Origin of the sequence: Streptomyces omiyaensis, assembly GCF_014650895.1 — a bacterium.
GTDB lineage: Bacteria > Actinomycetota > Actinomycetes > Streptomycetales > Streptomycetaceae > Streptomyces > Streptomyces omiyaensis.
Genome location: NZ_BMVV01000013.1, coordinates 57,378 through 115,048 on the forward strand (window position 1 = coordinate 57,378; position 57,671 = coordinate 115,048).

The 57,671-nt window shown below is 75.6% G+C and carries 46 protein-coding genes (1 of these 46 only partly in view); 29 read left to right on the top strand and 17 right to left on the bottom strand.

Annotated elements, in window-relative coordinates; translation table 11 throughout:
• Positions 1–6 precede the first annotated feature (6 nt).
• Complete coding sequence (locus IE287_RS21860; RefSeq protein ID WP_189850831.1) at positions 7–1,638, bottom strand: acyl-CoA synthetase; 1,632 nt, start codon at positions 1,636–1,638, stop codon at positions 7–9.
• A gap of 165 nt (positions 1,639–1,803) precedes the next feature.
• Between IE287_RS21860 and IE287_RS21865 the strand changes: the two genes are divergently transcribed.
• From IE287_RS21865 to IE287_RS21880, 4 genes are read left to right on the top strand one after another with little or no spacing between them, the layout of a single operon-like run.
• Entirely contained in the window at positions 1,804–2,604 is an 801-nt protein-coding gene (locus IE287_RS21865; RefSeq protein WP_189850832.1) for a crotonase/enoyl-CoA hydratase family protein, read from the top strand.
• A gap of 46 nt (positions 2,605–2,650) precedes the next feature.
• Positions 2,651–3,613, top strand: coding sequence for a Zn-ribbon domain-containing OB-fold protein (locus IE287_RS21870; protein ID WP_189850833.1), 963 nt, complete (start codon positions 2,651–2,653; stop codon positions 3,611–3,613).
• Positions 3,610–4,671, top strand: a complete 1,062-nt coding sequence (locus tag IE287_RS21875) for a thiolase family protein (RefSeq protein WP_189850834.1) — start codon at positions 3,610–3,612, stop codon at positions 4,669–4,671. The genes IE287_RS21870 and IE287_RS21875 overlap by 4 nt, the downstream gene beginning before the upstream one ends.
• Positions 4,664–5,830: a thiolase family protein gene (locus IE287_RS21880; protein WP_189850835.1), complete on the top strand. Its 1,167-nt coding sequence runs from the start codon at positions 4,664–4,666 to the stop codon at positions 5,828–5,830. The genes IE287_RS21875 and IE287_RS21880 overlap by 8 nt, the downstream gene beginning before the upstream one ends.
• Before the next feature lie 6 nt (positions 5,831–5,836).
• Here the strand turns inward: IE287_RS21880 and IE287_RS21885 are convergent, their stop codons facing one another.
• Positions 5,837–8,095, bottom strand: coding sequence for an alpha-N-acetylglucosaminidase (locus tag IE287_RS21885; RefSeq protein WP_229883635.1), 2,259 nt, complete (start codon positions 8,093–8,095; stop codon positions 5,837–5,839).
• 315 nt (positions 8,096–8,410) lie between these two features.
• On the opposite strand from IE287_RS21885, the gene IE287_RS21890 reads away from it, so the two are divergent.
• The 3 genes from IE287_RS21890 (at position 8,411) to IE287_RS21900 (ending at position 12,398) form a co-directional block, all read left to right on the top strand.
• The gene (locus IE287_RS21890) at positions 8,411–11,434 is read left to right on the top strand and encodes an ATP-binding protein (protein WP_268254991.1); all 3,024 of its coding nucleotides are present in this window, start codon (positions 8,411–8,413) and stop codon (positions 11,432–11,434) included.
• 80 nt (positions 11,435–11,514) lie between these two features.
• Positions 11,515–12,012: a hypothetical protein gene (locus tag IE287_RS21895; protein WP_030494979.1), complete on the top strand. Its 498-nt coding sequence runs from the start codon at positions 11,515–11,517 to the stop codon at positions 12,010–12,012.
• A 17-nt stretch (positions 12,013–12,029) separates the two neighbouring features.
• Positions 12,030–12,398 (top strand): RNA-binding S4 domain-containing protein, encoded by a 369-nt coding sequence (locus IE287_RS21900; RefSeq protein ID WP_189850837.1) that lies wholly within the window; start codon positions 12,030–12,032, stop codon positions 12,396–12,398.
• A 248-nt stretch (positions 12,399–12,646) separates the two neighbouring features.
• On the opposite strand, the gene IE287_RS21905 is transcribed toward IE287_RS21900, so the two are convergent.
• The 3 genes from IE287_RS21905 to IE287_RS21915 all read right to left on the bottom strand — a co-directional run bounded on the left by IE287_RS21905 (position 12,647) and on the right by IE287_RS21915 (position 18,416).
• The gene (locus tag IE287_RS21905) at positions 12,647–14,863 is read right to left on the bottom strand and encodes a terpene synthase family protein (RefSeq protein ID WP_189850838.1); all 2,217 of its coding nucleotides are present in this window, start codon (positions 14,861–14,863) and stop codon (positions 12,647–12,649) included.
• A gap of 159 nt (positions 14,864–15,022) precedes the next feature.
• On the bottom strand, positions 15,023–16,945 hold the full coding sequence (locus IE287_RS21910; protein ID WP_229883636.1) for an N-acetylmuramoyl-L-alanine amidase: 1,923 nt from the start codon (positions 16,943–16,945) through the stop codon (positions 15,023–15,025).
• 334 nt (positions 16,946–17,279) lie between these two features.
• Positions 17,280–18,416: an aminoglycoside phosphotransferase family protein gene (locus IE287_RS21915; RefSeq protein WP_189850840.1), complete on the bottom strand. Its 1,137-nt coding sequence runs from the start codon at positions 18,414–18,416 to the stop codon at positions 17,280–17,282.
• 234 nt (positions 18,417–18,650) lie between these two features.
• Between IE287_RS21915 and IE287_RS21920 the strand changes: the two genes are divergently transcribed.
• Positions 18,651–20,141: a DNA-binding protein NsdB gene (locus tag IE287_RS21920; protein WP_189850841.1), complete on the top strand. Its 1,491-nt coding sequence runs from the start codon at positions 18,651–18,653 to the stop codon at positions 20,139–20,141.
• A 108-nt stretch (positions 20,142–20,249) separates the two neighbouring features.
• Here the strand turns inward: IE287_RS21920 and IE287_RS21925 are convergent, their stop codons facing one another.
• Positions 20,250–21,752, bottom strand: a complete 1,503-nt coding sequence (locus IE287_RS21925) for a PP2C family protein-serine/threonine phosphatase (protein WP_189850842.1) — start codon at positions 21,750–21,752, stop codon at positions 20,250–20,252.
• 182 nt (positions 21,753–21,934) lie between these two features.
• Here IE287_RS21925 and IE287_RS38640 point away from each other — a divergent pair, with 182 nt between their 5' ends.
• From IE287_RS38640 to IE287_RS21940, 3 genes are all read left to right on the top strand, one after another.
• A complete protein-coding gene (locus tag IE287_RS38640) occupies positions 21,935–24,115 on the top strand; it encodes a hypothetical protein (protein WP_229883637.1) in 2,181 nt (726 codons plus the stop codon).
• A gap of 110 nt (positions 24,116–24,225) precedes the next feature.
• The gene (locus IE287_RS21935; RefSeq protein ID WP_189850843.1) at positions 24,226–25,422 is read left to right on the top strand and encodes a threonine synthase; all 1,197 of its coding nucleotides are present in this window, start codon (positions 24,226–24,228) and stop codon (positions 25,420–25,422) included.
• Between the two features lie 80 nt (positions 25,423–25,502).
• Positions 25,503–26,033, top strand: a complete 531-nt coding sequence (locus IE287_RS21940) for a GNAT family N-acetyltransferase (protein ID WP_189850844.1) — start codon at positions 25,503–25,505, stop codon at positions 26,031–26,033.
• Between the two features lie 18 nt (positions 26,034–26,051).
• On the opposite strand, the gene IE287_RS21945 is transcribed toward IE287_RS21940, so the two are convergent.
• Positions 26,052–26,636: a YdeI/OmpD-associated family protein gene (locus tag IE287_RS21945; RefSeq protein WP_189850845.1), complete on the bottom strand. Its 585-nt coding sequence runs from the start codon at positions 26,634–26,636 to the stop codon at positions 26,052–26,054.
• Positions 26,637–26,781: 145 nt separating this feature from the next.
• Here IE287_RS21945 and IE287_RS21950 point away from each other — a divergent pair, with 145 nt between their 5' ends.
• Positions 26,782–27,693: a carbohydrate kinase family protein gene (locus tag IE287_RS21950; RefSeq protein WP_189850846.1), complete on the top strand. Its 912-nt coding sequence runs from the start codon at positions 26,782–26,784 to the stop codon at positions 27,691–27,693.
• A 3-nt stretch (positions 27,694–27,696) separates the two neighbouring features.
• On the opposite strand, the gene IE287_RS21955 is transcribed toward IE287_RS21950, so the two are convergent.
• The gene (locus IE287_RS21955; protein ID WP_189850847.1) at positions 27,697–28,986 is read right to left on the bottom strand and encodes an ATP-binding protein; all 1,290 of its coding nucleotides are present in this window, start codon (positions 28,984–28,986) and stop codon (positions 27,697–27,699) included.
• Positions 28,987–29,206: 220 nt separating this feature from the next.
• Positions 29,207–29,644 carry an SPW repeat protein gene (locus IE287_RS21960; protein WP_189850848.1) on the bottom strand — a complete coding sequence of 146 codons (438 nt, stop codon included), beginning with the start codon at positions 29,642–29,644 and terminating at the stop codon, positions 29,207–29,209.
• 179 nt (positions 29,645–29,823) lie between these two features.
• On the opposite strand from IE287_RS21960, the gene IE287_RS21965 reads away from it, so the two are divergent.
• Entirely contained in the window at positions 29,824–30,192 is a 369-nt protein-coding gene (locus tag IE287_RS21965) for a cupin domain-containing protein (protein WP_189850849.1), read from the top strand.
• 74 nt (positions 30,193–30,266) lie between these two features.
• Here the strand turns inward: IE287_RS21965 and IE287_RS21970 are convergent, their stop codons facing one another.
• Positions 30,267–31,211 (bottom strand): TauD/TfdA dioxygenase family protein, encoded by a 945-nt coding sequence (locus tag IE287_RS21970; RefSeq protein ID WP_189850850.1) that lies wholly within the window; start codon positions 31,209–31,211, stop codon positions 30,267–30,269.
• A gap of 481 nt (positions 31,212–31,692) precedes the next feature.
• Between IE287_RS21970 and IE287_RS21975 the strand changes: the two genes are divergently transcribed.
• The 8 genes from IE287_RS21975 to IE287_RS22005 all read left to right on the top strand — a co-directional run bounded on the left by IE287_RS21975 (position 31,693) and on the right by IE287_RS22005 (position 41,850).
• Positions 31,693–32,922, top strand: a complete 1,230-nt coding sequence (locus IE287_RS21975; protein ID WP_189850851.1) for an ROK family transcriptional regulator — start codon at positions 31,693–31,695, stop codon at positions 32,920–32,922.
• A 76-nt stretch (positions 32,923–32,998) separates the two neighbouring features.
• Positions 32,999–33,070, top strand: a complete 72-nt coding sequence (locus tag IE287_RS39480) for a putative leader peptide (protein ID WP_359521833.1) — start codon at positions 32,999–33,001, stop codon at positions 33,068–33,070.
• Between the two features lie 300 nt (positions 33,071–33,370).
• The gene (locus tag IE287_RS21980) at positions 33,371–34,963 is read left to right on the top strand and encodes an ABC transporter substrate-binding protein (protein WP_189850852.1); all 1,593 of its coding nucleotides are present in this window, start codon (positions 33,371–33,373) and stop codon (positions 34,961–34,963) included.
• Position 34,964: 1 nt separating this feature from the next.
• Complete coding sequence (locus tag IE287_RS21985; RefSeq protein ID WP_189850853.1) at positions 34,965–35,909, top strand: ABC transporter permease; 945 nt, start codon at positions 34,965–34,967, stop codon at positions 35,907–35,909.
• A 5-nt stretch (positions 35,910–35,914) separates the two neighbouring features.
• Entirely contained in the window at positions 35,915–36,772 is an 858-nt protein-coding gene (locus IE287_RS21990; protein ID WP_189850854.1) for an ABC transporter permease, read from the top strand.
• Positions 36,769–38,607 carry an ABC transporter ATP-binding protein gene (locus IE287_RS21995; protein WP_189850855.1) on the top strand — a complete coding sequence of 613 codons (1,839 nt, stop codon included), beginning with the start codon at positions 36,769–36,771 and terminating at the stop codon, positions 38,605–38,607. Before IE287_RS21990 ends, IE287_RS21995 begins: the two co-directional genes overlap by 4 nt.
• 104 nt (positions 38,608–38,711) lie before the next feature.
• Positions 38,712–39,512: a formylglycine-generating enzyme family protein gene (locus IE287_RS22000; protein WP_189850954.1), complete on the top strand. Its 801-nt coding sequence runs from the start codon at positions 38,712–38,714 to the stop codon at positions 39,510–39,512.
• A gap of 22 nt (positions 39,513–39,534) precedes the next feature.
• Positions 39,535–41,850, top strand: coding sequence for an arylsulfatase (locus tag IE287_RS22005; protein WP_189850856.1), 2,316 nt, complete (start codon positions 39,535–39,537; stop codon positions 41,848–41,850).
• A 27-nt stretch (positions 41,851–41,877) separates the two neighbouring features.
• Here IE287_RS22005 and IE287_RS22010 read toward each other — a convergent pair whose 3' ends face one another.
• A complete protein-coding gene (locus IE287_RS22010) occupies positions 41,878–43,713 on the bottom strand; it encodes a glycoside hydrolase family 15 protein (RefSeq protein WP_189850857.1) in 1,836 nt (611 codons plus the stop codon).
• A gap of 154 nt (positions 43,714–43,867) precedes the next feature.
• Here IE287_RS22010 and IE287_RS22015 point away from each other — a divergent pair, with 154 nt between their 5' ends.
• The 3 genes from IE287_RS22015 to IE287_RS22025 all read left to right on the top strand — a co-directional run bounded on the left by IE287_RS22015 (position 43,868) and on the right by IE287_RS22025 (position 47,215).
• Positions 43,868–46,147: an MMPL family transporter gene (locus IE287_RS22015; RefSeq protein ID WP_189850858.1), complete on the top strand. Its 2,280-nt coding sequence runs from the start codon at positions 43,868–43,870 to the stop codon at positions 46,145–46,147.
• A gap of 172 nt (positions 46,148–46,319) precedes the next feature.
• Positions 46,320–46,832 carry a DinB family protein gene (locus IE287_RS22020; protein ID WP_189850859.1) on the top strand — a complete coding sequence of 171 codons (513 nt, stop codon included), beginning with the start codon at positions 46,320–46,322 and terminating at the stop codon, positions 46,830–46,832.
• An 8-nt stretch (positions 46,833–46,840) separates the two neighbouring features.
• Positions 46,841–47,215: a nuclear transport factor 2 family protein gene (locus IE287_RS22025; RefSeq protein ID WP_189850860.1), complete on the top strand. Its 375-nt coding sequence runs from the start codon at positions 46,841–46,843 to the stop codon at positions 47,213–47,215.
• Positions 47,216–47,247: 32 nt separating this feature from the next.
• Here IE287_RS22025 and IE287_RS22030 read toward each other — a convergent pair whose 3' ends face one another.
• The 3 genes from IE287_RS22030 to IE287_RS22040 form a co-directional block, all read right to left on the bottom strand.
• The gene (locus tag IE287_RS22030; RefSeq protein WP_189850861.1) at positions 47,248–47,628 is read right to left on the bottom strand and encodes a hypothetical protein; all 381 of its coding nucleotides are present in this window, start codon (positions 47,626–47,628) and stop codon (positions 47,248–47,250) included.
• Positions 47,629–47,772: 144 nt separating this feature from the next.
• Positions 47,773–48,171 (bottom strand): nuclear transport factor 2 family protein, encoded by a 399-nt coding sequence (locus IE287_RS22035; protein ID WP_189850862.1) that lies wholly within the window; start codon positions 48,169–48,171, stop codon positions 47,773–47,775.
• 7 nt (positions 48,172–48,178) lie between these two features.
• Positions 48,179–49,453, bottom strand: a complete 1,275-nt coding sequence (locus IE287_RS22040; RefSeq protein ID WP_189850863.1) for an ROK family transcriptional regulator — start codon at positions 49,451–49,453, stop codon at positions 48,179–48,181.
• Between the two features lie 364 nt (positions 49,454–49,817).
• On the opposite strand from IE287_RS22040, the gene IE287_RS22045 reads away from it, so the two are divergent.
• On the top strand, positions 49,818–51,269 hold the full coding sequence (locus tag IE287_RS22045) for a carboxylesterase/lipase family protein (RefSeq protein WP_189850864.1): 1,452 nt from the start codon (positions 49,818–49,820) through the stop codon (positions 51,267–51,269).
• Between the two features lie 206 nt (positions 51,270–51,475).
• Positions 51,476–53,728, top strand: coding sequence for a sulfatase family protein (locus tag IE287_RS22050; RefSeq protein ID WP_189850865.1), 2,253 nt, complete (start codon positions 51,476–51,478; stop codon positions 53,726–53,728).
• 42 nt (positions 53,729–53,770) lie between these two features.
• Here the strand turns inward: IE287_RS22050 and IE287_RS22055 are convergent, their stop codons facing one another.
• The 3 genes from IE287_RS22055 to IE287_RS22065 form a co-directional block, all read right to left on the bottom strand.
• Positions 53,771–54,208: an OsmC family protein gene (locus tag IE287_RS22055; protein ID WP_189850866.1), complete on the bottom strand. Its 438-nt coding sequence runs from the start codon at positions 54,206–54,208 to the stop codon at positions 53,771–53,773.
• A gap of 131 nt (positions 54,209–54,339) precedes the next feature.
• Positions 54,340–55,002, bottom strand: a complete 663-nt coding sequence (locus tag IE287_RS22060) for a response regulator (protein WP_189850867.1) — start codon at positions 55,000–55,002, stop codon at positions 54,340–54,342.
• The gene (locus IE287_RS22065; protein WP_189850868.1) at positions 54,999–56,123 is read right to left on the bottom strand and encodes a sensor histidine kinase; all 1,125 of its coding nucleotides are present in this window, start codon (positions 56,121–56,123) and stop codon (positions 54,999–55,001) included. The genes IE287_RS22060 and IE287_RS22065 overlap by 4 nt, the downstream gene beginning before the upstream one ends.
• Before the next feature lie 286 nt (positions 56,124–56,409).
• Between IE287_RS22065 and IE287_RS22070 the strand changes: the two genes are divergently transcribed.
• From IE287_RS22070 to IE287_RS22080, 3 genes are all read left to right on the top strand, one after another.
• A complete protein-coding gene (locus IE287_RS22070; RefSeq protein WP_189850869.1) occupies positions 56,410–56,835 on the top strand; it encodes a DUF6223 family protein in 426 nt (141 codons plus the stop codon).
• A gap of 137 nt (positions 56,836–56,972) precedes the next feature.
• Positions 56,973–57,344: a hypothetical protein gene (locus tag IE287_RS22075; protein WP_189850870.1), complete on the top strand. Its 372-nt coding sequence runs from the start codon at positions 56,973–56,975 to the stop codon at positions 57,342–57,344.
• Positions 57,345–57,473: 129 nt separating this feature from the next.
• A protein-coding gene (locus tag IE287_RS22080) for a molybdopterin cofactor-binding domain-containing protein (RefSeq protein ID WP_189850871.1) crosses the window boundary here: on the top strand, positions 57,474–57,671 show its 5' end (the start). It continues 2,166 nt past the right edge of the window; only the first 198 of its 2,364 coding nucleotides appear in the window; it begins with the start codon at positions 57,474–57,476; the stop codon falls past the right edge of the window.

Sequence of the window (57,671 nt, forward strand, 5' to 3'; positions counted from 1 at the left end):
AAGCCCCTACCCGCGTTCCCCCGCGTCCGCCTCCGTCGCCACCGTCCTGGCCCAGCGGTAGTCCGCCTTGCCGCTCGGCGAGCGCTGGATGCGGTCGGCGAGGACGAGCTGGCGGGGCACCTTGTAGCCGGCGAGGTGGCGGCGACAGTGCTCCTGGACGGCCGCCAGGTCCAGCGGTGCGGAGCCCTCGCGCTGCTGGACGACCGCGGCCACGTGGCTGCCCCACGTCGCGTCCGGGACGCCCGCGACCAGCGCGTCGTACACGTCGGGGTGCGACTTGAGGGCCTGCTCGACCTCCTCCGGGTAGACCTTCTCGCCGCCGGTGTTGATGCACTGCGAGCCGCGGCCGAGGACGGTGACCACGCCGTCCGCGTCGACCGTGGCCATGTCGCCGAGGAGCACCCACCGCACCCCGTCCCGCTCGAAGAAGGTCTCGGCCGTCTTCGCCGGGTCGTTGTAGTAGCCGAGCGGCACGTGTCCGCGCTGGGCGAGGCGGCCGACGGCGCCGACGGCGACCGGCTCCAGGGTGGCCTGGTCGACGACCTGGGTGCGCTCGTTGACGTGCAGCCGGAAGCCCTTCTCCGGTCCCGAGTCGTCGGTCGCCCGGCCGTTCGAACCCGACTCCGTGGAGCCGAAGTTGTTCAGCAGGATGACGTTCGGCATCAGCTCGCGCAGCTGCGCCCGCACGGTCTCCGACATGATCGCGCCGGAGGAGGAGAGGCTGAACAGCGCGGACAGGTCGGTGCCGCGCAGCGGCCCGGCGAGCGCGTCGATCAGCGGACGCAGCATCGCGTCCCCGACCAGGGAGATGCTGGACACCCTCTCCTTCTCCAGGGTCCGCAGCACCTCCTCGGGCACGTACTTGCGGTGCAGGACCACCCGCTGGCCGTAGTTGAAGGCGATGAAGGTGGTGAGGGTGGAGGTGCCGTGCATGAGCGGCGGCGCGGGGAAGAAGGTGATCCCGGCCCCGCCCGCGGCCACCCGCTCGGCCAGCTCCTCGGGGCGCTTGACCGGTTCGCCGGAGGGGTCGCCGCCGAAGAGTCCGGCGAAGAACAGGTCCTCCTGGCGCCACAGGACGCCCTTGGGCATGCCGGTGGTGCCGCCGGTGTAGATGATGAACAGGTCGTCGCCGGAGCGGGTGGCGAAGCCGCGCCCGGGGGAGGCGGCCGCCTCCGCCTCTTCGAGGGGCACGGCGTCGAGGACGGCGGCCCCCTCGGGCGGGGTCCCCACCCGCACGAGGTGCCGCAGGCGTTCGGTCCGCGGCAGGGCCGCCGCCACGCGGTCCGTGAACTCGGCGTCGTACACCAGGGCGGCGAGGTCGGCGTCCCGGTAGAGGTAGACCAACTCCTCTTCCACGTAGCGGTAGTTGACGTTCACCGGCACGATCCTGGCCTTCAGGCAGGCGAGCACGGTCTGGAGGTACTCGACGCCGTTGTACAGGTGGAGTCCCAGGTGCTCGCCGGGGCGGACGCCCGCGCCGAGCAGGTGGTGGGCCAGCCGGTTGGCCGCCTCGTCGAGTTCGGAGTACGTGAGCCTGCGCTCGGCCCCCGTGCCCGGGTGGTCGACGTAGACCAGCGCCTCGCGCTCGGGCACCACGTCCACGACCGATTCGAACAGGTCGGCAAGGTTGTACTCCACCGTTCCTCCTGACCCCGGCGCGTTCGGACTCGGGCGGTCATCAGAGCACCGACGGGCACAGGTGGGAAGGGGGCGCGTCAAAGAATCTGACTGAGTGTCAGAAAACTATTGAACTGCCCCCGCCGCTCCTGCAACCTGTTCCAGAACTGGAGACGGGAGATGCCCATGGCCGGCACCGAACACCTCACCGTGCGGCGCGAAGGCGCCACGCTCGTCCTCACCCTCAACCGCCCCGAGGCGAAGAACGCCCTCTCGCTGCCGATGCTCGTCGGCCTCCACGACGGCTGGACGGAGGCGGACGCCGACGACGGCGTCCGCTCGATCGTCCTCACCGGAGCGGGCGGCGCCTTCTGCGCCGGCATGGACCTCAAGGCCCTCGCCGGGAAGGGCATGGCCGGGGAGTCCTACCGCGACCGGCTCAAGGCCGATCCCGACCTGCACTGGAAGGCGATGCTCCGCCACCACCGCCCCCGCAAGCCCGTCATCGCCGCCGTCGAGGGCGCCTGCGTGGCCGGCGGCACGGAGATCCTCCAGGGCACCGACATCCGGGTCGCCGGAGCCTCCGCCACCTTCGGCCTCTTCGAGGTCCGGCGCGGCCTCTTCCCGATCGGCGGCTCCACCGTCCGGCTGCCCCGCCAGATCCCGCGCACCCACGCCCTCGAAATGCTCCTCACCGGACGTCCGTACACCGCCGAGGAGGCGGCCCGCATCGGGCTGATCGGACGGGTCGTCCCCGACGGGCAGGCCCTCGACGCCGCCCTCGGCCTCGCCGAACGGATCAACGCCTGCGGACCGCTTGCCGTCGAGGCCGTCAAGGCCTCCGTCTACGAGGCCGCCGAGCTCACCGAGACCGAGGGCCTCGCGGCCGAACTCAAGCGCGGCTGGCCGGTCTTCGACACGGCGGACGCGAAGGAGGGGGCGAAGGCGTTCGCCGAGAAGCGGCCCCCGGTGTACCGCCGGGAGTGACCGCCCGGCCCCGCCCTCCCCCAGCCCGCCGACCAAGGAGCCGCCCATGTCGTCCGCCGCCCCTCCCGAGCAGCTGAAAGCCCCGCTCGTCGTCGAGTTCCCCTTCACCCGCTCGCTCGGCCCCGTCCAGTCCGCCTTCCTCACCGGCCTGCGCGAGCGGACCGTCCTCGGCGTCCGCACCGGGAGCGGCCGGATCCTCGTCCCGCCCGTCGAGTACGACCCCGAGACCGCCGCCGAGCTGACCGAGCTCGTGCGGGTCGAGCCCACCGGCACCGTCACCACCTGGGCCTGGAACCCCGAACCCCGCACCGGCCAGCCCCTCGCCACCCCCTTCGCCTGGGTCCTCGTCCGCCTCGACGGCGCCGACACCGCCCTCCTGCACGCCCTCGACGCGCCCGGCCCCGACGCCGTCCGCACCGGCATGCGCGTCCGCGTCCGCTGGGCGGCCGAACGCACCGGCGCGATCACCGACATCGCCTGCTTCGAGCCGTCCGGGGAAGGCGCCCGGGACGTCGAACCCGCCCCGCACACCGGAGAGTTCGACCGGCCCGTCACCGGCATCGTCGCCGAGGCCCGCCTGGACTACACCTACAGCCCCGGCCGCGCCCAGACCCGCTACCTGCACGGCCTGGCCGAGCGCCGCACGATCGGCGAGCGCTGCCCCTCCTGCGCCAAGGTCTACGTCCCGCCCCGCGGCGCCTGCCCCACCTGCGGCGTCGCCACCACCGACCGGGTCGAGGTCGGCCCCCGCGGCACCGTCACCACCTACTGCATCGTCAACATCAAGGCGAAGAACCTCGACATCGAGGTCCCCTACGTCTACGCCCACATCGCCCTCGACGGCGCCGGCCTCGCCCTCCACGGCCGGATCGGCGGCATCCCCTACGACCAGGTCCGCATGGGACTGCGCGTCGAACCGGTGTGGAGCGAGGACGGCCGCTACCCCGACCACTACCGCCCCACCGGCGAACCGGACGCCGACTACGACACGTACAAGGAGCTGCTATGAGCGCCCCCGGCCGGGACGTGGCCATCGTCGCCTTCGCCCAGAGCGACCACCGGCGCCGCACCGACGACCTCTCCGAGGTCGAGATGGTGATGCCGGTCCTCCACGAGGTCCTGCGGCAGACCGGTCTGAAGACCTCCGACATCGGCTTCACCTGCTCCGGCTCCTCCGACTACCTCGCCGGACGGGCCTTCTCCTTCACCATGGCCCTCGACGGGGTCGGCGCCTGGCCGCCGATCTCCGAGTCCCACGTGGAGATGGACGGCGCCTGGGCCCTCTACGAGGCCTGGGTCAAGCTCCTCACCGGAGAGGCCGACACCGCCCTCGTCTACTCCTACGGGAAGTCCTCGCCCGGCTCCGTCCGCGACGTGCTGACCCGCCAGCTCGACCCCTACTACGTCGCCCCGCTCTGGCCGGACTCCGTCGCCCTCGCCGCCCTCCAGGCCCAGGCGCTCATCGACGCCGGCGACACCGACGAGGCGGCCCTCGCGGCCCTCGCGGCCCGTCGCCGCGCCGACGCCGCCGCCAACCCGCACGCCCAGGTCACCGGAGCCCGGCCGCAGGGCGACCACGTCGTCGCACCGCTGCGCACCGGCGACTGCCCGCCCGTCGGCGACGGCGTCGCCGCCGTGATCCTCGCCGCCGGCGACCGGGCCCGCGCGCTGTGCGAGCGGCCCGCCTGGATCCGCGGCATGGACCACCGCATCGAGGCGCACGCGCTGGGCGTCCGCGACCTCACCGACTCGCCCTCCACCCGGCTCGCCGCCGAACGCGCCGGCGCCTTCGACCGGCCCGTGGACACCGCCGAGCTGCACGCCCCCTTCACCTCCCAGGAGGTCGTCCTCACCAAGGCCCTCGGCCTCGGCGACGGGGTCCGCGTCAACCCCTCCGGCGGGGCGCTCGCCGCCAACCCCGTCATGGCCGCCGGCCTCCTCCGGCTCGGCGAGGCGGCCGCCCGCATCCACCGCGGGGAGTCCGACCGCGCGCTCGCCCACGCCACCTCCGGCCCCTGCCTCCAGCAGAACCTGGTCGCCGTCCTGGAAGGAGACCCCCGTGGCTAAGGAACCCGTGGCCGTCGTCGGCATCGGCCAGACCAAGCACGTCGCCGCCCGCCACGACGTCTCGATCGCCGGACTCGTCCGCGAGGCCGCCGCGCGGGCCCTCGCCGACGCCGAGCTGACCTGGGCGGACATCGACGCCGTCGTCATCGGCAAGGCGCCCGACTTCTTCGAGGGCGTCATGATGCCGGAGCTGTACCTCGCCGACGCCCTCGGCGCCGTCGGCAAGCCCATGCTCCGCGTCCACACCGCCGGCTCCGTCGGCGGCTCCACCGCCCTGGTCGCCGCCAACCTGGTCGCCGCCCGCGTCCACCGGACCGTGCTGACCCTCGCCTTCGAGAAGCAGTCCGAGTCGAACGCGATGTGGGGCCTCTCCCTGCCGGTCCCCTTCCAGCAGCCGCTCCTCGCCGGAGCCGGCGGCTTCTTCGCCCCGCACGTCCGCGCCTACATGCGCCGCACCGGCGCCCCCGACGCGATCGGCTCCCTCGTCGCGTACAAGGACCGCCGCAACGCGCTGAAGAACCCCTACGCCCACCTCCACGAGCACGACATCACCCTGGAGAAGGTGCGGGCGTCCCCCATGCTGTGGGACCCGATCCGCTACTCCGAGACCTGCCCCTCCTCCGACGGCGCCTGCGCCATGGTCCTCACCGACCGGGCCGGCGCGGACCGGGCGCCGCGCCCCGCGGCCTGGGTGCACGGCGGCGCCATGCGCAGCGAGCCGACCCTCTTCGCCGGGAAGGACTTCGTCTCGCCCCGGGCGGGCTCCGACTGCGCCGCCGACGTCTACCGGCAGGCCGGGATCACCGACCCGCGCCGGCAGATCGACGCCGTCGAGATGTACGTGCCGTTCTCCTGGTACGAGCCGATGTGGCTGGAGAACCTCGGCTTCGCCGCCGAGGGCGAGGGGTGGAAGCTCACCGAGGCCGGCGTCACCGAACTCGGCGGCGACCTCCCGGTGAACCCCTCCGGAGGCGTCCTGTCCACCAACCCGATCGGCGCCTCCGGCATGATCCGCTTCGCCGAGGCCGCCCTCCAGGTGCGGGGCGAGGCGGGCGAGCACCAGGTGGACGGTGCCCGCCGGGCCCTCGGGCACGCCTACGGCGGCGGCGCCCAGTTCTTCGCCATGTGGCTGGTGGGCGCCGAACCGCCGGCCGGCTGAGCCGGTTCAGGCGCGCAGGCCGTCCCGCACCCGGGTCGCCAGCGCCACCGGATCGCCCTTCGTGGTCACCGGGAAGGTGTTCCGCCGCAGGTTCCACTGGTTCTCCCAGGCGAACCAGTCGATCGCGACGGGCGCCCGCCCGGTGACCAGGGCGGTCTCCAGCGAGTCCAGGTAGGCCGACCAGCGGGGCGCGTAGAAGTCCGACACCAGCCCCGACCACTCGCGGTTGGCGTAGTCGTGCAGCCCCGCCTCGCTCCCCGCCCGGTGCCCCCAGGTCGTGACGAGCGAGCGGGCGTCGAACTCCAGCGCGGCCCGCTCCGCGTCCGACCGCGCCCACGAGCGGGCCCCCTCCAGCCACGGGCCGAGGAGGAACCGCCGGTCGGTGGCGAGGACCTCGTCGAGCAGCGCCATCGACCGCCGCCACTCCGCCGCCCGCGCCCGGAACCCGGCCAGGTCCTTCGCCTCGTACGCCGCCTTGAGCCGCGGCAGCAGCACCCGGCTCCGGTTGGTGAGCGCCTGCCGGGCCGTGTCCACCAGGTCGAAGCGGTACGCGTCGGTGGACCGCAGCGCCGGCGCCACCTGGAGCAGCTCGGTCAGCGCGCTCTCCACCGTCGCCGCGTCGTACCGCATCGTCTTGGGCCCCCAGGAGGCCGCGGTCCGCACGGTCAGGCTCGGACGGGCGGTGAAGAGGCTGTCCTGGGACTCGCTCCAGCCGTTGGACGGAGTGCCGTACGGGCCCTGGCGCAGCCACTCCCAGGCCTTGGCGGCGTGCGCGTCGGGGGCGCCGTAGCGGCGGGCCGCGTAGCGGGCGAACCAGTCGGCGTGGTCCACCGGGGCGTCCCGCCAGGCCAGTTCGGTGAAGAGCGAGAAGGTCACCGGGTTGGCGGAGGTGGCCTCCGGCAGGAAGGCGATCCCCCGCAGGGCGCTGCCCGGCTTCGTCCGCCACGCCTCGAACCGGTCCGTCCACACCGAGGTGTTGGCGCCGATCGTGGTGTGCCCGCCGAAGTTGGGGATGGTGCCGAAGGCGTACGGCGTCCCGGACCAGGCCGTCTCCCGGTCCAGGTTGTCGTAGCGGTCGGAGAGGCCGTCCACCACGAGCAGCCGGGAGGTGTCCACGCCGGCGAGCAGCTCGGCCTTCGGGTTGCGCTGCCAGCCGAGCAGCACCCAGGTCGCGCCCGGGCGGGCGTCGTCGAGCGTCTGCATCACCCGGGAGGCGGCCTCGCCGACCGGCACGTCCCCGGCGTTCCCGCCCTCGTGCAGCAGGTCCATCTTGTACATCGTGGTGGTGCCGAGCAGCCGCGCCTGGTGGCGGTAGAACGCCGAGGCGACGCGGGGGAAGAGCGCCCCGCGCGGATCGAGCCAGTCCGGCCGGGTGAAGCCGATCCAGCGGCCCTGCGGCACCACCCGGCCCTCCGGGTTGCGCTCCGTGAAGCCCGGCGGCACGGTGCCGAAGTACCCCGGCAGCACCGGTGTCATCCCCAGCTCGCGCAGCCGGTCCACGATCCGCTTGCCGAGCGCCGCCCGGCGGGCGATCAGCTGTTCGGTCACCGGCCCTCCGAACGAGGACATGTTCTGCATCAGCCACCACGGCTGGTGCGCGGGGCCCGGGATCCACGCGCGCAGCTCCGCGTCCGTGTAGCCGAACTCCTGGAAGGCGGCGTGGTAGGCGGCCTCGGCACCCATCTGTACGAACACCTCGTTCACCCCGTGCAGGGCGAGGAGGTCGATCTGGCGTTCGTACGCCGCCCAGTCCCGGTAGGCGCCCGAATAGCCGTCGTCCGTGTCGTTGAGCGCGAAGCGGTGCGGCACCGAGGCCGACTCGCGGACCGTGGCCGCCGGTCCGGGCAGCCGGTCCGGCAGCGCCGCGAGGCTGTCCCCGGGCGAGCCGAGGTCCACCCCCACGGTGTAGGCGAGGTACCAGTGCACCCCGCGCAGCAGGACCGCGGGCGTGGTGCCCGTGACCACGATCCGCCCCGTCGAACCCGACACCGTGAACGTGTCGCCCGCGCCGGTCCTCGGCACCAGGACCAGGTCGAACTGGCCCGCGTGCCGGGGCATCAGCCGTGTCAGCGCGGCCCGCGCGGCGCCCGCCGAGTAGGCCGCCGCCGGGGCGCCGGCGGCACCGGCCGGGTCCGCCGCCGGCGCCCCGGGCTCGGCGGCCGCCCGCTCCGCGGAGGGCAGTGCGGTCAGCACGGCGGCGCACAGGGCGAGGGAGCAGGCCGAGCGGGCGGCCCAGGACCGCGCGCGGGAAGTGGGAGGTCTCAAGTGCGGCTCATCCCCTCGTACGAAACCATGGAGCGATCATGAACTGACCGTCCGTCATATGGGAGTATTCGGCGGCACCCCGGTCAAGGACGACACGCGCCGCGCGCCCCTTCCCCGACTCCGTACATCTGTCCGTCGAACACGCCCCGACCTGCGGGTCGGCGGGGGCGTCCGGCCCCCCGAAGACCACCCGAACTGCTTGGGGGAATGCCGTTACACGGACCACGTTCCGGCGTACGCTGGACCTTTCGTGGGGTGATCGCCCCGGCGCCCCGACCGTGCGCCGGGCGTGCGCCCCCTGTGTGGGGGTGGAACGTGGCACGACAGGACGGCAGGCCGGCCCGACAGGGCTTCGGCCTCTTCGAACGCGAGGTCGCGCTCGACGCCGCCGAGGAGGCGCTCGACCTGCTGGCCGGCCTCGCCGGCGAGCCCCCGTCCCCGCCCGAGCGCGTCCCGGCCCCGCGCGATCCCCGCGTCGTCCCCCTCCGCAGCCGCACCGGCTCCGCCGACGCCGCCCGCCCCGCCGAACCTCCCGCCGCGCGCGGCGGCGTCCTCGTCTACGCCGCGCCCGCCGGGCTCGGCAAGACCACCCTCCTGGCCGAGATCCGCCGCCGGGCCGGAGCCCGCGGCTGCACCGTCCTGTCCGCCCGCGGCGGCGACCAGGAGCAGCGCGTCGCCTTCCACGTCGCCCGCCAGCTCCTCCAGCCGCAGCTCGCCCACGCCTCCGACGCCGAGCTCCGCGAACGGCTCGGATCCTGGTACGACATCGTCGGCCCCGCCCTCGGCCTGCGGGCCGCCACCGCCGGCTCCCCGCCCGACCCGCAGGGCCTGCGCGACGGCCTCGACTGGGTCCTGACCCACCTCGCCGTCCGCCGCGCCCCGCTGGTCGTCGTCCTCGACGACGCCCACTGGGCCGACCCGGAGTCCCTCGGCTGGCTCGCCTCCTTCGCGCCGCGCGCCGAGGACCTCCCCATGCTCCTCGTCGTCGCCTACCGGCCCGACGAACTCCCCGACGAAGGCGCCGAGTTCACAGGACACCGGTCCGGACAGCGCCCGCTCGGCCTGGCCCCGCTCACCCCTGAGGCCGTCGCCCGCCTCGTCCGCGACCGGATCGGCGCCCACGCCGACGACGCCTTCTGCCGCGACTTCTGGACCGTCACCTCCGGCAACCCCTTCGAGACCGTCGAGCTCGCCGCCAAGGTCCGCGACCGCGGCCTCGACCCCACCGGCGACGGCGCCCACGAGCTCCGCGACCTCGCCGCCGCCCTCAAGGGCAGCGGACTCGTCAGCCGCCTCGAACGGCTCGGCGCGGCCACCGTCCGCCTCGCGTGGGCGTGCGCCGTCCTCGGCACCGAGATCTCCCCGGCCCTCGCCGGCGCCCTCGCGGGCCTGGGCGACGAGGCCGTCGCCGACTGCGCCGGACGCCTCCGCGAGGCCCGCGTCCTCGCCGACACCGGCTCCGACGGCCCGCTCGAGTTCGTCCACCCGCTGATCGCCAGCACCGTCTACCGCTCCATCCCCGACGCCCTGCGGGTCGCCCTGCACGGGCAGGCCGCCTGGTGCGTCATCGACGCCGGACTCGGCCCCGCCACCGCGGCCCGCCACCTCCTGGAGACCCACCCCGAGGGAGACTCCTGGGTCGTCGCCCAGCTCCGCGCCGCCGCCCGCGAGAACCTCCGCGCCGGCGCCCCCGACGCGGCCCGCCGCCACCTCGCCCGCGCCCTGCGCGAACCTCCCTCCGCCGACGAGCGCGCCGCCGTCCTCTTCGAGCTCGGCTCCGCCTCGCTGCTCACCGAACCCGCCACCACCGTCAACCACCTGCGCGCCGCCCTGGAGGAGCCCATCTCCGACCAGGCCCTGCGCCAGGGCATCGTCTACTGCCTCTCCCAGGTCCTCGCCCACAGCGACCGCCTCGTCGAGGCCTCCGAGCTGCTGGAGAGCGAGAGCCGCCAGGCCACCGACGCCCGCAGCCGGCTCCGCATCCAGGCCGAGCGCTTCATGTGGGACGCGCTCCGCTCCGACGAACCCGAGTCCCCGGCCCGCTCCCGCCGCCTGGCCGCCCTCGCCGACCGGCTCACCGGCCGCGACCTCACGGAGCGCTACATCATCGGTCTGCGCGCCTGGGACGCCACCCTGCGCGCCGAGCCCGCCACCGTCGCCCTCCGCCACGCGGAGCGGGCCCTCGAAGGCGGCCTGAGCTGGGCCGACGAGAGCCGCGGCTTCGAGGTCCCGGTCCTCGTCGCGCTCATCCACCTCTACGCCGACCGGCCCGGCCGCGCCGAGGAGCTCTTCGCCGCCGGCACCGCCGAGTTCGAGAAGCAGGGCTGGCGCGGCGCCCACCTCTCCTTCGCCTACACCCTCCTCGGCTACATCCGCTTCCGGCGCGGCCGCCTCATGGAGGCCGAGGACTTCGTCCGCGCGGGCCTCCGCCTCGCCGAGCGCGTCGGCCCCCGCACCCCCGCCCTCTGGTACGCGACCGGCGTCATGATCGAGGTCCTGATCGCCCGGGGCCGTACGGAGGAGGCGGAGCGGGTCGCCCGCGAGCACGACTTCGGCGAGCCCTTCCCCGCCGCCGTCACCATCCCCGACTGCGAGACCGTCCATGCCGGACTGCTCCTCGCCCTCGGCCGCCCCGAGGAGGCCGCCGCCGAGCTGACCGACATCGGCCGGCGCCTCGACCCCCGCGGCAAGCGCAACCCGTCCTGCTGTCCCTGGCAGCTCCACCTCGCCCTCGCCGAGGCGGCCACCCATCCCGCGCGGGCACTCGCCACCGCCCAGGACGCCGTCGCCCGCGCCCGCCAGTACGGCGCGCCCTCCGCGATCGGCCAGGCGCTGCGCGTGACCGCCGAGGTCTCCGAGGGCGCCGAGCGGATCAAGCTCCTGGAGGAGTCCGTCGACTGGCTGGACCAGTCCCCGGCCGCCTACGAGCTGGCCCGCTCGCTGGTCGCCCTCGGAGCCGCGCTCCGCCGCACCGAGCGCCACGCCGAAGCCGCCGAGCACCTCTACCGCGGCCTGGAGACCGCCCAGGACTGCGGCGCCGACGGCCTCGTCGAGGAGGCCCGCGCCGAGCTGGCCGCCGCCGGGCTGCGCCCGCGCGCCCTGCACACCGCCGACGGCAACTCGCTCACCGCCCGTGAGCGGGCCGCCGCCCGGGCCATCGTCAGCGGTCTCGACCCGGCCGCCGCCCTCGGCGTCGCCCCGACCGCCGCGGCCCGGCTGCTCTCCGCCGTCTACCGCAAGCTGGGCACCGACCGCGCCGGGCTCGTCCACGCCCTGGGCGACGCCGACGAGCGGGAGGAGGCGGAGACGACGCCCGGGGAGGCGGATCCGGTGGGCTGAGGCGGCCCGGCCCACCCGGACGGCTCCGGAAGGGCGGAGCCGGGCGCCGCACCGCGCGCCTGGGCACGTACCATGGCCGTATGTCCTTCCTCCGCCGCCGCAGCGCGACTCCCGCCGGCCCGGACTTCGATGTCCTGGCCATGGATCCGGGCGACTGGCCCGGCAATCTCGGCGCCGGTCTGCTGCCCGCTCCCGACGGTTCCTGCCAGGGCGTCTTCCTGCGCTACGACCTCTTCGGCGGCCGCGGCCCCGCGATGATCATCGGCAACCTCCCCGAGGGCTCCCCGGCCCGGGAGCTCGCCGAGGGCCAGATCCCCTTCGAGGTCGCCCAGCTCCTCGCCGCGCTCGAGAACGACGAGCCGGTCGAGGTGCTCGACACCGAGGACGTCCCCGTCATGCAGGGCGACAACCTCCTCATCGTGCGTCGCCTCAAGCTCTCCGAGAGCCGCATCTCCTGCGTCCAGTTCGACCGCAGCGACAACGTCCTCGTCACGATCGCCAGTTGGGACCGGCCGATCACCGACGACCTCTACGCGCTGCTGAAGCCGCTGCCCGCCGAGCTGTTCCAGCAGGGCTGAGAGCGGGGCGGGGGCCGATGAGCGCACGCGTCGACGCCTGGATCTGGGCGGTCCGGCTGACCAAGACCCGCTCCCAGGCCGCCGCGGCCTGCCGGGCGGGACACGTCAAGGTCAACGGCGAGCGGGCCAAGCCCGCCCAGTCCGTGAAGCCCGGCGACGAGGTCCGGATCTTCCACGGCGGCCGGGAGCGGATCGTCGAGGTCAAGGAGCTGCACGCCAAGCGGGTCGGCCCGCCGGTGGCCGCCGAGGCGTACGTGGACAACAGTCCGCCCCCGCCGCCGCGCGAGCACGTCGCCCTGGCCGCCGTCCGCGACCGCGGCGCGGGCCGCCCCACCAAGCGCGAGCGCCGCGAGCTCGACGAGCTGCGCGGCCGCGGCCCCCGGTAGGCCGTCCCTTCCGGATCCTGCCGGGCCCGCGCCGCCCGGCACCGCACCTCGCCGCCTCGTCGGGACACCCGGGTGCGTCCCGTACGGAGGCGCTCCTCCGCCTCGCGACGCACGGCCCCGGACGGCGCGGGCCCGACCGGCAGGATCCGGAAGAGCCGGCCCGGGCGCCGGGGCCCCCAGGCCGGCCCGAGGGCCGACCCGGAGTCCCGGGGCGGCCCTTCCGTCCTTCCCGGAGCCTCCCGGGGCCGTCAGGCGAAGGCGGTCGCGACGCGCGCCGCCGTGGTGCCCAGTCCGCGCGGGGTGGTCCAGTCGGGCACGGGGGCCGCGTCGTCGGCGCGCTCGCGGAGCAGCGGGGTCCCGGCGCCGGCGTACACGTCCCCGGCGCCGTACCGCCGTACCGAGCGGTGCCAGTGCAGCACGCCAGCCAGCCAGTCCTCCAGCTCCCGCAGCCGTGCCTCGAAGGCCGCCCTGCCCTCCGCGTCCAGCTCGAAGTGGGCGTACATCAGCGGCACTTCGCGCTGCTTGAGGTGCTCGTACTGACGCAGCCGGCCGCGCATCAGCTCGTGCACCATCCCGACGGCGGTCTCCCGGTCGACGTCGAAGAACTTCTCCAGGACGAGCACGCCGTTGTGCAGCTCGCCCTCGACCTCGACCTCCTTCTGGTACGAGTGGAGGTCGTTGATCAGCGCCCCGTAGTCCGCCACGGCGTTCTCCAGGGCACGGACCGTGCCCGAGCGGTGCACCTCCTCGGGGAGGACGGAGCCGGTGCGCAGCCGGCCCATCAGCAGCGTCAGTTCGGAGCCGAAGGTGCTGCGCCGCATCTCCACGTAGTCGACCGGGTCCGGCACGCGGTGCTGCGCCTGGTTGTGGAGCTCCCACATCCAGCTCTCCAGCATCGCGTCGAGGGAGCTCCACAGAGCGGTGCGCGCCTCCCGGCCCATCGGGGCGGCGGTCCGCGCCCAGACGTCGGCGAGGGCCCGCTCCAGCGCGTTCCCGGCGAACTCCGGCGCGGCGGCCGGGTCGTCCACCGGCAGGCAGGCCTTCAGCCGCGCGGTCTGCGCCCGGGCGCCCGCGAGGTCGCGCTTCCGGCCGAAGACCATCGGGTAGTAGTCGTCGGCGTAGGTGCCCCAGGTCAGCCAGAGGGCGCTCAGCTCCAGCTCCTCCAGGGTGGCGTCGGGGTCGATGCCGGCCGAGCAGAGGGCGAGGTCGAAGCCCTCCATCAGCGGCCGGTCCCAGATGTCGTCGAGCAGGCCCATCGCCTCGGCCCAGTCCTCGGAGCGGCGCTTGGCCTCCTGGTGGTGCGGGCTGAGGGCGAGCGGGTAGGGCAGTGCGAGGTCGGGCAGCGGGGAGGGGCCGACGGCGCGGTGGGGGGTGTGGCCCAGGGCCCGGAGGCGGGCCTCGGCGGGCCGTCCGCCGAACAGGCTCCGGACGTCGAGGACGCCGGTGCCGAGTGCCGGGGCGGCGGCGTCGGCCATGCCGTCGTTCATGTACCGGCTGGAGCGCATGTGCCACTCGTGGCCGCCCGACTGCCAGTCCTGGAGTCCCTTGGTGTACGCGCCGATCGCGGCGCACTCCAGGGGGGTGAGCCCCTCCTGCACGGCGAGCGCGGGCACTTCGGTGAGGGCGGTGTTCTCGAACTGCTGGAGCCGTGAGGTCAGCAGGTCGTTGACGGCGTCGGCGGCCTGCTGGGTGGAGCAGCCGAGGAAGTGCTCCAGGACGAGCACGCCGTTGCTGTTCTCGCCCTCGTCCTCGACCTCGCGCTGGTACGAGAAGAGGTCGTTGCGCAGGTGGACGGCGTCCGAGAAGGAGTCGCGGAGCACCCGCAGGGGGCGGGAGCGGGCGACCCGGTCGGGGACCTCGGCGCCGGCGGCGTACTCCACGAGTCCGGCGGACCAGGGGGCGCCGCCGACCTTGCGGCGCATCTCGATGTATTCGAGGGGGTTGGCGATCCGTCCCTCGTTGATGTTGTCGAGCTCCCAGAGGGATTCGTGCAGGAGGGCCTCGGTGGCCTCGGCGAAGCGGAGCCGCCAGCCGTCGGACATCGAGGGGACGGTGCGCCGCCACAGGTCGGCGAGGCCGGCCTCCACCGGGTTGAGCGGCTCGGGCATGCCGGCGGCGGGGTCGGCCGGCATGAAGTGGGGGAGGCGGTCGAGGTACTCCTTGCTGCCCGCCCGGTCCTGGGTGCGTTTGAAGACCTCCAGGAAGTGGTCGTCGAAGAAGAAGACCCACGTGTACCAGTCGGTGACGAGGTTGAGCGCGTCCTCGTCGCAGTCGGGGTGGGTGTAGGCGCAGAGCAGCGCGTAGTCGTGCGCGTCGAGGTCGGCCGTCTCCCAGACCCCGGAGCCCTCCAGCATCCCCATCGCGCGGGCCCAGTCCCGGGTGTGCGTCCGGGCGGCCTCCACATGGGTGTTGAGGCGCGCCGGATACGGGACGTAGAAATCCGGCATGGCGAAGGGCTGAGGCATGTGCGGACGGGCCTTTCCGGTGGGCGGGTGCTGTTCCGGCCCAGCCTTACCCCTGCCCCGGCCGCCGAACTCGGGCTCGGTAATAGTCATATGAGCAGAGGAAAGGGTGGCACCGGGGACGGACCCCGGCGCCACCCCGCGCCTTTCGGCCAAGCCCGCTCAGCCCTGGGAAACCCGCACGTCAGCGACCTTCACAAAGGCGATCCGATGGCCGAACTGGATCTGGTAGTACTCCTCCCGGCCGCGCACGACCCGGTGGTTGCTGCTGTCGAACAGCGGTGCGTAGTAGTACTCGCCGGGCGTCCTGTGGCCCACCACGTACTCCTGCCCGGCGAGCAGCCGGTACGGCAGCGGGGAGACCGCCTGCACCGGCACCCCCGCCGGATAGGCCGAGGCCTCCGGATAGGCCCGGCCGTACACCGGCACCTCCGCGAGGCCCTCGCGCGCAGTGAGCACGAGCCCCCGCGCGTTCACCGCCGCCGGCCGGTCCCGCGGGTCGTGGAACCACGCCTTCTGCCCGAGGTACCAGATCGCCGTCCAGTCCCCCCGGCGCTCCGCCACCGCGTAGCTCTGCCCCGTCGACGCCCGCGCGCCCGTGTCGTCGACCCCCGTCGTGGAGTCCTGCCCGCCCGGCCGCAGCCCGACGTCCTTCACCAGCGGCGCGTCGGCGTCCGGCCCGGTGTGCAGGCGCACGGCGCCGCTGCCGTGCGGCGCGCACGCCTCCCCGGCCGTCGCGCACCCCGTGTACACCGGCCGGTTCTCCCCGTACTCCGGACGGATCGTCACCACCCCCGCCCGCGGCCCCGCGCTCGGCGTCAGCGGCCGGCCCAGCAGCCGGAAGTAGTGCGCCCAGTCCCAGTAGGGACCCGGGTCGGTGTGCATCCCGCGGATCGAGGACGCCACCGTCCCGGGCACATTGTCGTGCCCGATGACGTGCTGCCGGTCCAGCGGGATGTCGTACCGCTTCGCCAGGTACCGCACCAGCCGGGCCGAGCTGCGGTACATCGCCTCCGTGTACCAGGAGTCCGGGGCCGTCAGGAAGCCCTCGTGCTCCAGACCCACCGACTTCGCGTTCACGTACCAGTTCCCGGCGTGCCAGCCGACGTCCTTCAGCGGCAGGTGCTGGGCCACGTGCCCGTCGGAGGAGCGCAGCGAGTACTGCCAGGAGACGTAGGCCGGGTCCTGGACCAGCTTCAGGGTGACGTCCCAGGTCGCCTCGGTGTCGTGGACGACGATGTAGTCGATCGACTGCGAGACCGGACGGTCCGCCTTGTCGTGGTTGCCGTAGTCGCCGTCGCCGAACTCCTCGTACGGCGCCGGGATCCACTCGCACGCCACCGTCACCGGGCACTCCACCGGGCCCCGCGCCGGCGCCCGCAGCCCGAGCGCCGCCACCTGCTCCGTCCGCGGCGCCACGGCCGGGGCGGCCGCCAGCACGACCCGCTGCCCGCTGTCCGTGACCCGGTCCCCGCCGGTGCGGATCACGTCGAAGACGTCGTTCGCGTACGCCGCGGCCGTGGCGGCGTCGTCGGCGCCCGAGTAACGGGCCACCGCCCCGTACCAGTCGGCCGGGTCCGCGCTCGGCGGCAGACCGGCCTCCCGCTGGGCCGCCGCGAGCAGCGCGGCGCCGCCCTCGATGTTCGCCGCCGCCGAGGTCCGCAGCTCCTCCGCCGGGATCCCGGAGAGCGCCGAGGCCCGCTCCAGGGTCCGCAGCCGGGCCGGCAGCTCCTCCGGCGCGGGCACCGCGGTCCCGGCCCCGGTGCGGGCGGGCCGGGCGGTGTCGCCCCGCGCGTCCTCCCCGTCCGCCGAGTGGTGCGGCACGGAACGGGCCAGGGCCGTCGCCGCGTCGGTGAGGTGCATCGGCCCGTAGCCCCCGGTCACGCTGGGCGCGCCGGCGTGACCGTCCCAGCGCGACTGGAGGTAGGAGACGGCGAGCAGCACGCTCCCCGGCACGCCGTGGCGCTCGGCCGCCGCCGCGAACCGGCGCTGGAGCGAGTCCGCCTCCGGCGCGTCGGCGCCGGCCGGCGGCGCGCCCGACAGCAGCGGGAGGAGCAGGGCCGCGGACGCGGCGAGCGAGAGCACACGGCCTCGGGACGCGGGACGGAGCAAGGCAGCCTCCAGGGGTGGGGGGTGACACGGGGGCGTGCGGGACCGAACCCGTCCAGGGGTAGCGGCTCCCGGACCATCCGTCAATCACGCCTCGCCACAGGCGAGTTCCCACGTCAGCGCGGTGGTGCGGCTCCGTCGCGGCCGTTTTCGCGGTGGCGGCCCGCCCACCGGGGACGCGTCGGTGGTCTCGACCAATGAGGACGTCCGCGCCCGTCCGGGCGACCGCCCCCGGAAACGGCGAAGCGCCGCACTCCCGGTGTGTCGGCACCGGGTGCGCGGCGCACACCCCCGTCTCGCGGCCGGGACGTCAGCGCGTCCCGACCGCCGCGCGCACGGCCCGCCGTGCCATGGCGCAGTCGTCGTGCAGCCGCCTCAGCAGCAGCCGCTGTTCCTCCCCGGGAGCCAGTGCGCCCGACGGCGTCGGCACCGTGCCCGCCGGCGGGGCCTCCCTGATGGTGCGCTGCACGGCCGTCTCGTACGTGCGGATCTCGCGGGTCAGCACGAGCATCAGGTTCACCAGGAAGGCGTCCCGGGCGGCCGGGCCCTGCTGCTGTGCCATCTGGCTGATCTGGCGGCGGGCCAGCGGCGCGTCACCGAGCACCGCCCACAGCGTGGCCAGGTCGTACCCGGGCAGGTACCAGCCCGCGTGCTCCCAGTCGACCAGGACCGGACCGGCGGGGGAGAGGAGGATGTTGGAGAGCAGGGCGTCGCCGTGGCAGAACTGCCCCATGCCCTGACGGCCGCCCGCGTGGGCCAGGCCGTGCAGCAGCTTCTGCAGGTCGTCACGGTCCCGGTCGGTGAAGAGACCCAGCTCGTGGTAGCGCGCGATCCGCGCCCCGTAGTCCAGCGGCGCGTCGAAGGTCCCGGCCGGCGGCCGCCAGGCGTTGAGCCGGGCGATCGCCCCGAGGGCCGCCCTCACGTCGGCCCGCGGCGGGGCCTCGACGGGGTGGCGGGAGAGGGCCGCGGCCCGCCCGGGCATCCTCTCGATCACCAGCGTGCAGTTCTCCGGGTCCGCGGCGATCAGCCGCGGCGCGCGCACCGGCGGACGGTGGCGGACGAAGGAGCGGTAGGAAGCTATCTCGTGCCGGAACCGCTCCACCCACGCGGGGGAGTGGTCCAGTAAACACTTCGCCACCGCCGTGGTGCGTCCGGTCGTCCCGACGATCAGGACGGACCGGCCGCTGCGCCGCAGCACCTGCACGGGGTTGAACTCCGGGCAGATCCGCTGCACCGCGGCGATGGCGACCTTGAGCTGCGCCCCCTGGGGGCCGGAGAGGTCGATCCTGCCGCTGACCGGGGCACCGGTTCCGGCGCCGGTCCCGGCCGCCCAGGGCCGGGGCCGCACGGTCCGCTGCGCGGGGGCCAGGTACGGTCCGGCACCGGCCGGCGCCAGGCGGGTCTGCGGCCGGGGCGGGGCGGACACGGAGGACGATGCTGTGTACATGGAGGTGACAGATCCCTTCGTGGCCGACGAATCGCGTGCGTCGCCCCGCCCGCCCCCGGTCCGCACCCTGGGGAAAATGAGGGCCGGTCGACGGGGCGGGGTGGCGCATACCTACATCACACCCGCGCCCGGGTAGCGGAACACCGGGCGCACCCTGGCGAACCCTGGCGAATAGTCGCCAGCCCTATGACAGGGGGCTACTGTCAACTCAGCCGAGAACCTGGGGGCTTAGACGTGACAGGACAGACCAACACCCGCCTGGCGGACCTCTTCGGCCTCGCCGGCTGGTCCAAGGGCGAACTCGCGAGACTGGTCAACCGGCAGGCGGCGGCCATGGGCCATCCCCAGCTGTCGACCGACACCTCGCGGGTGCGGCGCTGGATCGACAGGGGCGAGACCCCGCGCGATCCCGTACCCCGGGTGCTGGCCGCCCTGTTCACCGAGCGACTCGGCCGTGTCGTGACCATCGAGGACCTCGGGTTCGTACGACGCGGGCGTGCCGGAACGCGGCAGGACGTCAGGAACAACGACGACAACCCTGACGGAATGCCCTGGGCTCCCGACCGTACGGCTGCGGTCCTCACCGAATTCACGGGAATGGACCTCATGCTCAACCGACGCGGCCTGATGGGCGCGGGCATCGCGCTCACCGCCGGATCCGCACTCAACAGCTCCCTGCACGACTGGCTCCGGACCGAGCCCTCCCGCCCCACCGCGGCCCACCGGGCCACCGATCCCCTCCACGCCGACCCCGCCGGGTACGACCGCTACGAGGCCGCCCCCATCGGGTCGGAGGAGATCGAGGCGCTGGAGCGCTCCGTGGAGGTCTTCCGCGCCTGGGACGCCTCCCGGGGCGGCGGCCTCCAGCGCAAGGCCGTGGTGGGCCAGCTGAACGAGGTCGGCGGCATGCTCGCCTACCGCCACGCCGAGCACCTGCAGCGCCGGCTGTGGGGCGTCGCCGCCAACCTCGCCGTCCTGGCGGGCTGGATGTCCCACGACGTGGGCCTCGAACCCACCGCCCAGCGGTACTTCGTCATCGCCGCCCACGCGGCCCGCGAGAGCGGCGACCGCCCCCGGGCCGGCGAGGCGCTCTCCCGCGCCGCCCGCCAGATGGTCCACCTGGGCCGTCCCGACGACGCCCTCGACCTGATGAAGCTCGCCAAGTCCGGTGCGGGCGAGCGGCTGCTGCCGCGCACCCGGGCGATGTTCCACACCATCGAGGCGTGGGCGCAGGCGTCCATGGGGCACGGCCAGGCGATGCGCCGCACCCTCGGCGAGGCCGAGGACCTCTTCGTCTCGGACCGGCACGACAAGACGCCGAGCTGGATGCAGAGCTTCGACGAGGCCGACATGCACGGCATGCAGGCCCTCGCCTACCGCACCCTCGCGGAGCACGACCCGACGGCCGCGGTCACCGCGCAGCGCCACGCCCGGCTCGCCCTGGACCTGCGGCGGGACGGACACGACCGCTCCAAGCTCTTCGACCGCATCTCGATGGCCTCGGCCTGCTTCATCGCCGACGACCCCGAGCAGGCGGACCGCTACGCCCGGCTGGCGCTGATCTCCATGGGCGAGACCTCCTCGCACCGGACCTGGTACCGGCTGCGCGAGATGTACCGGCTCACCGGCCAGTACGCGGGCTACTCGAAGATCGAGGACCTGCGGGCCGAGCTGGAGGCGGAGCTGCCGCGCTCGCCGGAGACCCCGCGATCGGGCCTGGTCTGAGGGCGGCCCGGTCCGGTCCGGGAGCGGGCGGCGCGACGCCGGTCCGCGACGGGCGCGACGAGGCCGACGGGGACCGGGACGGTCCCGCCGGCGATCCGGCGAACGGGCTCAGGGGCCGACGCGGACGACCATCACGCAGGCGTCGTCCTCGCGTGCCTCCTCGCCGAACTCCTCCAGGACCGACCGCAGGCACTCCTGCGCGTCCCGGGCCTCCGCGAGGCGGGAGGCGAGGGCGAGCAGCCGGCCGACGCCGGTGTCGTCGAGGACGTTCGCGCCCCGGGTCAGCCCGTCGGTGTGCAGCACGAGCACGTCACCGGGGCGGAGCGGCGTCTCCGTCTCCCCGTACGAGGCCCCCGTCGTCGCTCCGAGCAGGACGCCCTCGGGGCGGCGCAGCGGGCGTCCGGTCCCGCCGCGGAACAGCAGCGGGGCGGGGTGGCCGGCCTGCGCCCAGGTCAGCGTCTGCGCCACCGGGTCGTAGCGGCAGCACATCGCGCTGCCGAGCGCGGGCTGGCCGGAGCCCTCCAGGAGCTGGTTGAGGTGGCCCATGAGGGCGCCGGGCCGGATCCCGGCCACAGCCATGCCGCGCAGCGCGCCGAGCAGCATGGCCATGGAGGAGGTCGCGGCCACCCCGTGGCCGGTCAGGTCGCCGACGGTCAGCAGCGCGTCGCCGGCGGGCAGGGCGAGGGCGTCGTACCAGTCCCCGCCGATGAGCCCGGTGGAGGCGGCCGGGAAGTAGCGGCCGGCCACGTCCAGCGGGGCGGGGCCGTCGTGCGCGAAGCGGAGCGAGCCCCGCCACGGCGGGAGGACCGCCTCCTGGAGCTCGACGGCGACCCGGCGCTCGGTGCGCTCGGCGTGGCGGCTGCGCTCCAGGCTGTCCCGGCTCTCGCGGACGGCCCGCTCGCTGCGCCGCAGCTCGCTGACGTCCCGCAGCACGGCCCACATGGAGGCCGTGCAGCCGTCGGCGTCGAGGACCGGCTCACCGGTCATGTGCACGGTGCGGACCTTCGCGTCCGAGCGGACGATCCTGAACTCGCCGTCGATCGGCTTCCCGTCGATCAGACAGTCCGTCACCATCGTCTGGAGCCGCGGCTGATCCTCGGAGAAGACCACCGTCGGCATCTCGTCGAGCGACATGGGGCCCTGCTCGCGGGAGCGTCCGAAGATCTGGAAGAGCTCCTCGGACCAGCTCACCTCGTCGGTCAGCAGATTCCACTCGGCGCTGCCGACGCGGGTGAGCAGCGAGCCGGTGCGCGCGGGCGGCCGCCCGTAGGCGGCACCGGCGTCCGCGGTGAAGGAGCCGTCGTAGACGGGGTGTCCGCCTTCCGGTGCGGCGTCCTCCGGTGCGGGACCCGGCTGCGCGGGCAGGACGGCGGGGGCCGGGGCTCCGTCCCTGAGCTGTCCGAACTGCGCCCGCAGGTCGTCCAGCTGACGCATCGCCAGGTCGCACAGGGCGCGCTGCCAGCGCTGCCGGGGGTCGTCGTCGTGGGCGGCCGCGTCCCGCCGGACGGCGTCGACCTCGCCGCGCAGACGGCTCGTCTGCGAGATCAGCGCGTCCACGGCACCCGGCTCCGAAGGCTGGGCGGAGTGGTCCGCGAACAGAGGGGACGGCATGCGTACTCCGATACAGGCGCGGTGCGGGCCCGGGCCCGGGTGGGGACGGGTCCAGGAGACGACTGTGGCACAGGGGCGAAGCGGCCGTAAGGGGTTTGGCAACACTCGATCCGGTGGTGCTTCTGACATATGCCAAAGGCCCGGCCGTCATCGGCCGCCGCACAACGGGTTACGGTGCACGTGTGGTGAGCGACGAGGCGAACGGTACGGCGGGCGCGGTGGGCACGGACAAGGGGGAGGCGGCGGTGACTTCGGCTCCGTCCGGCACGGCGGTACTGCTCGCGGCGGCCCCGGCGGGCCGCGGCCGCACCATGGACGCGGCCTCCGTGCTGCCCGCGCTCGCGGCGGTGCCGCCCGGCGTCCTCACCGGCACGGCGACCGCCTCGCTCGTCGAACTCGCCGATCCCATCGACCCGCAGACCGTCCTCACCCGGCTGCGCGCCGCCGCGCAGAGCCCCGGTCCGCTCGTCCTCTTCCTCGCCGGCCAGCTCCACCTGGACCGGCGCCAGCAGCTGCCGCACCTCGCGCTGGCCCGCAGCACCTCGGCAGCCCTCCGCTACACCGCGCTGCCCTGGCACTGGCTCGCGGAGGCGGCCGCGGCCCGCCCGGCCGGGACGACGACCGTCGTCGCCGACCTCGTCGCCGACCCGGAGGCCTGGACCCGCCTCGGCACCGGCCCGGACCTCCTCCGCCTGAACCCCGCCCCGGCGCTCTACGCCCGCGTCACGGCCCCGCCGCGCCGGGGCGAACTCACCGCCCCCGACTACCTCCGCGCCTGGGCCGACCAGTGGCGCGCCGGCACCCGCCTCCCCTTCCCCGCGCTCCACGCGGAGGCCGCCGCCCGCACCGGCGCCCCCCGGACCCTGTTCCTGACCCCGGACCCCCACCCCCCGACGTCCCACCCTCCGGCGCCCACCCCCACCCCCGCCCCCGCCCCCGCACCCCGGCAGCACTCCCCGGTCCCGGCCCCGGCTCCGACCTCGGTCCCGGCCGCAGCCTCGGCTCCGGTCCCGGTCCCGGCCACGAACGTGGTTCAGGAGGCGCCTCCGGCTCCCGCCTCGTCTGCGCTTCCGGCTCCCGCTCCGGCCGTGGCCGAGCCTCCGGCCCCGCCGTCGGCTCCGGCCCCGGACCCCGTCCCGGCCTCGCCTCCGGACCCCGTCCCGGTCCCGGCCGCGGCGGGGGCCGGGACCCCGGTTCCCGTCCCCGACCCCGCTCCGGCCCCTGCCGTGGTCGCTCCCCGGACTTCGGCCCCGGCCTCGCCGCCGGCTCCGGTACCGGCTCCCGCTCCTGCCTCGGTACCGGCTCCCGCTCCCGTACCGGTCCCTGTCCCCGTACCGGCTCCCGCTCCGGTGGCGGCGGGTGGGTCCGTACCCGCCGACGTGCCGGTGGCCACCGGCGTCCCCGGGGGTGGGGCCGGCTCCGCCGGGGAGGGTGTCCCGGCGGCCGGGGTGCCGCCGCTTCCCGCCGGTTTCGTGGCGGCTTCGGCTGCGGCCCCTCCTGCTGCGGCCGGTGCGCCGGGCCCGCTTCCGGGGGGTACCGGACGCGTGCGTGAGGCCGCGGGACCGGCCGGCGCCGGGGCCGAACCCGAGCGCGGGACCGTGAAGCCGGTGCCGGCGCGGGGGGAGCGGGCGACGGCCGCCGTCCCGCCGATGCCCACGGCACCGCCCTCGGCGCCCGCGTCCGCTCCGGCCCCCGCCGCGCCCGCGACGCCCGCGCCCGCGGCATCCGCGCCCGTCCCGGCTTCGGCCGGACCCGGCGGCGCCCCCGGGCCCGTCGCCGCGCCCGTCCGGTCCTCGCCCGCACGCCCCGTCGCTCCCGCGTCCGCTCCGGCTCCCACCCCGCCCCCGGCCGCCGCGGCGGAGGCCGGGGGCGCCGGGCGGGGAGGCCCGTCCGGCGGGGGCGATCCGCGGCGCGCGGGCCACGCGCCGGCGCCGGTGGCGGAGGCGGCTCCGCACGATCCGCACCCGGCGATCCTGTCGGCCGCGATGGCGGGGCGGCACGCGGAGGCGGCCGAGATGGCGGCCGCGTGGGAGCGGGACGCGCTGCGCCGGTTCGGGCCCCGGTCGGGGGAGGCCGTGCACTGGATGGAGGTGCGGGCGGACCTCGCGCGCCTGGCGGGGGAACCGGCCCGCAGCTGCGAGCTCTGGCTCGCGGTGGCCGAGGCGCGGCTCGGGCTGCGCCAGCAGCCGGACGACCGGGACGTCGAGGGCGCGGTGGACCGGGCCCACCACCAGTGGGAGCAGATCACCGACCCGGCCCGCGCCCGCGCGCTCGGCCCCACCCTGGTGGCGCTCCGCCGCCGGGTCCCCGGCCGCCGGCCGGGCGCCCTGGAGGCCCTGCGCCGCCGCATGCACACCCGGTGACCGCCGCCCGCGGCCCGCACGGGCCGGGTCCCGGTCCCCGCGCCCCGGCCCCCGTCCGTCCTCGGGGCCCCGTTCCCGCTCCGGTTCCGGTTCCGGCAGGAAGGCTTCCCGTGACGTCTCTCGCCCGTGCCCAGCGCTCGCTCGCCGACCCGTCCGTGCGGCACCCGCTCTGGCCGCCGCTCACCGCCGGGTGTCCGGTGACCTCCACCGAGGAGGTCGCGTACCCCCTGGAGGTGGAGTACGACTACGACGCGGTGCCGGCCGACCTGTTCGACGCGCCCGCCGCGCACGGGCTCGAACGGTGGGCGCCGTTGCTGCCCCCGCTGGCCGCGCCGGGACTCGGGGAGGGGAACACGCCGCTGGTGCGGCTGGCCGACGGGGTGTGGGCGAAGGACGAGTCGCGCAACCCGACGTGGAGCCACAAGGACCGTCTGAACCGGGTGGCGGTGAGCGCCGCCGCGGCCTCCGGCGCCCGGGGCGTCGTCGTCTCCTCCTCCGGCAACCACGGCGCGGCGGCGGCCGCCTACGCGGCCCGCGCCGGGCTGCCGTGCGCCGTCTTCACCCCGCCGGACGCGCCGCCCGCCGTCGCCTCCCACCTGAGGGCCTACGGCGCGACCGTCCTCACCGTCCCGCACGCCGCCGTACGGCCGCTGATGCGGCGGATCGTCGACGAGCTCGGCTTCCAGTCCGTCAGCAGCGTCACCGACTCCGCGCACACCGGGCACCCCTTCGGTCCCGAGGGGTACAAGACGATCGCGTACGAGATCGCGCTCGCGCTCGGGCGGGCCCCCGCGGCCGTCCACGTGCCCACCGGATACGGGGAGTTGCTGTTCGGCGTCGCCAAGGGCTTCCAGGAGCTGGCGCGGCTGGGGGCGACCGGGTCCGTGCCCCGGATGTACGGCGTCGAGCCGGCGGCCGCGGGAGCGCTCACGGAGGCGCTGCGGTCCGGCCGCCCGGTCGCGCGCGTCCCGGTCGGCCCGACCGCCGCGTACGCCATCGACTGCGAGGTGAACAGCTACCGGGGGGTGCTGGCCGTCCGGCGCACCGGCGGCGGCGCGCGCACGGTGACGGAGGACCGGCTCGCGGCGGCGCGGTCCGAGCTGGCGGCCCAGGGCGTCTGGTGCGAGGTGTCGGCCGCGGCCGGGCTCGCCGGTCTTCGCGCGCACGGACCGGATCCGGCCGGCGAGGACGGGCCCGTGGTCTGCGTGGTCACCTCCAGCGGGTACAAGGACGTGGCCACGGGGAGCGAGGCCGTCGCGCCGATGGACGCGGACTGGGACGCCGTGCGCGCCCTGCTGGCGCGCTGAACCCGCCCCTCCCCGCTCCGCCGTCCTCCGCGGCGCCTCACCCGCGGCCGGCCGGTGCGCCGGACTGCGATGATGGACGCATGACCGTCACGCCGTCCCCCCGGCCGGCGCGGCCCGGCCGCGCCGGGGCGCCGCGCGGGGAGGCCCTCCGCACCGAGCGGCTGCTGCTGCGTCCCGTGCGCGGCGCGGACCTGTCCGCCGTGACCCGGCTCTGGACCGACCCGGAGGTGCGCCGCCACCTCGGGGGCCCGGTCGTCCCGTCGGTCGTCGCCATCCGGCAGCGGCGGATCGTGGGCGCGCCCGGCCGCCACGCCGTGGTGCGCGCCGAGGACGGCGTGCTGCTCGGCCTCGTCACCGTGGAGGCGGCCGGGCGGGGCGGCGAGACCGAGGTGTCGTACCAGTTCCTGCCCGAGCACTGGGGGAACGGATACGCCCGCGAGGCGGTGGCCGCGGTCGTCGCCCGGGTCCTGGAGACGGTCCCGAGCGTCGTCGCCGTCACCCAGGAGGCCAACGACCGCTCCCGCCGCCTCCTGGAGGCGGTCGGCCTGGAGCACGCCGGGTCCTTCGTGGAGTGGGACGCCCACCAGGTGCTGTACCGCCGCGGGACCTGAAGCGGCCCGGCGCCGGGATCAGGCCGTGCCGTCCTCCGCGAGGCGGTCCACCGCCCGCGCGACGCGGGCCGCCCGGGTCTTCGCCGTCCTGGCCTGCCAGAGGCCGAGGATCACCAGGTAGCGGTCCGTCCTCCCCAGCGCCCCGAAGGCCCTGGCCGCCGCGGGCCGGGCCGCGAGGGCCGCCGCCAGGTCGTCGGGGACCGTCGCGTCCTTCTGGGAGGGGTACGCGGACGCCCACCGTCCGTCCGCCCGCGCCGCCCGTACCTCCGCGAGCCCCGGCTCGCGCATCCGGCCGTCCGCGAGCAGCCGCTCGACCTGGCGCACGTTCACCTGGGACCACAGGCTGCGCGGGCGGCGCGGGGTGATCTTCTGGAGGTACGAGCGCTCGTCGCGGGCCTTGCGCTTGCCGGTGATCCAGCCGTACGCCAGCGTCGAGTCGAGGATCTCGTCGGCCGTCGGCGAGGGCACCCCGGCGCCCTTGCGGCCCAGCAGCATCCAGATGCCCGGGGTGTCGCCGTGGTGCTCCGCGAGCCACGCCTCCAGCTCCTCGCCGCCGTCGAAGGCGAGGATCCCGAGCCCCTCGTCCGTACCGATCGTCTCCATGCGTGCGTCCTTCCCCTCGTCCGTGCGCACGTGCCCGGCGTCCACCGGGCGGTCGGGACCAAGATAGGGACAGCCGCCGACCGGTCCCGACGGGAACGGGGAACGAACCGGACCGGGGCACCCGTGCCGAGGAGCTGTGTACCGCATGTCCTTCCTGGTGATCGGCGAGTGCGTCGCCGACATCGTCCGCGAACCCGGCGCCGCCGACGTCGTCCACCCCGGCGGCAGCCCCGCCAACGTGGCCTACGGCCTCGCCCGCCTCGGCCGGGAGACCACCCTGCTCACCCAGCTCGCCGACGACCCCTCCGGGCGGCTGATCGCCGCTCACCTGGCCGGCGCCGGGGTGCGGGTGGCGGTCGGGGGCGTCCCGGCCCGCACCCCGTCGGCGGTCGTCTCCCTCGACGCGCGGGGCCGTGCCGCGTACGCCTTCGACATCGCCTGGACGCTGACCGCCGGGGAGCCGCCGGCGACGCCGGGCCCGGTCCGCCACGTGCACCTCGGCTCCGTCGCGGCCGTCACCGCGCCGGGCGCCGCCACCGTGCTCGCCCTGACCGGGCGGCTGCGGCCCGCGGCCACGGTCAGCTACGACCCGAACGTGCGCCCCGCGCTGATGGGGGACCGCGCGGAGGCCGTGGCCCGGGTCGAGCGGTGCGTGGCCCTCGCCGACCTGGTGAAGGCGAGCGACGAGGACCTGGCCTGGCTCCACCCGGGGGAGCCCCCGGAGGAGGTGGCCGCGCGCTGGCTGGCCCTCGGCCCGGCCGTCGTCCTCGTCACCCGGGGCGGCGACGGCTCGCTCGCCGTGACCCGCGAGCACACGGTGGCGGCGGGTGCGCCGCCCGTCGCCGTCGTGGACACCGTCGGCGCGGGCGACTCCTTCATGTCGGCCGTGCTCGACGCGCTGGCCGGCCGGGACCGGGCCGGGCTCGCCGCGCTCGGCCCCGCCGCGCTCGCCGCGCTCCTGGTCAGGGCCGGCGCGGCGGCGTCCGTCACGGTCGCCCGGTCCGGCGCCCGGCCCCCGGACCGGGCGGAGCTGGAGGCCGCGCTCGCCGCCGGGTGACGGTCACGTCCGGGCGTGGCTCGTGATGTCCGCGGCGAACTGCTCGATCAGCTCCGGCGTCACCGTCGGGCGGGCGGCGGCGATCGCCGCCAGGTAGTCCGCGGTGCTCGCGCCCGGCGCGGGGGCGTCGGTGCCCCGGCCGCCCGGGGCGAGCAGGTCCCGCTCGAAGGAGGCCTGGGCGGCGACCCGGGCCGCGTGCTCGATGTCGGCGGGGGTGAACAGGTCGCTGGCGAGGACCAGTTCGTCGATGTCCACCTCGGGGCGGCCGTCCGTGTAGCGGGACCAGATCGCGGCCCGGGCGGCCTTGTCCGGCGTACCGATGGGGATGAGGTAGTCGAAGCGGCCGGGCCGCAGGAAGGCCGGGTCGAGGGAGCGGACCGAGTTGGTCGCGCACACCAGGAGCCGCTCGTCGCGCTCCCGGAAACCCGGGATCAGCTTGAGGAGTTCGTTGGTGACGCCGTGCAGCCCGCCGGGCTGCGCGGGCTCGGAGCGGACCGGGGCGATCTCCTCGACCTCGTCGATGAAGACCAGGACCCGGTCGAGCTCCGCGATCCTCGCGAAGGCGGTGCGCAGCGCCGCCGCGAGGTTGCCGCCGTCGGCCAGCCGCGACGGCAGGATCTCGACGAACGGCCAGCCGAGCCGCGAGGCGACCGCGCGGGCGAAGGTGGTCTTCCCGGTGCCGGGCGGGCCGAAGAGGCAGATCGCGCGGGGCGGCCGGACGCCGTGCCGGGTCGCCCGCTCGGGCTCCGCGAGCGGCAGCACCACCCGCCGTTCGATGAGGTCCTTCTCCCGCTCCATGCCGGCGACCTTGGCCCACAGGTCGCCCGGGAGCAGCCGTCCGCCGAGGTCTTCGAGGAGGCCGGCGGCGGGACCGTGCAGCGGCTCGGTCTTCTCGAAATAGGCGACCGCGGGCTGGCGGGTGTAGCCGGCGTTCAGGAGCCCCTCGCCGAGCAGCTCCTCCTCGGGCAGGACGTACGCGATCCGCCCGACCCGGGCGGCGACGAGCTTGCGCTCCAGCTCCACGAGGAGGGCGCTGGCCAGGCCCCGGCCGCGCCAGGCGGAGGCGATCGCGACCCGCATCACCCAGGCGCGCTCGCCGGAGACGCAGGCGAGCGCCGCCCCGATGGGCACGCCCTGGTGGACGGCGACGACGGCCGGCTGGCGGGAGGTGAGGGCGCCGATGCACTCGGCGAGCGAGAAGACGGACTCCTGGCCGAGCTCGGCCGTGGTGTCGATCAGATGGACGACGGCGGCGAGATCGTTCTCGCGGTAGTCGTGGATGTGCCAGTTCACCGGTGGTACCGCCCCTCGTGCGCATGCCGTCGGCATGCCCTGTGCGTGCCGTGTGGCTCGTTGCGGCGAGGCTAGGCGGGGGCGGCGGGACCGGGCCTGCGCCATCCTGCACAAGGCGGCGCGGCGAAACGCGCCGCTTCGTCACTGGGCGCGGCGGCGCGTGCGCGTGCGGCGGCGGTCCCGGAGGGGGCCGCCGCCGCACGGGACGGGGGACGGGGCCTCACGTCCTGCGCTTGCTCATCAGCAGTCCGCCCGCGGTGAGGGCGAACAGGCAGACGCACGCGCCGGCGATGACGTTGCTGAGCACCATGCCGGTGTCGGGGCTCCGGGTGACGACCCAGGGGGCGACGATCGTCCAGGCGCCGAGCAGCAGGACCACGAAGTTCAGGTCCTGGGCGCGCTCGGGGGCCATCGACATGCACAGGCCGAGGACCGCGAGCGCGATCCCGACGACCAGGTTGGTGATGGCCAGCTCCGGCCTGGCGGCCGCGAAGTGGACCGTGTACGCGGAGACCGCGATCCAGACGCCGGCGAGGATGACGAGCTCCTCGACGGCCGCCACTCCTCTGGTCTGCATGATCTGCGCGTAGCGCGCGCGCATCTCCGTCGCGTCCGGGTGTCCCGCGATGTCACCGGGACGGTGAGAGACGTCGGCCATGTGACTCGCCTCCTTGCTGGCGTACTGGCTGTCGGACCGCGCTCGCGGCACGAGTGCCGCAGTCCCATTGTGCTCTTATATGTTCCTTATGTGAAGCGGGAACAGGAGCGGCCGACCGGTGCGGCGTACGCTGGGAGAGGACTCGGGGCACCCGCTCTCACCGCCGGGAGGCGGAGGCGATGACCGGCATCGTACGGAGAAGTTTCGACTCAGCGGACGAGACCCGTCCCTTCGAGGACGGCAAGGGCAGGCTCGATCTGCTCACCACCGACCACGGCGCCGTCGGGCGCGCCGTGTTCGAGCCCGGCTGGCGGTGGTCCCAGCACGTGAGACCGATCGCCGGGACGGACAGCTGCCAGGCGTCGCACGTGGGGTACGTGGTCAGCGGCCGGATGCACGTGGTCATGGACGACGGCCAGGAGGACGACTTCGGTGCCGGTGACTTCATGCAGGTCACCCCCGGGCACGACGCCTGGGTCGTCGGCGACGAACCCTGCGTGGCCCTCGACTGGGTCGGCTTCGGCGACTACGCCAAGTCCTCCGCCTGACGGGTCCTCGACTCCTGGCGGAGGTGCGTGCGGAGGGCGGGGCGGCGCGGTGGCCGCCCCGCCCTCCGGGCGGCTCAGGCGGCCGGCTCGGCGGTGGAGGCGCCGGAGGCGATCCCGAAGGCCGGGTCCGGGACCGAGGAGGGCTCCAGGAGCCGGGACGGCTGCCCGTCGACGCCCAGCGGTACGTCCCCGTCGATGGTGACCCGGCGGAGCTTGCGGACGTGGTCGTCGGAGTCGTCCACGCCGTAGTGCTGGGTGGCGCGGTTGTCCCAGATCGCCACGTCGCCGGTCTGCCACTGCCAGCGGACCGTGTTCTCCGGGCGCTCCACGTGGGCCTGGAACAGCGCGACCAGGGCGCGGGAGTCGGCGCCGGTCAGCCCGCTGATCCGCTGCACGAAGTTGCCGAGGAGCAGGGTGCGTTCGCCGGTCTCCGGGTGGACGCGCACGACCGGGTGCTCGGTGAGGAACTTCGTCGACGCGAAGACGTCCCGGAAGCGGGCGAGCTGCTCCGGCACCGCGTCGGGGCGCAGCGCCGCGTAGTCGTACGCGTTGGAGTGGACGGCCCGCAGGCCGTCGGCGAGCTGCCGCAGCGGCTCGGGCAGGTTCTCGTACGCGGTGGCGGTGTTGGCCCACAGGGTGTTGCCGCCGTACGGCGGGACGACCACGGCCCGCAGGACGGAGAAGGCCGGGTAGGCGGGGACGAAGGTGACGTCGGTGTGCCACTGGTTGGCGCGGCCGCCGTAGTCGGAGTCGATCGGGAAGGAGTAGCGCCCGTCGGCGGACGGCACGGTGGGGTGCGCGACCGGGGTGCCGAGGAGCCGGCCGAAGGCCTCGTGGGCGTCCTCGTCGAGGTGGTCCTGGCCGCGGAAGAAGACGACCTTGTGGGCCAGGAGCGCGGCACGGATCCCGGCGACGGTCTCCGGGGCGAGGTCGCCGCCGAGGCGGACGCCGGAGAGGACGGCGCCGAGACGGCCGCCGAGCTTCTGCACGGTGAGGGAGGTGGTGGTCGCGGTCGACATGGGGTGTTCCTTTCGGGCGGAGGGAGGTCCGCCGAAGTCCCGGAGGGAATTAATCTCGGAGCGGAAGTAATGACGGTGCGCGGAGGCCCGGCAACGGGAGGCGACGCCGGCGGCGGCCGGAGGCGGGACCGTACGGGGCGGGGACGCGGCGGGGACCGGCAGGGGCTCGCGGCGCGGCGCGCCGGCCCCGGGAGGGTCGCGAGGGTCAGGCGCCGGTGACGGCCGGACAGGAGGTGGTCGCGAACATGTCCAGGAGACTGGCAACGCCCCGGGGACCGCGTCAAGCACAGGCCCGCTGCCCCGGCCGGGCCCCGCAGTGGTTGAATCGGCGCCTCACCGGTCCGCGCTCCTGTCCCAGGAAACGCCGCTGACCTGGCACTTCACCTCCGGAAGCGGAGGCGCGCGGGGGATCGCCGGCGGGCTGCCGGGACCCGCGCGCCGGCCTCCGGGGAATTCACGTCCCCGCAACAGAGAGGCAGAGATGACCAGTACGCCCCAGGGCTCCCGGATGGCGGGCGACGGACGGCGCGAGGCGAACGCGGCCACCGTGCTGCGCACCGTCCTCGACCACGGCCCGGTCTCCCGCAGCGCCGTCGCCCACCTCTCCGGCCTCAGCCCGGCCGCCGTCTCCCGCCAGGCCACCGACCTGACCCGGCTCGGGCTCCTGCGCGAACTGCCGGAGCCCTCCGGCGACGGGGGAGTGGGCCGGCCCCGGATCCCCGTCGACCTGCACATCGGCGCGACCGGCGGCCCGGTCGCGGCCGGCGTCCATCTCGGGGTGCCCGGCTCGACGTTCGCGCTGGTGGACCTGCGCGGCCGGGTGCTCGCCCGCCACCAGCACCCCCACGCGCCCCTCGCGCCCGAGCGGCTCCCGGCGACGGTCGGCGCCGAGCTGCGCGCCTTCCTCGACCGGCACGCCGCGGGCCGTCCGCTGCTCGGGGTCGGGGCCGCGCTCGGCGGCCGGGTCGATCCGGCGACCGGCGTCGTCGTGCGCCACGACGCGCTGGGCTGGCGCCACCGCCCCTTCGCCGCCGAGCTCTCCCGGGCCCTGGGCGGCCCGGCGGTCCGGCTGGACAACCACGCCCGCGCGATCGCGCAGTCCGAGATCCTCTTCGGCCGGCCCGCCGCCCGCCGCAGCCTGGTGCACCTCTTCGTGGGGAACGTCGTGGACGCGGCCGTCGGCCTCGCCGGGGTCGTCCACCAGGGGCCCGGCGGAGCGGCCGGTGACGTCGCCCACCTGCCCGTGCCGGACTCCACCGCGCCCTGCCCGTGCGGCCGTTCGGGCTGCCTGGAGGCGACCGCCTCCAACACCGCGCTCGCGCTGACCGCGGTGCGCCGCGGCATCGTGCCCGAGGCGGACACCTCGCTGGTCGTCGACGCCGCCGCGGCCGGCGACCGGCGGGCCGACCGGCTGCTGCGCGAGCGGGCCCGGGCGGTGGGCCGGGCCCTCGCCCTGCTCCTGGACGTCCTCAACCCCGATCTCGTCGTCGTCACCGAGCAGGCGAGCGTCCTCGAACCGGAGTACCTGGAGGAGATCCGGGGCGCCGCGATCGACCTCTCGCATGTCTGCGACGACCCCGAACGGATCGTCAGTCCACATGCCGGACCGGCCACGCTTCCCGTCGCGGCGGGCACCGTTCTGCTGAACCCCCTGTTCAGAAGGCCTCTTGAGACCCTGCGAGGACTGCGCTCCGACGAGGCTTCCGTCTGATGTCGTCTCGACATGCGGGAAGAGCCGGTTGACCCGCTCTCCCGGCCGCTGTCATATTGCTCCCGTGAATCCGGACATGCGCCTCATCTCCCGCAGGCACGTCGACCTCTGTCGGCTCGCCAGCGCGGTCTGTGCCGTCCGCGTCTGACCCTCCGGCGCGGCCGACCCCCCGCGCCCCCCGCCGCACCCCCGCCGCCCAGGGTCCCCGCCCGCGGCTCCGGCGGTCCGGCCCTCCGTGCGACGGGCCGCCGCATCCCGGCCCGGTACGCACCCCCGGCTCCGCCGCGTGACCGGCGCACCCGCCCACGCCCGCACCCCCGCACTCGCGTGTCCCCGCACCGCCGTACCCCCGTGTCCCGCTTCCCGGGCGCGCCCTCCTCCTCATTCCTCCCGCAGCGGAAGAAACCCCCTCCGCCGAGCGGACCCGACCTCCACCAGGCAGGCATCGATGACCGAGCTGTACCCCTCCGCGCCCTCCGCCGTCTCCCGGCGCACCACCCTGCGCGCCGCCGGCGGCGGCACCCTGCTCCTCGGTCTGGGGCTCACCGGCTGCCGCTCGGCCGTCGAGGAGTCCGCCGCCCCCGCGGTGGCCGACGCCGCCGGACCCCGGCGCGGCGGCACCCTCACCGTGGCCGTCAACTCGGACTTCACCCCGAGCCTGCTCTTCGCCCAGAGCAACCAGTCCCTCCAGCAGCGGCTGATCTACAACACCCTCACCCGCTACGACGACCGGCTCGAACCCCAGCCCGAGCTGGCCACCTCCTGGGAGTACGCGGCGGACGGCCGCGCCCTCACCCTCAAGCTCCGCACCGGAGTCGTCTTCCACGACGGCCGCCCCTTCACCGCCGACGACGTGATCTTCGCCGTGAAGAACCTCCAGAACCCGGTGCGGGCAGCCCAGTTGAGGGCCACCGCCGCGGCGGTCACCGGCTTCGAGAAGCGCGGCGACCACGAGCTGGTCCTCAAGCTCGCGCACCCCGTCAACAACCTCTTCGACCTCTTCGAATTCATGATCATCACCGATCCGGGCAGCGTCGAGGAGGCCGTCGCCGGCAAGAGGCTCAACGGCACCGGTCCCTTCTCCCTCACCCGGTGGAGCCCCGGCACGGGCCTCGGCCTCAAGCGCCACGAGAAGTACTGGCAGCCCGGCCGCCCCTACCTCGACGGCGTCGAGATACGCGTCGTCCCGCAGGCCGACGCCCTCATCTCCTCGCTGCGCACCGGCCAGTCCCAGCTCTCCTACTCCGTCCCCGGCCGGAACCTCGCCACCGTCGCGGGCGTCCCCGGCCTCGTCGTCAGCGAGTACGCCACCGGCGGCGGCGCCTCCTACCTCGGCGTCAACACCTCGATCGCCCCGCTCGACGACAAGACCGTCCGCCAGGCCCTCGCCTGGGCCGTCGACCGCGAGCGGATCCTGAAGCAGGTCCTCGGCGGCTACGGCCTCGCCTCCGCCACTCCCTGGCCCAAGTCCTCGCCCGCCTTCACCGAAGCCGGCCGCACCCACTACCGGCACGACCCGGGCAAGGCCCGCGAGCTGCTGAGGTCCGCCGGCCACACCCGGCTCGACCTCCCCCTCCTCCACGTCAACCTGCCCGGCGAGACCGCGCTCGCCGAGGCGGTCCAGTACGACCTCCAGCAGATCGGCGTCCACGTCACCCTCGAACCCACCGACGCGGCCACCGCCCAGAAGAAGCTCATCTCCCAGTCCATGCCCGCCCTGTGGGCCATGGGCCACAGCTTCGCCCAGGTCCAGCCCTCCACCCTGGCGGTCAGCGCCTACCCCTTCAACGCGGCCAAGAACACCTCCCGCTTCCGCTCGGAGGAGTACACCCGGATCGTCCGCGAGGCCTGGACCAGCCGCGCCACCGGCGCCGGGGCCAACGCCCTGCGGCAGCGGGTCACCGACACCCTCCTCGACGAGGCCTTCATCATCGACCTCGCCATCCGCGGCAGCGTCCAGGTCGCCTCCCGGAAGCTGCGCGGCGCCACCCTCAACAAGTTCTCCTACCTCAACCTCGACGACGCCTATCTGGCGGGCTGACGTGCGCGGACACCTGCTGCGGAGGCTCCCCTCCGCCCTCCTCGTGCTCGCCGCCGCCTCGGTCCTCGCCTTCGGGATCCTCCGCCTCGTCCCCGGCGACCCCGCCGCCGTCCTCGCCGGACCCGACGCGGGACCCGAGGTCCAGGCCGCCATCCGCGACCGCCTCGGCCTCGACGAACCGCTGCCCGCCCAGTACCTCCACTGGATCGGCGGACTGCTCACCGGCGACCTCGGCCCCTCCTACGTCATCGGCGGCGAGACCGCCGACCTCATCGCCGACGGGCTCGGCGCCACCGTCGAACTCACCCTCGGCGCCCTGCTCTTCGCGGTCCTCATCGGCGGCACCCTCGGCGTCCTGGGCGCCACCGCCCGCCGCCCCTGGATCCGCGGCGCCGTCCGCTCCGTCACCACCGCCGCCCTCGCCGTACCCCCGTACGTCAGCGGCGTCCTCCTCGTCCTCCTCTTCGCCGTCCTCCTCGGCGTCCTCCCGGCCGGCGGCCGGATCCCCCTGCTCACCGCCCCCGACCTCGGCGTCCAGTACCTCCTGCTCCCCGCCCTCTGCCTCGCCCTGCCCAGCGCCGCCGTCCTCGGCCGCTACCTGGAGGACAGCCTCCGCCGCGCCCTCGCCGAGGACCACGTGCGGACCGCGACCGCCGCGGGCATCGCCCCCCGCCGCATCCTGTGGCGCCACGCCCTGCCGCACGCCCTCCCGCCCGTCGTCACCCTCCTCGGCATCCAGACCGGACACCTCCTCGGCGGCGCCGTCCTCGTCGAGGCGATCTTCGCCTGGCCCGGCCTCGGCCAGCTCGCCGAACAGGCCCTGGTCCGACGCGACTACCCCGTCGTCCAGGACCTCCTGCTCCTCCTCGTCGCCGTCTTCGTCCTCGTCCAGCTCCTGTCCGACCTCGTCCACGCCTGGCTCGACCCCCGGATCAGGTGGGAGTAGCCGCCATGACCACCCTCGCCCCGACCGCGCCGGCCGCCGCGCGCCGCCCCCGCCACCCCTACCTCACCGCCCTCGCCACCGCGCGCGGCCGCACCGGCCTCGCCCTCGTCGGCCTGGTCGTCCTCGCCGGGCTCCTCGCCCCCCTGCTCGCCGGCCACCCGCCCACCGACCAGAGCGGCCTCACCCTCGCCCCCGTGGGCACCCCCGGACACCCCCTCGGCACCGACGACCTCGGCCGCGACCTGCTCTCCCGGCTGCTGCACGGCATCCGCGCCGACCTCGGCATCATCGCCGTCGCCGTCCCGCTCGGCGCCGTCCTCGGCTGCCTCCTCGCCCTCGCCGCAGCCGTCCACCCGGCCGTCGACACCGCCGTCCAGCGCGCCTTCGACCTGATCCTCGCCTTCCCCGGGCTGATCCTCGCGCTCGCCGTCACCGCCGTCCTCGGCCCCGGCCGGCTCCCCGTCGTCCTCGTCATCGCCCTCGCCGAGATCCCCGTCTTCGGACGGCTCCTGCGCACCGGCATCCTCGCCCAGCGCAGCCGCGAGTACGTCACCGCCGCCCGCGTCGGCGGCACGTCCGGCCGCCGGATCCTCACCCGGCACGTCCTGCCCAACGCCGCCGACCCGCTCGTCGTCCAGTTCGCCGTCTCCCTCACCGTCGCCGTCTTCCTCGAAGGAGCCATGAGCTTCCTCGGCGTCGGCGTCCGGCCGCCCGAACCCACCCTCGGGGCCGTCCTCAGCCAGTCCATGCCCCACCTCGCCCAGGCCCCGCACTTCGCCGCGGGCCCCCTCGTCACCGTGACCGCGCTCGTCCTCGGCCTCTCCCTCGTCGCGGAGGCGCTGAACCGGGAGATCCGCCGATGACCACCGCCCCGCTCCTCGACGTCCGCGACCTCCACGTCTCCTTCACCACCCCCGACGGCGCCGACCTGCACGCCGTCCGCGGGGTCTCCCTCACCCTGCGGCGCGGCGAGACCGTCGCCGTCGTCGGCGAGTCCGGCTCCGGCAAGTCCACCACCGCCCTCGCCCTGCTCCGCATGCTCCCCGGCACCGGCCGGATCACCGCCGGCTCCGTCCTCCTCGACGGCACCGACCTCACCACCGCCGGCGAGGACGCGCTGCGGGCCGTCCGGGGCAGCCGCGTCGGCATGGTCTTCCAGGACCCGATGACCGCCCTCAACCCCGTCCTCACCGTCGGCCGCCACCTCGACGAGGTGCTCCGCGCCCACGGCGGCCGCGACCGCGCCGCCCGCAGGGCCCGCGCCCTCGAACTCCTCGGCCTCGTCGGCATCCCCGACCCCGGGAGGCGCCTCGACGACCACCCGCACCAGTTCTCCGGCGGCCAGCGGCAGCGCATCCTCATCGCCATGGCCCTCGCCGGCGAACCCGACGTCCTCCTCGCCGACGAACCCACCACCGCCCTCGACGCCACCGTCCAGGACCAGATCCTCACCCTCCTCGGCGACCTGACCCGGACCACCGGCACCGCCCTCGTCCTGATCACCCACAACCTCGGCGTCGTCGCCCGCACCTGCGAGCGCGTCCTCGTCCTCTACGGCGGCACCGTCGTCGAGGACGGGCCCACCGCCGAGGTCCTGGCCCGGCCCCGCCACCCGTACACCGCCGGACTCCTCGCCGCCGTGCCCCGCCTCTCCACCCCCTCCGGCACCCGCCTCACCGGCATCCCCGGCAGCCCGCCCGACCTGCGCCTCCCGCTCGCCGGCTGCGCCTTCGCCGACCGGTGCCCGCTCGCCGAGGACCGCTGCCGCACCGCCGCGCCGGAGCTCACCGCGCTCACCGACACCGTCCGCGCCGCCTGCCACCCCGCCGCCGAGAGCCCCGTGCCGCTGCCGCCGCCCCCGCCGCCCGTCCGCGCCGACCGCCCCGCGCCCGGGCCCGTCGTCCTCGCCGCCGAGGGGCTGCGCAAGACCTACGGCAACCGGCGCCGCCGCTTCACCGCCCTCGACGGCGTCTCCCTGACCCTCCGGACCGGCGAGACGCTCGGCATCGTCGGCGAATCCGGCTCCGGCAAGTCGACCCTCGCCCGCATCCTCGCCCACGCCCACCCCGCCGACGGCGGCCGGATCCTCCTCGACGGCCAGGACGTCACCCGCCCCGGCCGCGCCGGGCTGCGGACCGTCCGCCGCCGCGTCCAGATGGTCTTCCAGGACCCCTACGCCTCGCTCGACCCGCGCATGACCGCCGGCGACATCGTCGCCGAACCCCTGCGCGCCTTCGGCATCGGCACCGCCGCCGACCGGCCCGCCCGCGTCGCCGAACTCCTCGGCCGCGTCGGGCTCGACCCGGCCGCCGCCGACCGGCTGCCCCGCTCCTTCTCCGGCGGCCAGCGGCAGCGCATCGGCATCGCCCGCGCCCTCGCCCCCGAACCCGCCGTCCTCCTCTGCGACGAACCCGTCTCCGCCCTCGACGTCTCCGTCCAGGCACAGATCACCGGACTCCTCGCCGACCTCCAGCGCGACCTCGGCCTCGCCCTGGTCTTCATCGCCCACGACCTCGCCGTCGTCCGCCAGGTCAGCCACCGCATCGCCGTCATGCACGAGGGCCGGATCGTCGAGGAGGGCGACGCCGACACCGTCTGCGAGCAGCCGCGCGCCGCCTACACCCGGGCCCTGCTCGCCGCCGTGCCCGAGCCCGTCCGGCCCCCCGTGGCCGTGCCCGCGGGGAAGGTGACCGTGTGAGCGCCTGCTGCACCCCCGGCCGGCCCTGCCCCGGCGACGCGCCCGCCACCGGCCCCGTCGACCTCGGCGCGCCCGCCGTCCGGACCGCCCCGCCCGCCCCCGCCATGGCCGAACTCCCGGGCGGGACCTTCCGGATGGGCGACGCCTTCGGCGAGGGCTACCCGGCCGACCACGAGGGGCCGGTGCGGGAGGTCACCGTCGCGCCCTTCGCGATCGACACCACCGCCGTCACCAACGCCCGCTTCGCCGCCTTCGCCGCAGCCACCGGCCACCGCACCGACGCCGAACGGCACGGCTCCTCCTTCGTCTTCCACCTCCTGCTCCACCCGGCCGCCGAGCCCCACGTCCTCGGCCGGGTCGCCGCCGCCCCCTGGTGGCTCGCCGTCGAGGGCGCCTCCTGGCACGCCCCCGAGGGCCCCGGCTCCGACGTCGGCGACCGCGCCGACCACCCCGTCGTCCACGTCAGCCACGCCGACGCCCTCGCCTACTGCGCCTGGGCCGGCCTCCGGCTGCCCACCGAGGCCGAATGGGAGTACGCCGCCAGGGGCGGCCGCGACGGCGCCCGCTATCCCTGGGGCGACGAGCTGACACCCGGCGGCGAGGAGCGCTGCAACACCTGGCTCGGCGACTTCCCGCACCGCTCCGACCGGCCCGGCGGCGCCACCGGCACCGTCCCCGTCACCGCGTACCCGCCCAACGGCCACGGCCTCCACAACACCTCCGGCAACGTCTGGGAGTGGTGCGCCGACCCCTGGGACCGGGCCGGCCGCGAACGCGTCATCCGCGGCGGCTCGTACCTCTGCCACGCCTCGTACTGCCACCGCTACCGCGTGGCCGCCCGTTCCCACAACACCCCCGACTCCTCGACCGGCCACGGCGGCTTCCGCTGCGCCCGCACCCTGTGACCCCGGAAGGAACCGCCCGCCCATGAGCACCGGCACCCGCCCCGACCCCTACGACGGCTTCCCCGGCCACGTCGGCCGCACCTTCGCCGACTCCACCCCGGCCTGGCCCGACCGCACCACCCCGCCCGCCGGCGCCCCGAACATCGTCGTCGTCCTCGTCGACGACATGGGCTACAGCGACATCGGACCCTTCGGCTCCGAGATCCCCACCCCGGTCCTCGACCGGCTCGCCGCCGACGGCGTGCGGCTCGGCAACTACCACACCATGCCGCTCTGCTCGCCCGCCCGCGCCGCCCTCCTCACCGGTCTCAACCCGCACCGCGTCGGCTACGCCACGGTCGCCAACGCCGACCCCGGCTTCCCCGGCTACGCCATGCGGATCGCCGACTCCGTCCCCACCCTCGCCGAACTCCTCCACGACGCCGGCTACGCCACCTACGCCGTCGGCAAGTGGCACCTCGTCCGCGACTCCGCCTCCCACGCCGCCGACGACCGCGCCGACTGGCCCCTCCAGAAGGGCTTCGACCAGTACTACGGCGTCCTCGAAGGACTCACCAGCCTCTTCCACCCGCACCAGCTCGTCCGCGACAACAGCCCGCTCGACATCGACGAGTTCCCCGACGGCTACTACTACACCGACGACATCACCGACCAGGCGATCTCCATGGTGAAGTCGCTGCGCGCCCACGACCCCGACAAGCCCTTCCTCCTCTACCTCGCCCACAACGCCGTCCACGGACCGCTCCAGGCGAAGGCCGAGGACATCGCCCGCCACCGGGGCCGCTACGACGAGGGCTGGGACGCCCTGCGCGAGCGCCGCTTCGCCGGGCAGATCGCCGCCGGACTCTTCCCGCCCGGCACCGGACTCCCCGAGCGCAACGGCGAGGCCGGACAGGACGTGCCCGCCTGGGACTCCCTGAACGAGGAGCAACAGCGGCTCTACGCGCGCTACATGGAGGTCTACGCCGCCCTCGTCGACAACATCGACCACAACCTCGGCCGGCTCACCGACACCCTCGACGCCCTCGGCGAACTCGACAACACCATCATCGTCTTCACCTCCGACAACGGCGGCACCGGCGAAGGCGGCCGCGAGGGCACCCGCTCCTACTTCAGCCGCTTCGTCCACCACCCCCGCCTCCCCGGCGACTGGAACCCCGACGTCGACCGCGACCCCGAGCTCATCGGCGGACCGCGCAGCCTCGTCCACTACCCCCGCGGCTGGGGCATGGCCTCCAACACCCCCTTCCGCCTCTACAAGGGACACACCTACGCGGGCGGCGTCCGCGTCCCCTTCGTCCTCTCCTGGCCCGACGGCGTCCGCGCCGGCCGGCTCGCCCCCGGCATCCGCCCCCAGTACCAGTACGTCACCGACCTCACCCCCACCCTCCTCGACCTCGCCGGGATCGCCCGCCCGCGGACCCGCCGCCGCGTCCCCGTCCAGGAACCCGACGGCACCAGCTTCGCCCCCGTCCTCGCCGACTCCGCACACGCCTCCACCCACCCCGAGCAGTACTGCGAGATGACCGGCAACCGCAGCCACTACCGCGACGGCCACAAACTCGTCACCCTGCACCGCCCCGGCACCCCCTACGACGACGCCGAATGGGCCCTGTACGACATCGGCGCCGACCCCACCGAGATCCACGACCTCGCCGCCGAACGCCCCGGCCTCGTCAAGGAGCTGGCCGCCGCCTGGGAGGAGGCCGCCCGGCGCAACGGCGTCTTCCCGCTGCCCGACCACAGCGGCGCCCTCGCCCGCCGCAACCCCGCCGAGCGGCGCCTGGCCCGCCCCCTCACCCTGCTGCCCGGCACCCCGGAACTGGAGCGGTACCGCTCCTCCCGGCTGGTCTCGCTGCGCTCCTTCGCGATCGAGGTCCTCCTCGACGAGCCCGGCGAGGGCGTCCTCGTCTCCCACGGCGACCAGGGCGGCGGCTACAGCCTCTACGTCGAGGACGGCCGGCTGGCCTTCGCGTACAACGAGTACGGACACCTCCACGAGACCGACGCCGGCCCGCTCGGCCCCGGCCCCCACACGCTGCTCCTCGCCGCGACCGCCGAGGAGGGGCTGCGCTGGCGCTTCACCGTCACCGTCGACGGCGAGGAGCGGGCCGCCCCCGAGAGCGTCCACCAGCTCATCGGCATGGCGCCCTTCCAGGGCATCAGCGTCGGCGTCGACCGCAAGTCGCCCGTCTCCTGGCCGCTGTACGAACGCCGCCGGTCCTTCCGCCACACCGGAGGGATCCGCTCCGTCACCTACCGCCCCGGCGCCCCGGGACCGGATTCCCCCGAAGCGGTCGCCACCGCCCTGGAGGAGGCCGCCGCCGCCTTCGAGTGACCGCCGGGCCCGGCCGCCCGGCCGGCCTCAGCCCGGCCGGGCGGCGAGGGCGTCCAGGGTCTCGTCCAGCGTCGTCGCCGCCATGATCAGCGACAGGTGCGTGAACGCCTGCGGGAAGTTGCCCAGTTGCTCGCCGCTCGGCCCGATCTCCTCGGCGAAGAGACCGACGTGGTTGGCGTACGTGAGCATCTTCTCGAAGGCGAACCGCGCCTGCCGCACCCGCCCGGCCCGCGCCAGCGCGTCCACGTACAGGAAGGTGCACAGGCTGAACGTGCCCTCGGCGCCCCGCAGGCCGTCGGGCGCGGCACCCGGGTCGTAGCGGTGCACCAGGTTGTCCCGCACGAGCCCCCGCTCGATCGCGTCCAGGGTGCTCAGCCAGCGCGGATCCGTGGGGCCGAGCAGCCCGGTGCGGGGGATCAGCAGCAGCGAGGCGTCGAGCACGTCCCCGCCGAAGGACTGCGTCAGCGCCCCGCGCCGCTCGCTCCACCCCCGCCGCATCACCTGGGCGAAGATCTCGTCCCGCGCCGCCCGCCAGGTGTCCAGCGCGGCCGGCCGGCCGAACTCCTCCGCCAGCCGCAGCCCCCGGTCGAAGGCCACCCACGACATCACCCGGCTGAAGGTGAAGTCCTTGCGCCCGCCCCGCGTCTCCCAGATCCCCTCGTCGGGCGCGTCCCACGCGTCGGCGAGCCAGTCGAGCAGCCCCGACACCGCCCGCCACCCCTCGTACGTGGGCTGGATGTCCTGACCGCCGCCCTGTGCCAGCGCGTACATCGCCTCGCCGAAGATGTCGAGCTGGAGCTGGTCCGCCGCCGCGTTCCCCACCCGCACCGGGGCCGAACCCCGGTACCCCTCGAACTCCGACAGCACCTCCTCGGGCAGCCACGGGTCCCCGTCCACCCGGTACATGATCTGGAGCGGCCGTCCGTCCGCCGGGCCCGCTGACCGCTCGGCGACCCGCGCCGTCAGCCAGTCCGTGAACGCGGCCGCCTCCTCCTCGAAGCCCAGGTCGAGCAGGGCCCGCACGGCCAGCGAGCCGTCCCGCACCCAGGTGTAGCGGTAGTCCCAGTTCCGCTCCCCGCCCACCTGCTCCGGAAGGCCCAGCGTCGGCGCCGCGATCGGCGCCCCCGACGGCAGGTACGTCAGCAGCTTCAGCGTGATCGCCGACCGGTGCACCATGTCGGGCCAGCGCCCCCGGTACCGCGCGGTGCGCACCCACCGCTGCCAGAAGTCCACCGCCTCCCACAGCGCGGCCTCCACCTCCCCCACGTCCGGCAGCGGCGGCACCTCGGCCTCGGGGCCGTCCACGGTGAAGGAGGCCCCGGCGACCTGACCCTCGGACAGCTCCAGGCGCCCCCGCACGTCGTACGGCCCGTCCCGCTCCAGCGGCACGTTCGACTGGAGGAAGCCCGCCATCGCCGCCGAGCGGAAGGCCGCCGTGAGGCCGTCGATCCGGACGTCGTGCGGGGTGCGCCCGAAACCGAAGCGCGGCCGGCACTCCAGGGTGAAGGCGACCCTGCCCCGGGTGCACCGCATCACCCGCATCAGGGCGTGCCGCGCCGTCGGCCGGCCGGTCCGGTCCGGCGGCATCCAGTCCATCAGCTCGCCCACCCCGTCGGGGGACATGAACCGGGTCACCAGCATCGCCGTGTCCGGATAGTAGAGCTGCTTGACCGTCACGTCCGGCCCGTCCACCGAGAGCCGGAAGTAGCCGCCCCGGTCGTGGTCCAGGAGCGCGGAGAACACGCCCGGCGAGTCGAAGCGGGGCGCCGCGAACCAGTCCACGACGCCCTCGTCCGAGATGAGCGCGGCGGTCTGCAGATCCCCCACCAGACCGTGGTCGGCGATGAGCGGATAGCGCTTCATCCCCCCACTATCCGCGATCGGCCGCCCGCGCGCCCCGCCGACGAGATGCCGTCGCCGTCCGGCGGGAGCACCATGGACGGTGAACGGAGAATCGGCACGGAGAGACGGAAGCACAGCCGGCTCGGGGACCTGCCCATCCGGACACGGCGAGGCCATGACAGCAAGCCCCGCGGCCCCACGCCGCCCAGCGAAGCAGAGCAGCCTCTACCGGCTCGGGCACTGGTGCGCCCGCCACTTCGTGATCGTGGTGGCCCTGTGGCTCGCCGCCCTGGTCGGACTCCAGATCGCCGACCGGGCGATCGGCGGACAGTACTCCGACGACTTCGACCTCCCCGGCGCCCAGTCCTCCGACGGCCTGTCCGTCCTGGAGGCGCACGACCCGGCGGCCGGCGGCTACGCGGCCCAGATCGTCCTGAACGACCCGTCCGCACCGCTCACCCAGCAAGCCTCCGCCGTGAACTCGACGGTCGCCGCCCTGGAGAAGCTGCCGGACGTCCTCGGGGCCCAGAACCCGCTGCCGCCGCCCGGCACCACACCGCCCCCGGCCTCCACCACCACCCCGAACACCGGACCGCTGTCCACCGACGGCAAGACCGCCTACATCACGGTCCGCTTCAGCGTGCCGCCGTCGACGCTCGGTGACGACTACCTGAACGGCGTCGACACCGCCGTACAGCCGCTCCGGGACGCCGGGGTCACCGTCGAGTACGGCGGCTCGCTCGGCGAGCTCGCCCGGCCCGCCGCCGACGACCGCACCAGCGAGGCCATCGGCTTCGCCGTCGCGATCGTGGTCCTCCTGATCGGCTTCGGCAGCATCATCGGCGCCGTGATGCCGCTGGTCACCGCCCTCATCGGGGCGATCTGCGGACTCGCCCTGCTCGGCCTCGTGGCCGCCGCCTTCACCTTCGGCACCGTCTCGCCCACCCTGGCCACCATGATCGGCATCGGCGTCGGCATCGACTACGCGCTGTTCCTGATCACCCGTCACCGGCAGAACCTCATGAACGGCCACGATCCCGCCGACTCCGCCGGCCTGGCGACCACCACCAGCGGCCGGGCCGTGCTCGTCTCCGGCTGCACGGTCGTCATCGCCCTGTCGGGCCTGTGGGTCTCCGGTGTCACCTTCATCGGCAAACTCGGCCTGGCGGCGGCCTTCACCGTCGTCACCGCCGTCCTCGCCGCCCTCACGCTCGTCCCCGCCCTGCTCGGCCTCGTCGGGAAGCGCATCGACCGCTACCACGTCCGCAAGCCGGTCGCCGAGACCGACGCCGAACCCGGGGCCGAAGCCCACGGCACCTGGCACCGCTACGCCCAGCGCGTCGAGCGGCGCCCCTGGTACTTCCTGGTCGGCGGCGTCGTCACCCTGCTGATCCTGGCCTTCCCGCTGCTCTTCATCCAGCTCGGCCACATCGGCGACGGCGCCGACCCGAAGTCCTTCACCGACCGGCGCGCCTACGACCTCATCTCCACCGCCTTCGGCCCCGGCGCCAACGGCCCCCTCACCCTCGTCGTCGACCAGTCCGCCGTGCCCTCCGGCGACCGGGCCGCGCTCGCCACCAGCCTCCAGAAGGCGCTCACCGGCGTGCCCGACGCGGCCTCCGTCACGCCGCTGAAGGCCACCTCCGACGGCGACGTCCTCGTCGGCACCGCCTACTCGGTCGCCTCCCCGCAGGACGAGAAGACCACCGAACTCACCAACCACCTCATCGACGACGTCCTCCCGCAGGCCGTCGCCGGCACCGAGGCGCGGACCTACGTCACCGGCACGACCGCCGCCCAGGTCGACTTCCTCGACCTCGTCTCCAGCCGCCTGCCGCTGATCATCGCCGTCGTCGTCGCCCTCGCCTTCCTGGTGATCCTGACGGTCTTCCGCGGTCTCCTCGTCGCCGTCAAGGCCGCCGTCCTCAACGTGCTCTCCATCGCCGCCTCGTACGGCGTGGTCGTCGCCGTCTTCCAGTGGGGCTGGGGCGGACCCGCCCTCGGCGTCTCCGGCAAGGTGCCCATCGAGAGCTACGTGCCGATGATGATGTTCGCGATCGTCTTCGGCCTGAGCATGGACTACGAGATCTTCCTGCTCTCCCGGGTGCGGGAGGCCTGGCTGCGCACCGGTGACTCCAAGGCGAGCGTCGCCCACGCCCTGGAGATCACCGCCCGGGTCATCACCTGCGCCGCCCTCATCATGGTCAGCGTCTTCGCCGCCTTCATCGTCTCCGACAACATCGTCGTCAAGATGCTCGGCCTGGGCCTCGCCGCCAGCGTCCTCATCGACGCGACCGTGGTCCGCCTCCTGCTGGTGCCCGCCGTGATGACCCTGCTGGGCCGCCACGCCTGGTGGATCCCGCGCCGCCTGGACCGGATCCTGCCCCACCTGGACACGGAGGGCGAGGAGGCCCTCAAGCGCGACGAGGCCGCCACGGTGCCGCCCGCCCGCTGAGGTGCCGGCCCGCCCGCTGACGTGCCCGTCCGCGCGCTGACGTGCGGGCCCCGCCCGCTGACGTACCCGTCTTCCCACCGACATGCCCGTCCGCAGGGTCCGGAGGCCCGCCGAAACCGGCGGCACCCGAAATCCGGCGGCCCCGCCGGCCGCGACCGGGCAGAATGCGCCCATGATCCAGGAAGACCGCCGCACCCCCGTGCCGTACGCCGCAGCCGACGAGCGCGCCACGCTCACGGCCATGCTCCAGTTCCAGCGCGACACCCTCGCGCTCAAGTGCTCGGGCCTCACCCCGGAGCAGCTCAAGGAGCGCGCCGTGCCGCCCTCCGCGCTCTCCCTGCTGGGCCTGGTCCGGCACGCGGCGGAGGTCGAGCGCGGCTGGTTCCGCAACGTCCTCGCGGGGGAGCGGAGCCAGAGCCACTGGACCCCGCCCGGCTCCACCGAGCGGGCCGACTTCGACGTCGAACACGCCGACGCGGAGGCGGACTTCGCCGTCTGGCGGGCCGAGTGCGCCCGCTCCCGCGCGACCGTGGACGCGGCGGAGTCCCTCGACGCCACCGGGGGCCTCGGGGACGACACGTACTCCGTCCGCTACGTCCTGGCCCACATGATCGAGGAGTACGCCCGGCACAACGGCCACGCGGATCTGCTCCGCGAGCGCATCGACGGCAGCACGGGGGAGTGACGGCGCCCGTGACGCACGACCGGCACCCCGACGTCGCGGAGGCCGTCGAAGGCGAGCGCCGCCTCCACGACCCCGCCGTCCGCCTCTCCGCAGACCTCGCCGAGGCCCTCTTCGACCCCGAGTTCGTCGAGGTCGGGGCCTCCGGGCGGCGCTGGACGCGCGCGGAGATGCTCGCCGCCCTGCCCGGGCTGCACGGGGGCGCGGACGGCCCGCCCATCGTGGCCACGGCCTTCGCCGGCACGGTCCTCGCCGCCGGGCTCGTCCACCTCACCTACGAGACCGTCATCGACGACCGGCACGCCCGCCGCTCGTCCCTCTGGCGCCGCGGCCCCGGCGGCACGCTCCGGCTCTACTACCACCAGGCCACCCCGGTGCCGGCCTAGGCAGTGCCCGGGCGGTCCCGCCCGGCGCTACCTCACCTCCCGGACACGCCCCGCGCGTCCGTCACGCAGTCCGCCGCGCAGCCGTACCGCCGGAAGCCCCGGCGGAGCGCGGCGGCGGCGTGGTGGCGCTCGACGTGCTCGTGCCCGTACCGCTCCCGCGCCAGCCGCTCCACGGCGGCCACGGTGACGATGGCCGGCTCGCCCTCGCCGGCGGCGAGACGGGCCGCGACGATCACCTGCTCCGTGGCGCGTTCCAGGTCCCGCAGGTAGGCCGCGTGGGCCATCCGGCCGGCCCGGCGGGCGGCGAACGGGCGCACGGCCCGGCCCTTCCACACGATCCCGGCCACGATCAGCGCGAGGCCGGGCCCGATCAGGAACACCCCGCCCGCGAACTCCTTGACGGTGATTCCCATGTGCCGTCGCCTCCCCCGTCCGCCGGCCGTCGATTCTACGGCCGGCGGTGCGGCGCGGGCCCGCGCCGCACCGCCGGGGCCCGTTCGGGCACGCGCGGGCCCGCGCGCGGACTCGCGGGCAAGGCCCTGCCTCCGGGCCTGCGTTCAGGCCTGCACGAGGTCGCCGTGGCGGTGCACCACCCGCCACGCGCCGTCCTCGCGCCGGTAGGTCTGGGTGGCGCGCAGCGTGTAGGTGCGGGCCTCGCCGTCCACCGACGCCGAGATGTGCTCGAAGCAGGCGGTGTAGGCCGCGTCGCCGACGACGTCGTGGCTGAGCACCTCGATGCGGTAGGAGGTGCAGGCGGAGAAGCGGGCGGCGAGCGCCGTGAACAGCGTGTCCACGTCGTCCCGCCCGAGTGCGTTGTACCAGGCGCCCAGCACGCTCACCGGCTCGCGGCGCGACCAGAGCTCCCGGCGCGGCGCCGGGTCCCCGTCGTGCAGCGCCCGCTCGGCGTCCTGGAGGTCGGTCCTGACCCACGTCAGGAAGTCGTCCCGGTCGGTCATGCCTTCATCATGCGCACGCGCCGCCGCCCCCGCACCCGCTGGGGCCGGTGCCCTCACCGAGGGGCACGGAGGCGGGGTCGGCCAGGACCGTGTCGCGGGCCAGGGCCACCGCGCCGGCCAGGGGCGCGTCGGCGCCGAGCACCCCGGGGAGCGGGTGCGGCACGGGCGCCGCCCCGGCGGTCAGGGTCCTGCGCCCGGCGAGCCGGGCCTCCAGGCCGCGCGCCAGCCAGGGGTGCCAGTCGGCGAGGTAGCCGCCCAGCACCACGTCGTCCGCGTCGAGGAGGCTCGTCACCGCGAGGACGGCCGCGCCCAGCACCTCTCCGGCGGCGTCCAGCGCGGCGACGGCGTCCGGCTCCCCGGCGGCCAGCGCCCGGCCGAGCGCGGCGACGGCGGCCTCGGTGCCCCGCTCGGCCCGCAGCGCGCCGAGCCCGGCCGCGTCGGTGAGCGCCTCGGGGCCGAGGTAGAGGGCGAGGCAGCCGCGGCCGCCGCAGGCGCAGGGGGGCCCGTCGAAGGCGACCGGCATGTGGCCGGGCTCGCCGGCGACGCCGTGCCGGCCGGCTTCGATCCGTCCGTCGAGGACGAGCCCGCCGCCCACGCCGACGTCGGCCTTGAGGTACGCGAGGGAGCGCGGCGCGGCCCCGCGCCGGACCGTGAGCGCGCGGTACTCGGCGAGGGCGGCGAGGTTGGCGTCGTTGGCGAGGACCACCGGTCCCCCGGACTCCCCGAGGCGTTCCCGCAGCAGGGAACCGAGGTCGACCGGGCCGGGCCAGCCGAAGTCGGTGGAGAACACCCGGCCGCCGGCGGTGACGGGGCCGGGCACGGCGACGAAGGTGCCGGCGAGGTGGGCCCCGGGGTGTGCGGCGCGGGCCGCCGCGACCGTCTCCCGCACCGCGTCGGCGAGCGTGCCGGCGAGGGCGCCGGGGTGGCCGCCGGGGGTGGCGTGGGCGAGTTCGGCGCGGTGGCCGAGGGTGCCGGCGAGGTCGGCGACGGCGAGGTGGAGCCTTTCGCGGGTGACCCGGACCGCCACCGAGACGACCCGGCCGGGGACGGTCTCCAGGCGCTGCCGGGGCCGCCCGCGCCCGCCGCCGGAGGCGGTTCCGGCCTCGCGGACGAGGCCGCGGCCGACGAGGTCGGCGGTGAGGGCGGTGAGGGAGCCGTGGGCGAGCCCCGTCGCGGCGGCGGCCTCGCCGCGCGAGGAGGGGCCGTGGTCGGCGAGGTGGCGCAGGACGCGGGCGAGGTTGTGCCGCCGCACGTCGGCGGGGGACTCGGGGGCGGGACGCACCCCTGGATTCTCCCCCAGGGCGGTGGGACGGGTGACGGGCGGACGGTGGGCGGAGCACGGGCGGATGGCGTAGGGCCGACGGGCGGGCGGCAGGAGGGTGGGGGCGGATGGCGTAGGGCCGACGGGCGGGCGGCAGGAGGGTGGGGGCGGACGGCGTAGGGCCGACGGGCGGACGGCGTAGGGCCGACGGGCGGGCGGCAGGAGGGTGGGGGGCGGCAAAGGGTGGCAGGCGAAGGTGACTCGTGTCAGTGAAGCGTGTCACCACTTTTATTTCAACCATTGACGCAAAGAGGGGGGAGCCCCGACGCTGACCCCGTCACCCCGTGGCCGCCGCCCCGGCCCACGCACTCCAGGAGCCGCCCCGATGACCTCCACCGGCCCCCTCGTCGCCACCACGCGAGGCCCCGTACGCGGCGAGCGCCGCGCCGACGGCACGTACCGCTTCCTCGGCATCCCCTACGCCGAGCCGCCCGTCGGGGAGCTGCGCTTCGCCGCCCCCGAGCCGCCCGAGCCGTGGACCGAGCCGCTGGACGCGACCGCGTACGGCCCGACGGCCCAGCGCCGCCCCTTCGCCGAGGTCACCACCATCCCGGAGCCGAGCGTCCCGGGCGCCGGCGTCCTCAACCTCAACGTCTTCACCCCCGGCACCGCCCCCGCCGAGGCCCTGCCCGTCCTCGTCTGGATCCACGGCGGCGGCTACGTCGCCGGCTCCGCCGCCAGCCCCTGGTACGACGGCGCCGCCTTCAACCGCGACGGCGTCGTCCTCGTCTCCGTCGGCTACCGGCTCGGCATCGAGGGCTTCCTGCACCTGGAGGACGCCCCGGACAACCGCGGCGTGCGCGACTGGATCGCCGCCCTCACCTGGGTCCGCGACAACATCGCGGCCTTCGGCGGCGACCCCGGCAAGGTCACCGTCGCGGGCCAGTCCGCCGGCGGCGGAGCCGTCCTCACCCTCCTCGCCACTCCCTCCGCCCGGGGCCTCTTCCGGGGAGCGCTCGCCGTCTCCGGCGCCGTCCTGCACCCCGACGGCCCCGCGGCCGCCCGCGCCGCCGCCCGCCTCTTCACCTCCCGCACCGGCCTCCCCGCCACCGCCGAGGCCCTGCGCGACCTGGGCGACGACGAGATCCTGGCCCTCCAGGACCGGCTCGCCGAGGACGGTCCCGACCGCGAGGGGCTGCCGCCGATGCTGGCCCTCGCCCCCTTCGCGGACGGCGAGCTCATCCCCGTACCGGCCGCGGAGGCCCTCCGCACCGGCGACGCCGGCGCCGACGTCCCGCTCGTGCTCGGCTTCACCGCGGACGAGTTCGCGATGGCCCCCGGCCCCGGTGGCGACGGGCCGCCGCTCCCGCTCCTCCTCGGGGCGCTCGGCCTCGACCCGGCGCGGACGGGGGACTTCACCGCCGCCTACCCGGACGTCCCCGAGGGCTCCCTCTTCGGCCAGGCCCTCACCGACGTCGTGTTCCGGGCGCCGAACCTCGCCGTCGCCGACGCCCGCGCCGACCGCGAACGCCCCACCTGGCTCTACGAGTTCGCCTGGCGCTCACCGCTCACCGGTCTCGCCGCGCACTGCCTGGACCTGCCCTTCGCCTTCGACCTCCTCGGCGCCGAGGGCGTCCCCGAGGCGGCCGGTCCCACCCCGCCGCAGGCCCTCGCCGACGCCGTCCACCGCGCCTGGGTCGCCTTCGTCAAGGACCAGGACCCGGGCCCCGACTGGCCCCCCTACACCCGGGACACCCGCGCCACCCGGGTCTGGGACACCGAGAGCCGCGTCGAGAGCGACCCGGTCCGGCACGTGCGCGACCTCTGGCTCGACTGAACCCTTCCCCCGGGCGACTTCCTCCGGGCGGCGTCTCCCGAGCGACTTCCCGCGGCCGTGACGCCCGGGGCGGGACCCTCCGCCCCGGGCGTCACACGCTTTTCGCGTTCCGTGCATGGAACGCCGCGGGGTCCGCGCCGATGATCGACCGTGCGCCCCAGCCCGCACCGCACCGGTCCGACCGCCGCGCAGCCGAGGAGTCCCCCATGTCCAGCCGCCGCCGCTTCCTCGCCGGATCCGCCGCCACCGTCGGTGCCGGCGCCCTCGCCGCGACGGTGGGCGCGGCGGATCCGGCCCCGGCGGCGGCCCCGGCCCCGGGGACGACCCGGGCCGTCCCCGAGGACACCACCCGCCCGCCGAACCTCGTCGTCGTCCTCGCCGACGACCTCGGCCGGGGCGAACTCGGCGCCTACGGGCAGCGGCTCATCGCCACCCCCCGCATCGACCGGCTCGCCGCCGAGGGCCTCCGCTTCACCGACGCCTACGCGACCGCAGCCGTCTGCGCCCCGTCCCGCTGCTCGCTCCTCACCGGACTCCACACCGGGCACGCCACCGTCCGGGCCAACCCGTCCGGCGCCCAGGGCTCCCTCACCGCCACCGACACCACCTTCGCCGAGGTGCTGCGCGCCCGCGGCTACCGCACCGGGCTCTTCGGCAAGTGGGGCTTCGGTCCCGAGGCCGCCGACCAGCCCAGCCATCCCCACGCCCGCGGCTTCGAGGAGTTCCACGGCTACATCGACCACGGCCACGCCCACCAGTACCACCCGGCCCGGCTCTGGCGCGACGGCGTCAAGGAGAGCGTCCCCGCCAACGCGGGCGGCGCCAAGGGCGCGTACGCCCCCGAACTGCTGCTCGGCTCCGCCCTCGACTTCATCGACCGGCACGCCGGGGAGCCCTTCCTCCTCTTCCTCGCCCCCACCGTCCCGCACGCGCCGAGCGACGCCCCCGACCACGGCCCCTACGCCTCCCGGCCCTGGACCGCCGCGAACAGGGGCCACGCCGCGCAGGTGACCCTCCTCGACTCCCACGTCGGACGGATCGTCGACCGGCTCCGCGCCCGCGGACTCGACCGGGACACCGTCCTGATCCTCGCGAGCGACAACGGCCCCCACGAGGAGGGCGGCGTCGACCCCGGCCTCTTCGACGCCAACGGCCCCCTGCGCGGCTACAAGCGCAACCTCTACGAGGGCGGCATCCGCGTCCCGCTGATCGCCTGGGGCCCCGGCCGCGTCACGCCCGGCACCTCCGACCGGCCCACCCCGCTCACCGACCTCCTCCCCACCCTCGCCGAACTCGGCGGCGCCCCCGCCCCCGCCGACGTCGACGGGCTCTCCGCCGCCCCGCTGCTCACCGGCGGCGCCACGCCCGCCGCCCGCCACGACCACCTCTACTGGTACCGCGACGAGCGGGGCGTCACCGGCCGGGCCGACGCCCAGGACGCGGGCCGGGCGACCTGGCTCGCCGAGGCCCTGCGCAAGGACCGCTGGAAGGCCGTCCGCTTCGCCCCCGTCCGCGACCGCGCCCTCCCCGACGACCAGTGGCAGGTCGAGCTGTACGACCTCGCCACCGACCCCGGCGAGACGAGCGACGTCGCCGCCCGCCACCCCGCCACCGCCGCCGAACTCGTCGGCCTCATGCGCGCCTCCTGGCGGGACGCCTTTCCGCGCACCGCCTTCGGGACGGCCGTCACCGCGCCCGAGAGCGTCGTCCCCGGCGAGGCGTTCATCGTCACCGCCGTCCTCGCCAACGGCTCCGCACGCCCCTGGTCCACCCCCGCCCTCGCCCTGGACGCCCCGGCCGGCTGGACCGTCCGGCCCACCACGGCCACCGGCACGGACCGGCTCGCCGCAGGCGCCCGGCTCACCGCGAGCTGGCAGGTCACCGCCCCCGCCGGCACCGCGCCCGCCACCCCCGCCCGGTTCACGGGCGTGGGCACCGCGCTCGCCCCCGGCGGCCCGGTCCGCTACGCCGCGGAGGCGACCGCCACCACCGTCCCGCCGGCCCCGGCCCGGGACGGCTACCTCTCCGACCTGCCCTGGATCAGCGCCGTCAACGGCTGGGGGCCGGTCGAACGCGACGCCTCCAACGGCAAGAACGCGGCCGGCGACGGCACCCCCATCTCCTTCGGCGGCACCGTCCACGCCAAGGGCCTCGGCGTCCACGCGTACAGCTCCGTCAGCTACCACCTCGGCGGCGTCGCCGACCGCTTCACCGCGCTCGTCGGCATCGACGACTTCTCGGCCCGCCGGAGCACCGCCGGCGCCACCCGGGCCACCGTCCACGGCGACGGGCGCGTCCTCGCCGCCACCGGCGTCCTCACGGCCGCCACCGGGCCCGTCCCCCTCGACGTGGACGTCCGCGGCGTCCGGGTGCTCCGCCTGGAGGTCGCCGACGCCGACGCCAGTACCTCCTTCGACCACACCTCGTGGGCCCTGGCCCGGGTCACGGTCCTGCCCTGACGGCCCCGGGCCGCCGGAAGCCCGTCCGGCGGCCCGCCCCCCTCAGCCCTCGAAGCCGACCGTCCCGTCCGGCAGGACCGCCTCGACGCGCGCCCCGTGCTCGACGGTGCGGCTGACCGTGCAGAACTTCTCGTGGGTCAGCCGCACCCCGCGCGCGAACACCTCCGCGGCCTTCGGGTTGGAGTCCGGCAGGTCGAACTCGTAGCTCACCCGGACCCGGCCGATCCGCCCGTCGTCCTCGGGACCCGACACCGACTCGACCACGATCCGCAGACCGTCGTGCTCCACCGCCCGGGCCGTCCGGTCGATCACCAGCCCCCCACAGCCGCCCATCGCCGCGAGCAGCAGCTCCACCGGCGTGAACGACGGCTGCGCGCCGTCGTCGTCGGCCGCGGCCATCGGCACCTCCGCCCCCCGGTCGTTGCGGGCGGTCCACCGCCGGTACCCGGTGCGGACGGTCTCGACGCGATAGTCGGCCATAGGGAACGCTCCTCAGCTGCGTGCGGTCGTGTGCCCCCGTACGCTACGGCTCCGGCCCCGGCCCCCCCACCCGACGGGCCGCCCGCCTCCCGTACGGCCGCCGGCTCCCCGTCCGGTCCCGGTGCCCGGGCTCAGGAACCGTTCGGGGTGACCAGGCCGGACTCGTAGGCCAGCACGACGAGTTGGGCCCGGTCCCGGACGGCCAGCTTGGTCATGGCGCGGTTGACGTGGGTCTTCGCGGTCAGCGGACTGATCACCATCCGCGCGGCGATCTCGTCGTTGGACAGGCCCCGGGCCACCAGCACCACCGCCTCGCGCTCCCGGCCGGTCAGCTCCGCCGGTCCCGGCCCGGTGACGGGGGGCCGCGGCTGGGCCAGACAGCGGTGGATCAGCCTGCGGGTGACCGAGGGCGCGAGGAGCGCGTCGCCGCGCGCGGCGACCCGCACGGCGTGCAGGAAGTCCTCCGGCAGGACGTCCTTGACCAGGAAGCCGGCGGCCCCGGCGCGGAGCGCGTCGAGGACGTACTCGTCCATGCCGTAGTTGGTGAGGATGACGACGTGCACCCCGGCCAGCTCCGGGTCGGCGGCGATCCGCCGGGTGGTCTCGATCCCGTCGACCACCGGCATCCGGACGTCGACCAGCGCCACGTCCGGCCGATGGACGCGGGCCAGTGCCAGGGCCTCCCGGCCGTCGCCGGCCTCGGCCACCACCTCGATGTCGTCCTCCAGGTCCAGCAGGGCGCGGAACCCGCTGCGGATGAGCGGCTGGTCGTCGACGAGCAGGACACGGATCACGGGGTGCGCTCCACGGGGAGTTCGGCGCGGACGGAGAAGCCGCCGCCGTCGCGCGGGCCGACGGCGAGCCGGCCCCCGAGGGCGGTGACGCGCTCGCGCATGCCGAGCAGCCCCAGACCGGCCACCGGCGCGGCGGCCGGCGCCGCCCGCCCGTCGTCGTCCACCCGGACCGCCAGGAGCTCCGGTCCGCGGTCGATCCGGACGGTGGCCGCGGTCGCCCCGGAGTGCCGGGCGACGTTCGTCAGCGATTCCTGCACGATCCGGTACACCGTCCGGTCCACCGCGGCCGGCACGTCCGTCCCGCGGCCCTCGACGGTCAGTGTCGCGTCCACGCCCAACGACCTCATTCGGGAGACGAGTTCGGGCACGTCGGCGAGACCCCGCGGAGGAGCCGTGTCGTCGTCGCGGAGCGCCTCCAGCGTGGCCCGCAGCTCGCGGCTCGCCTCGCGCCCCGCCTCCTGGATGGCGAGCAGCGCGGCCGGCACCTCCTCGCCGCGGCGACGGGCCACATGGACGGCGACCTCGGCCTGGACCTTCACCACCGAGATCTGGTGGGTGAGGGAGTCGTGCAACTCCCTGGCGATGCGCAGTCGTTCCTCGTCGGCGCGGCGGCGGGCCACCTCCTCGCGGGTCCGCTCGGCCTCGTCCGCCCGTCGCTCGGCCTGTCGCAGGGCCTCGCCGGCGGCGGCGGCCGCGACCAGCCAGGCGATCTCCAGCGCGCCCCGCGCCCGCGCGAACGCCTCACCCGTGTCGTGCGGCCCCGACAGCAGGGCCGCCACCGGCAGCGCCGCCAGCATGAGCACGCTGACCACCGCCGTGACCGTCCGGTGCCCGGCACGGACGGCCGCGTACACGGCGAACAGGTAGGCCACGACCGGCACGTCGAGCCCGGCCGCCTGGTGGCCGATCGCGCACGCCCCCGTGACGGCGAGGACCGCGCGGGGCACCCGGCGCCGTACGACCAGGGCCAGCCCGCCCGCCGCGAGCAGCCCGTACGCGAGGACCGCGAGGCCCGTCTCCGGGCGGGACCCCGCCGCCGTGATCAACAGGGCCGCCGTCACGCCCAGGGCTATGGCCCCGTCCGCGTACCGCTGCCGGACACCCGCCCGCGCTTCCGTCATGAGCGCACCCTAACCGGGGCGCCGCGCACGGGAGTCGGTCCCGGGGACGAGCCTCCGCCTACCACGAACGCGGTAGACGGACGCCCGCTACCGCCGGTGCGGCAGGAGAGGTGTCCACGCGGGGCGGACGACGTCGGGCGGGGCGGCGGAGATGCTCGGAGCAGCGGTGGGACGCACCCGCCCCACCGCCCCGGACCGGTTCGCACCGGAGCCCGCGGGATCCCCCGCGGGTCACCGCACATCACCGCACATCACCGCATCTCGCCGTACGAAGAGGAGCCCGCCCATGTCCGTCCGTCGTCTGCTCTCCGCCGGAACGGCCGCCCTGCTCGGTGGCCTCGCCCTCGCCGTGCCGGCCTCCGCCTCAGCCCCGGCCTCCTCGCTGGCCGCGTCCGTCACCACCGTCGGCGCCGGCAGGATCGGCGCCTCCACGGGTGCGGTGCTCGGGCTCGTCGGCCTGCTCGTGGCCTGGCGGGCGCTGTCCCGGCCCGACGGCCGTCTCGGGACCGCGACCGGGTCGCTCGGTCCGCTGCTGGCCGTCGCCGCGGGGACGGCGGCCCTCGCCCTCGGCGCCCTGGTCGCGGCCACCGCGGCGGGCGGCCTCGGCACCGGCAACGGCCTGGGCGGCGCCTACGTGGCCCTGCTCGTCGGCCTCGCCGCGACGGTGCTGGGCGGGCGGGCCCTCGCCCGCTCCCGCCGCCGCGCCGGCTGACCGGCCCGCCGGTCTCCGCCCGCCGACCCCGCCCACCGGCACCGGGCCCGGTCGCCCGCCCCGAAGTGAGTACCCCGCCTCCGCGGCTGAGTACGCCGGCGGATCCGCCGGGGGCGTCCGGCGGCTGGAATGGACCCATGAGCTTCCGCACCCCGCGCCGCCGCCCCCGGCCCCTCCGCCACGTCTCGGCGACCGGCACCGCCCTCGTGGTGGCGCTCGGGCCGGTCGTGGTGGGCGCGCTGCTCGCCCGCTCGGTCGGGGGCGACCCGATGGTCTCCGTGAACGCGCTCATCGCCGGCGGCGGACAGCGCGCCCGGGTCTCCCGGGACCACCTCCGCTCCTGCCGGGGCCGGATGACCGCCGGCGGGGCGCGGGCCGTCCGCGGCCTGCGCCCCGGGAGAGGCCTGCGCCCCGGGAGGGACCCGCGCCCCGTCACCGCCCCGGCCGCCGGGGCCGCTCCGCGCGTCCTCCTGGCGAAAACCGGCAGACCTGACCGAAACCGCCCCTGACCAGCGTGGTCCCCGGCCGGTTTCCTCGTCGAAGCGGTCCCGGCGCGCCCTCGGATGCGGGATGATCACCCCCGCACCCGAGAAGGGCCGGACTCCGGGCCGGTACGGCAGCGTCGAAAGGCACCCCTCATGTCCAGGCGCCATCCCGCGCGCGCGAACGAACCGCGCGCGAACGAACAGAGTCCCCCGCCCGCCGACGCGCCCGGCATCGGGCGCCGGCGGTTCCTCGGGTACGTCCTCGCGGCGCCCACGCTCACCGTCGCCGCGCAGGTGGGTGCCGAGGCGATCGCCCCGGCGACCGCCGGGGCCGTCGTGCCCTCGCTGCCC

Bases quoted from the DNA above. Each gene is read 5' to 3' on its own strand.
- IE287_RS22050 (WP_189850865.1), top strand. From the start codon at position 51,476: ATGTCCAGCCGCCGCCGCTTCCTCGCCGGATCCGCCGCCACCGTCGGT.
- IE287_RS21940 (WP_189850844.1), top strand. From the start codon at position 25,503: ATGACCGTCACGCCGTCCCCCCGGCCGGCGCGGCCCGGCCGCGCCGGG.
- IE287_RS22070 (WP_189850869.1), top strand. From the start codon at position 56,410: ATGTCCGTCCGTCGTCTGCTCTCCGCCGGAACGGCCGCCCTGCTCGGT.
- IE287_RS21945 (WP_189850845.1), bottom strand. From the start codon at position 26,636: ATGGAGACGATCGGTACGGACGAGGGGCTCGGGATCCTCGCCTTCGAC.
- IE287_RS22005 (WP_189850856.1), top strand. From the start codon at position 39,535: ATGAGCACCGGCACCCGCCCCGACCCCTACGACGGCTTCCCCGGCCAC.
- IE287_RS21900 (WP_189850837.1), top strand. From the start codon at position 12,030: ATGAGCGCACGCGTCGACGCCTGGATCTGGGCGGTCCGGCTGACCAAG.
- IE287_RS21995 (WP_189850855.1), top strand. From the start codon at position 36,769: ATGACCACCGCCCCGCTCCTCGACGTCCGCGACCTCCACGTCTCCTTC.
- IE287_RS21975 (WP_189850851.1), top strand. From the start codon at position 31,693: ATGACCAGTACGCCCCAGGGCTCCCGGATGGCGGGCGACGGACGGCGC.
- IE287_RS22010 (WP_189850857.1), bottom strand. From the start codon at position 43,713: ATGAAGCGCTATCCGCTCATCGCCGACCACGGTCTGGTGGGGGATCTG.
- IE287_RS21960 (WP_189850848.1), bottom strand. From the start codon at position 29,644: ATGGCCGACGTCTCTCACCGTCCCGGTGACATCGCGGGACACCCGGAC.
- IE287_RS22030 (WP_189850861.1), bottom strand. From the start codon at position 47,628: ATGGGAATCACCGTCAAGGAGTTCGCGGGCGGGGTGTTCCTGATCGGG.
- IE287_RS21875 (WP_189850834.1), top strand. From the start codon at position 3,610: ATGAGCGCCCCCGGCCGGGACGTGGCCATCGTCGCCTTCGCCCAGAGC.
- IE287_RS21970 (WP_189850850.1), bottom strand. From the start codon at position 31,211: ATGTCGACCGCGACCACCACCTCCCTCACCGTGCAGAAGCTCGGCGGC.
- IE287_RS22000 (WP_189850954.1), top strand. From the start codon at position 38,712: ATGGCCGAACTCCCGGGCGGGACCTTCCGGATGGGCGACGCCTTCGGC.
- IE287_RS21950 (WP_189850846.1), top strand. From the start codon at position 26,782: ATGTCCTTCCTGGTGATCGGCGAGTGCGTCGCCGACATCGTCCGCGAA.
- IE287_RS21980 (WP_189850852.1), top strand. From the start codon at position 33,371: ATGACCGAGCTGTACCCCTCCGCGCCCTCCGCCGTCTCCCGGCGCACC.
- IE287_RS21895 (WP_030494979.1), top strand. From the start codon at position 11,515: ATGTCCTTCCTCCGCCGCCGCAGCGCGACTCCCGCCGGCCCGGACTTC.
- IE287_RS22020 (WP_189850859.1), top strand. From the start codon at position 46,320: ATGATCCAGGAAGACCGCCGCACCCCCGTGCCGTACGCCGCAGCCGAC.
- IE287_RS21865 (WP_189850832.1), top strand. From the start codon at position 1,804: ATGGCCGGCACCGAACACCTCACCGTGCGGCGCGAAGGCGCCACGCTC.
- IE287_RS22045 (WP_189850864.1), top strand. From the start codon at position 49,818: ATGACCTCCACCGGCCCCCTCGTCGCCACCACGCGAGGCCCCGTACGC.
- IE287_RS21915 (WP_189850840.1), bottom strand. From the start codon at position 18,416: ATGTACACAGCATCGTCCTCCGTGTCCGCCCCGCCCCGGCCGCAGACC.
- IE287_RS22075 (WP_189850870.1), top strand. From the start codon at position 56,973: ATGAGCTTCCGCACCCCGCGCCGCCGCCCCCGGCCCCTCCGCCACGTC.
- IE287_RS22015 (WP_189850858.1), top strand. From the start codon at position 43,868: ATGACAGCAAGCCCCGCGGCCCCACGCCGCCCAGCGAAGCAGAGCAGC.
- IE287_RS22055 (WP_189850866.1), bottom strand. From the start codon at position 54,208: ATGGCCGACTATCGCGTCGAGACCGTCCGCACCGGGTACCGGCGGTGG.
- IE287_RS21905 (WP_189850838.1), bottom strand. From the start codon at position 14,863: ATGCCTCAGCCCTTCGCCATGCCGGATTTCTACGTCCCGTATCCGGCG.
- IE287_RS21990 (WP_189850854.1), top strand. From the start codon at position 35,915: ATGACCACCCTCGCCCCGACCGCGCCGGCCGCCGCGCGCCGCCCCCGC.
- IE287_RS21870 (WP_189850833.1), top strand. From the start codon at position 2,651: ATGTCGTCCGCCGCCCCTCCCGAGCAGCTGAAAGCCCCGCTCGTCGTC.
- IE287_RS22065 (WP_189850868.1), bottom strand. From the start codon at position 56,123: ATGACGGAAGCGCGGGCGGGTGTCCGGCAGCGGTACGCGGACGGGGCC.
- IE287_RS21965 (WP_189850849.1), top strand. From the start codon at position 29,824: ATGACCGGCATCGTACGGAGAAGTTTCGACTCAGCGGACGAGACCCGT.
- IE287_RS21925 (WP_189850842.1), bottom strand. From the start codon at position 21,752: ATGCCGTCCCCTCTGTTCGCGGACCACTCCGCCCAGCCTTCGGAGCCG.
- IE287_RS22035 (WP_189850862.1), bottom strand. From the start codon at position 48,171: ATGACCGACCGGGACGACTTCCTGACGTGGGTCAGGACCGACCTCCAG.